This is a genomic window from Nocardioides sp. AX2bis, assembly GCF_902506435.1.
Classification (GTDB): domain Bacteria; phylum Actinomycetota; class Actinomycetes; order Propionibacteriales; family Nocardioidaceae; genus Nocardioides.
The window spans coordinates 2,099,345-2,157,015 of sequence record NZ_LR733215.1; the positions used below are offsets into that span (position 1 = coordinate 2,099,345).

At 73.1% G+C, this 57,671-nt stretch carries 53 protein-coding genes (2 of these 53 running past the window's edge); 41 read left to right on the forward strand and 12 right to left on the reverse strand.

Annotation, left to right across the window (positions count from 1 at the left end; genetic code table 11):
• Window positions 1-122, forward strand: partial view of a VOC family protein gene (locus GV155_RS10055; RefSeq protein ID WP_160007598.1) — the end only. The gene continues 289 nt to the left of window position 1, outside the view; 122 of the gene's 411 nt are visible here — the last part of the coding sequence; the start codon falls outside the window, past its left edge; it ends in the stop codon at window positions 120-122.
• 3 nt (window positions 123-125) lie between these two features.
• Here GV155_RS10055 and corA read toward each other — a convergent pair whose 3' ends face one another.
• On the reverse strand, window positions 126-1,106 hold the full coding sequence (gene corA, locus GV155_RS10060; RefSeq protein ID WP_160007600.1) for a magnesium/cobalt transporter CorA: 981 nt from the start codon (window positions 1,104-1,106) through the stop codon (window positions 126-128).
• 50 nt (window positions 1,107-1,156) lie between these two features.
• Between corA and GV155_RS10065 the strand changes: the two genes are divergently transcribed.
• The 4 genes from GV155_RS10065 to mshC all read left to right on the forward strand — a co-directional run bounded on the left by GV155_RS10065 (window position 1,157) and on the right by mshC (window position 4,557).
• A complete protein-coding gene (locus GV155_RS10065) occupies window positions 1,157-1,876 on the forward strand; it encodes a histidine phosphatase family protein (RefSeq protein ID WP_160007602.1) in 720 nt (239 codons plus the stop codon).
• 64 nt (window positions 1,877-1,940) lie between these two features.
• Window positions 1,941-2,519: a DUF3090 domain-containing protein gene (locus tag GV155_RS10070; RefSeq protein WP_160007604.1), complete on the forward strand. Its 579-nt coding sequence runs from the start codon at window positions 1,941-1,943 to the stop codon at window positions 2,517-2,519.
• Window positions 2,516-3,292, forward strand: coding sequence for an SCO1664 family protein (locus tag GV155_RS10075; RefSeq protein ID WP_236554240.1), 777 nt, complete (start codon window positions 2,516-2,518; stop codon window positions 3,290-3,292). The genes GV155_RS10070 and GV155_RS10075 overlap by 4 nt, the downstream gene beginning before the upstream one ends.
• A 23-nt stretch (window positions 3,293-3,315) precedes the next feature.
• Window positions 3,316-4,557 (forward strand): cysteine--1-D-myo-inosityl 2-amino-2-deoxy-alpha-D-glucopyranoside ligase, encoded by a 1,242-nt coding sequence (mshC, locus tag GV155_RS10080; protein ID WP_160007606.1) that lies wholly within the window; start codon window positions 3,316-3,318, stop codon window positions 4,555-4,557.
• A gap of 21 nt (window positions 4,558-4,578) precedes the next feature.
• Here the strand turns inward: mshC and GV155_RS10085 are convergent, their stop codons facing one another.
• Window positions 4,579-5,427: a PAC2 family protein gene (locus tag GV155_RS10085; protein WP_160007608.1), complete on the reverse strand. Its 849-nt coding sequence runs from the start codon at window positions 5,425-5,427 to the stop codon at window positions 4,579-4,581.
• Between the two features lie 116 nt (window positions 5,428-5,543).
• Here GV155_RS10085 and metH point away from each other — a divergent pair, with 116 nt between their 5' ends.
• The 6 genes from metH (at window position 5,544) to GV155_RS10115 (ending at window position 15,098) form a co-directional block, all read left to right on the forward strand.
• Entirely contained in the window at window positions 5,544-9,338 is a 3,795-nt protein-coding gene (gene metH, locus GV155_RS10090) for a methionine synthase (protein WP_160007610.1), read from the forward strand.
• Complete coding sequence (locus tag GV155_RS10095) at window positions 9,331-10,041, forward strand: HAD family hydrolase (RefSeq protein WP_236554241.1); 711 nt, start codon at window positions 9,331-9,333, stop codon at window positions 10,039-10,041. Before metH ends, GV155_RS10095 begins: the two co-directional genes overlap by 8 nt.
• Window positions 10,042-10,188: 147 nt before the next feature.
• Complete coding sequence (locus GV155_RS10100; RefSeq protein ID WP_160007612.1) at window positions 10,189-11,844, forward strand: ABC transporter substrate-binding protein; 1,656 nt, start codon at window positions 10,189-10,191, stop codon at window positions 11,842-11,844.
• 46 nt (window positions 11,845-11,890) lie between these two features.
• Window positions 11,891-12,895 (forward strand): ABC transporter permease, encoded by a 1,005-nt coding sequence (locus GV155_RS10105; protein ID WP_160007614.1) that lies wholly within the window; start codon window positions 11,891-11,893, stop codon window positions 12,893-12,895.
• Entirely contained in the window at window positions 12,892-13,863 is a 972-nt protein-coding gene (locus GV155_RS10110) for an ABC transporter permease (protein WP_160007616.1), read from the forward strand. Before GV155_RS10105 ends, GV155_RS10110 begins: the two co-directional genes overlap by 4 nt.
• Window positions 13,864-13,868: 5 nt before the next feature.
• Window positions 13,869-15,098: an ABC transporter ATP-binding protein gene (locus GV155_RS10115; RefSeq protein WP_236554242.1), complete on the forward strand. Its 1,230-nt coding sequence runs from the start codon at window positions 13,869-13,871 to the stop codon at window positions 15,096-15,098.
• Window positions 15,099-16,498: 1,400 nt separating this feature from the next.
• On the opposite strand, the gene GV155_RS10120 is transcribed toward GV155_RS10115, so the two are convergent.
• On the reverse strand, window positions 16,499-16,846 hold the full coding sequence (locus GV155_RS10120) for a nuclear transport factor 2 family protein (RefSeq protein WP_160007618.1): 348 nt from the start codon (window positions 16,844-16,846) through the stop codon (window positions 16,499-16,501).
• Between the two features lie 119 nt (window positions 16,847-16,965).
• Here GV155_RS10120 and GV155_RS10125 point away from each other — a divergent pair, with 119 nt between their 5' ends.
• Window positions 16,966-17,778 carry a MerR family transcriptional regulator gene (locus tag GV155_RS10125; protein WP_236554243.1) on the forward strand — a complete coding sequence of 271 codons (813 nt, stop codon included), beginning with the start codon at window positions 16,966-16,968 and terminating at the stop codon, window positions 17,776-17,778.
• Here the strand turns inward: GV155_RS10125 and GV155_RS10130 are convergent.
• A complete protein-coding gene (locus GV155_RS10130) occupies window positions 17,775-18,644 on the reverse strand; it encodes a RecB family exonuclease (protein ID WP_160007620.1) in 870 nt (289 codons plus the stop codon). The genes GV155_RS10125 and GV155_RS10130 overlap by 4 nt on opposite strands.
• A 63-nt stretch (window positions 18,645-18,707) precedes the next feature.
• On the opposite strand from GV155_RS10130, the gene GV155_RS10135 reads away from it, so the two are divergent.
• The 10 genes from GV155_RS10135 to pafA all read left to right on the forward strand — a co-directional run bounded on the left by GV155_RS10135 (window position 18,708) and on the right by pafA (window position 29,645).
• Window positions 18,708-19,859, forward strand: a complete 1,152-nt coding sequence (locus tag GV155_RS10135; RefSeq protein WP_160007622.1) for a site-2 protease family protein — start codon at window positions 18,708-18,710, stop codon at window positions 19,857-19,859.
• Window positions 19,860-19,933: 74 nt separating this feature from the next.
• Window positions 19,934-20,851, forward strand: a complete 918-nt coding sequence (locus tag GV155_RS10140) for a tRNA (adenine-N1)-methyltransferase (protein ID WP_160011128.1) — start codon at window positions 19,934-19,936, stop codon at window positions 20,849-20,851.
• 79 nt (window positions 20,852-20,930) lie between these two features.
• On the forward strand, window positions 20,931-22,685 hold the full coding sequence (gene arc, locus GV155_RS10145; protein ID WP_160007624.1) for a proteasome ATPase: 1,755 nt from the start codon (window positions 20,931-20,933) through the stop codon (window positions 22,683-22,685).
• A gap of 4 nt (window positions 22,686-22,689) precedes the next feature.
• Window positions 22,690-24,198, forward strand: a complete 1,509-nt coding sequence (gene dop / locus GV155_RS10150) for a depupylase/deamidase Dop (protein WP_160007626.1) — start codon at window positions 22,690-22,692, stop codon at window positions 24,196-24,198.
• 69 nt (window positions 24,199-24,267) lie between these two features.
• Entirely contained in the window at window positions 24,268-24,471 is a 204-nt protein-coding gene (locus tag GV155_RS10155) for a ubiquitin-like protein Pup (RefSeq protein WP_160007628.1), read from the forward strand.
• Complete coding sequence (prcB, locus tag GV155_RS10160; protein ID WP_160007630.1) at window positions 24,468-25,340, forward strand: proteasome subunit beta; 873 nt, start codon at window positions 24,468-24,470, stop codon at window positions 25,338-25,340. Before GV155_RS10155 ends, prcB begins: the two co-directional genes overlap by 4 nt.
• Window positions 25,337-26,134, forward strand: a complete 798-nt coding sequence (gene prcA / locus GV155_RS10165) for a proteasome subunit alpha (RefSeq protein WP_160007632.1) — start codon at window positions 25,337-25,339, stop codon at window positions 26,132-26,134. Before prcB ends, prcA begins: the two co-directional genes overlap by 4 nt.
• Window positions 26,135-26,260: 126 nt before the next feature.
• Window positions 26,261-26,566, forward strand: a complete 306-nt coding sequence (locus GV155_RS10170; protein WP_160007634.1) for a hypothetical protein — start codon at window positions 26,261-26,263, stop codon at window positions 26,564-26,566.
• On the forward strand, window positions 26,566-28,206 hold the full coding sequence (locus GV155_RS10175) for an amidase (protein ID WP_160007636.1): 1,641 nt from the start codon (window positions 26,566-26,568) through the stop codon (window positions 28,204-28,206). Before GV155_RS10170 ends, GV155_RS10175 begins: the two co-directional genes overlap by 1 nt.
• A gap of 77 nt (window positions 28,207-28,283) precedes the next feature.
• On the forward strand, window positions 28,284-29,645 hold the full coding sequence (gene pafA / locus GV155_RS10180; protein WP_160007638.1) for a Pup--protein ligase: 1,362 nt from the start codon (window positions 28,284-28,286) through the stop codon (window positions 29,643-29,645).
• 204 nt (window positions 29,646-29,849) lie between these two features.
• Here the strand turns inward: pafA and GV155_RS10185 are convergent, their stop codons facing one another.
• On the reverse strand, window positions 29,850-30,806 hold the full coding sequence (locus GV155_RS10185) for a type IV toxin-antitoxin system AbiEi family antitoxin domain-containing protein (protein ID WP_160007640.1): 957 nt from the start codon (window positions 30,804-30,806) through the stop codon (window positions 29,850-29,852).
• Between the two features lie 319 nt (window positions 30,807-31,125).
• Between GV155_RS10185 and GV155_RS10190 the strand changes: the two genes are divergently transcribed.
• From GV155_RS10190 to GV155_RS10225, 8 genes are all read left to right on the forward strand, one after another.
• A complete protein-coding gene (locus GV155_RS10190; RefSeq protein WP_160007642.1) occupies window positions 31,126-32,115 on the forward strand; it encodes an FKBP-type peptidyl-prolyl cis-trans isomerase in 990 nt (329 codons plus the stop codon).
• 21 nt (window positions 32,116-32,136) lie between these two features.
• Complete coding sequence (locus tag GV155_RS10195; protein WP_236554244.1) at window positions 32,137-33,129, forward strand: helix-turn-helix transcriptional regulator; 993 nt, start codon at window positions 32,137-32,139, stop codon at window positions 33,127-33,129.
• A complete protein-coding gene (locus tag GV155_RS10200; protein ID WP_160007644.1) occupies window positions 33,126-34,160 on the forward strand; it encodes a helix-turn-helix transcriptional regulator in 1,035 nt (344 codons plus the stop codon). The genes GV155_RS10195 and GV155_RS10200 overlap by 4 nt, the downstream gene beginning before the upstream one ends.
• Window positions 34,161-34,292: 132 nt before the next feature.
• Window positions 34,293-34,598: a twin-arginine translocase TatA/TatE family subunit gene (gene tatA / locus GV155_RS10205; protein ID WP_160007646.1), complete on the forward strand. Its 306-nt coding sequence runs from the start codon at window positions 34,293-34,295 to the stop codon at window positions 34,596-34,598.
• A 14-nt stretch (window positions 34,599-34,612) separates the two neighbouring features.
• The gene (gene tatC, locus GV155_RS10210; protein WP_160007648.1) at window positions 34,613-35,437 is read left to right on the forward strand and encodes a twin-arginine translocase subunit TatC; all 825 of its coding nucleotides are present in this window, start codon (window positions 34,613-34,615) and stop codon (window positions 35,435-35,437) included.
• Window positions 35,434-35,850, forward strand: a complete 417-nt coding sequence (locus GV155_RS10215; RefSeq protein ID WP_160007650.1) for a hypothetical protein — start codon at window positions 35,434-35,436, stop codon at window positions 35,848-35,850. The genes tatC and GV155_RS10215 overlap by 4 nt, the downstream gene beginning before the upstream one ends.
• A 50-nt stretch (window positions 35,851-35,900) precedes the next feature.
• Complete coding sequence (locus GV155_RS10220) at window positions 35,901-36,797, forward strand: diacylglycerol kinase (RefSeq protein ID WP_160007652.1); 897 nt, start codon at window positions 35,901-35,903, stop codon at window positions 36,795-36,797.
• Window positions 36,794-39,634, forward strand: a complete 2,841-nt coding sequence (locus GV155_RS10225; protein WP_160007654.1) for a DEAD/DEAH box helicase — start codon at window positions 36,794-36,796, stop codon at window positions 39,632-39,634. The genes GV155_RS10220 and GV155_RS10225 overlap by 4 nt, the downstream gene beginning before the upstream one ends.
• A 548-nt stretch (window positions 39,635-40,182) precedes the next feature.
• On the opposite strand, the gene GV155_RS10230 is transcribed toward GV155_RS10225, so the two are convergent.
• Window positions 40,183-41,088: a 5'-3' exonuclease gene (locus tag GV155_RS10230; RefSeq protein WP_160011132.1), complete on the reverse strand. Its 906-nt coding sequence runs from the start codon at window positions 41,086-41,088 to the stop codon at window positions 40,183-40,185.
• A 20-nt stretch (window positions 41,089-41,108) separates the two neighbouring features.
• Window positions 41,109-41,384, reverse strand: a complete 276-nt coding sequence (locus GV155_RS10235) for a hypothetical protein (protein ID WP_160007656.1) — start codon at window positions 41,382-41,384, stop codon at window positions 41,109-41,111.
• An 80-nt stretch (window positions 41,385-41,464) separates the two neighbouring features.
• Between GV155_RS10235 and GV155_RS10240 the strand changes: the two genes are divergently transcribed.
• Entirely contained in the window at window positions 41,465-41,923 is a 459-nt protein-coding gene (locus GV155_RS10240) for an Lrp/AsnC family transcriptional regulator (protein ID WP_268892598.1), read from the forward strand.
• Between the two features lie 22 nt (window positions 41,924-41,945).
• On the opposite strand, the gene GV155_RS10245 is transcribed toward GV155_RS10240, so the two are convergent.
• Window positions 41,946-43,400: a KamA family radical SAM protein gene (locus tag GV155_RS10245; RefSeq protein ID WP_160007658.1), complete on the reverse strand. Its 1,455-nt coding sequence runs from the start codon at window positions 43,398-43,400 to the stop codon at window positions 41,946-41,948.
• Between the two features lie 179 nt (window positions 43,401-43,579).
• Here GV155_RS10245 and GV155_RS10250 point away from each other — a divergent pair, with 179 nt between their 5' ends.
• The 7 genes from GV155_RS10250 to GV155_RS10280 all read left to right on the forward strand — a co-directional run bounded on the left by GV155_RS10250 (window position 43,580) and on the right by GV155_RS10280 (window position 51,181).
• Entirely contained in the window at window positions 43,580-44,662 is a 1,083-nt protein-coding gene (locus GV155_RS10250) for an L-erythro-3,5-diaminohexanoate dehydrogenase (RefSeq protein WP_160007660.1), read from the forward strand.
• Window positions 44,659-46,347: a lysine 5,6-aminomutase subunit alpha gene (locus GV155_RS10255; RefSeq protein WP_160007662.1), complete on the forward strand. Its 1,689-nt coding sequence runs from the start codon at window positions 44,659-44,661 to the stop codon at window positions 46,345-46,347. Before GV155_RS10250 ends, GV155_RS10255 begins: the two co-directional genes overlap by 4 nt.
• Window positions 46,344-47,108, forward strand: a complete 765-nt coding sequence (locus tag GV155_RS10260; RefSeq protein WP_160007664.1) for an OAM dimerization domain-containing protein — start codon at window positions 46,344-46,346, stop codon at window positions 47,106-47,108. The genes GV155_RS10255 and GV155_RS10260 overlap by 4 nt, the downstream gene beginning before the upstream one ends.
• A complete protein-coding gene (locus tag GV155_RS10265) occupies window positions 47,105-47,521 on the forward strand; it encodes a hotdog domain-containing protein (RefSeq protein ID WP_160007666.1) in 417 nt (138 codons plus the stop codon). Before GV155_RS10260 ends, GV155_RS10265 begins: the two co-directional genes overlap by 4 nt.
• A gap of 484 nt (window positions 47,522-48,005) precedes the next feature.
• On the forward strand, window positions 48,006-49,610 hold the full coding sequence (gene lnt / locus GV155_RS10270; protein ID WP_160007668.1) for an apolipoprotein N-acyltransferase: 1,605 nt from the start codon (window positions 48,006-48,008) through the stop codon (window positions 49,608-49,610).
• A gap of 249 nt (window positions 49,611-49,859) precedes the next feature.
• Window positions 49,860-50,591: a polyprenol monophosphomannose synthase gene (locus GV155_RS10275; RefSeq protein ID WP_268892618.1), complete on the forward strand. Its 732-nt coding sequence runs from the start codon at window positions 49,860-49,862 to the stop codon at window positions 50,589-50,591.
• The gene (locus tag GV155_RS10280; RefSeq protein ID WP_201300132.1) at window positions 50,588-51,181 is read left to right on the forward strand and encodes an FxsA family protein; all 594 of its coding nucleotides are present in this window, start codon (window positions 50,588-50,590) and stop codon (window positions 51,179-51,181) included. The genes GV155_RS10275 and GV155_RS10280 overlap by 4 nt, the downstream gene beginning before the upstream one ends.
• 29 nt (window positions 51,182-51,210) lie before the next feature.
• On the opposite strand, the gene GV155_RS10285 is transcribed toward GV155_RS10280, so the two are convergent.
• The 3 genes from GV155_RS10285 to GV155_RS10295 all read right to left on the reverse strand — a co-directional run bounded on the left by GV155_RS10285 (window position 51,211) and on the right by GV155_RS10295 (window position 53,928).
• Entirely contained in the window at window positions 51,211-51,597 is a 387-nt protein-coding gene (locus GV155_RS10285) for an RNA polymerase-binding protein RbpA (RefSeq protein ID WP_160007670.1), read from the reverse strand.
• A gap of 181 nt (window positions 51,598-51,778) precedes the next feature.
• Complete coding sequence (locus GV155_RS10290; protein ID WP_201300133.1) at window positions 51,779-53,143, reverse strand: MFS transporter; 1,365 nt, start codon at window positions 53,141-53,143, stop codon at window positions 51,779-51,781.
• On the reverse strand, window positions 53,140-53,928 hold the full coding sequence (locus GV155_RS10295) for a glycerophosphodiester phosphodiesterase family protein (protein ID WP_236554245.1): 789 nt from the start codon (window positions 53,926-53,928) through the stop codon (window positions 53,140-53,142). The genes GV155_RS10290 and GV155_RS10295 overlap by 4 nt, the downstream gene beginning before the upstream one ends.
• Before the next feature lie 115 nt (window positions 53,929-54,043).
• On the opposite strand from GV155_RS10295, the gene GV155_RS10300 reads away from it, so the two are divergent.
• Window positions 54,044-54,793: a 3-hydroxybutyrate dehydrogenase gene (locus GV155_RS10300; protein WP_160007674.1), complete on the forward strand. Its 750-nt coding sequence runs from the start codon at window positions 54,044-54,046 to the stop codon at window positions 54,791-54,793.
• Entirely contained in the window at window positions 54,790-55,689 is a 900-nt protein-coding gene (locus GV155_RS10305) for an alpha/beta fold hydrolase (RefSeq protein ID WP_160007676.1), read from the forward strand. The genes GV155_RS10300 and GV155_RS10305 overlap by 4 nt, the downstream gene beginning before the upstream one ends.
• A gap of 21 nt (window positions 55,690-55,710) precedes the next feature.
• On the opposite strand, the gene GV155_RS10310 is transcribed toward GV155_RS10305, so the two are convergent.
• Entirely contained in the window at window positions 55,711-57,237 is a 1,527-nt protein-coding gene (locus tag GV155_RS10310) for a helix-turn-helix domain-containing protein (RefSeq protein WP_160007678.1), read from the reverse strand.
• Window positions 57,238-57,329: 92 nt separating this feature from the next.
• Here GV155_RS10310 and GV155_RS10315 point away from each other — a divergent pair, with 92 nt between their 5' ends.
• A protein-coding gene (locus GV155_RS10315; RefSeq protein ID WP_160007680.1) for a zinc-dependent alcohol dehydrogenase family protein crosses the window boundary here: on the forward strand, window positions 57,330-57,671 show its beginning. 687 nt of this gene lie beyond the right edge of the window; only the first 342 of its 1,029 coding nucleotides appear in the window; its start codon is at window positions 57,330-57,332; its stop codon lies beyond the right edge, outside the window.

A 57,671-nucleotide genomic window follows, 5' to 3' on the forward strand; every position in this document is an offset into this window, starting at 1 on the left:
CCGAGGGGGGCCGGGTGCTGGACGCGCTGCAGCAGCGTCCGTGGGGTGCCTGGGACGGCCAGGTGGTCGACCGGCACGGCCTCACCTGGCTGATCGGCTTCGAGGACGACCCCGACGCCTGAGGCTCAGAGCCAGCCGGAGCGCTTGAAGAACCACCACAGCATCCCGGCGATCCCGGACATCAGCGCCAGCGCGAAGGCGTAGCCGTAGGTCCAGTGCAGCTCGGGCATGTGGTCGAAGTTCATGCCGTAGATGCCGGCGATCAGCGTCGGGACGACGACCAGCGCCGCGCCGGCGGAGATCTTGCGCATGTCGTCGTTCTGCTGCACCGAGATCCTGGCCAGGGAGGCGTCGAAGGCGGTGGACAGTAGGGAGTCGAGACCGTCGACGGCCTCCGCGGCCTGGGAGAGGTGGTCGGAGACGTCGCGGAAGAACGGGGAGGCCTCGTGGGTGATCCCGCGGACCTCGCCGGTCGAGAAGCGGCGCATCGGCTCGCGCAGCGGCAGCACCGCCCGCCGCACCTCGCTGATCTCGCGCTTGAGGATGTAGATGCGGCCCGAGTCGTCGGTCCGGGCGGGGGAGAAGACCGACGACTCCACCTCGTCCACGTCGACCTGGAGCGCGTCGACCACGGCCACGTAGTCGTCGACGACCTGGTCGCACACCGCGTAGACCACCGCCGAGGGCCCGTGGGTCAGCACCTGCTCCTCGCCCTCGAGGTAGGTGCGGGCGCTCTGCAGGCCCGAGCCGTCGCCGTGGCGCACGGTCACCACGAAGTGGGCGCCGACGAAGAGGCTGATCTCGCCGGTCTCCACGGCGTCGTCCGCATCCACGTACCAGAGCGTCTTGAGCACGAGGAACAGCCCGTCGCCGTAGCGCTCGAGCTTGGGGCGCTGGTGGGCCTTGACGGCGTCCTCGACGGCGAGCGGGTGCAGGTCGAAGGCCTCGGCGACGTGGGAGAGCTCCTCGGCCGTCGGCTCGTGCAGCCCGATCCAGACGAAGTCGTGCGCGCCCTCGACCACCGAGCGCAGCGCGTGGTAGTCGTGCGGCTCGACGTCGAGCTCCTGGCGGCACCCGTCGCGGTAGACGGCGCTGTCGACGATCACCCGCACACGGTAGGGCAGCAGGTGAGCCCCCACGGCCTAGGCTCGCGCCCATGGCCACCGTCATCCTCGTCCGTCACGGCCGCACCAGCGCGAACGCCAGCGGCACCCTGGCCGGTCGGACCCCGGGCGTGCGACTGGACGAGACCGGGGTCGGTCAGGCCCGGCGCACCGCCGAGCGGCTCGCGCCCGTCCCGCTGGCCGGCGTGGTCAGCAGCCCGCTCGAGCGCTGCAAGCAGACCGCCCGCGAGATCCTGCGCGCCCGCCCGGCCGACGGCCCCGAGGTCCCGCTGAGCACCGACAAGGGCCTGGTCGAGTGCGACTACGGCGACTGGCAGGGCCGGCTGCTCAAGGACCTCGCCAAGGAGCCGCTGTGGTCCACGGTGCAGGCGCAGCCGTCCGCGGTCACCTTCCCCGGCGGCGAGTCCATGGCGACGATGCAGTCGCGCGTCGTCGCCGCCGTACGCCGCCACGACGCCGCGGTGACGGCCAGCCACGGCGACGGGGGCGTGTGGGTGGCGGTCAGCCACGGCGACCTGATCAAGGCGGTGCTGGCCGACGCCCTGGGGATGCACCTGGACCTGTTCCAGCGGATCACGGTCGACCCGGCGTCGGTCTCGATCGTGCGCTACACCGGCAGCCGGCCGTACGTCGTGGCCTCGAACACCCACGCCGGTGACCTGTCCTGGATGGCGCCGAAGCCGCAGGCCGAGGGCGAGGAGGCCGCCGCTGCCGACGACGCCGCGGTCGGCGGGGGAGCCGGCCCGGCCTGAGTCCGGTCGCGACGGGTCGCGACCGGGCACGACCACCCTTCAGGCACGTCATAGGGTGAGCGACATGCCCATCGTCCACGGATTCGACCCTCCCGAGCGCTTCGTCGCCGGCACCGTCGGCGAGCCGGGCTCGCGCACCTTCTTCCTCCAGGCCCGTTCGGGTCCGCGCATCGTCAGCGTCGCGCTGGAGAAGCAGCAGGTGGCCGCCCTCGCCGAGCGCGTGGACGAGCTGCTCGACGAGGTGATGGCCAGCGACAGCACCGAGGGCTTGGTGCCCGCGGTCGCGCCGGTCGCGCTGGAGGACCGGGCCCCGCTCGAGCAGCCGATCGAGGAGGAGTTCCGCGCCGGCACCATGACCCTGTCGTGGGACCCCGACGACGAGCGGGTCGTGATCGAGGTCTTCCCGTTCGTCGAGGCCGCCGTCGTCGGCCCGGACCAGGTCGACGACGAGGCCGACGAGCCGGAGCCCGACGAGATGATGCTGGTCCGGCTCGAGCCCGGGACCGCCCGTGCCTTCGTCAAGCGCACCGAGCAGGTGCTCGAGGCCGGCCGCCCGTCCTGCCCGTTCTGCGGCATCCCGGTGGACCCCGACGGCCACCTGTGCGTGCGGGCGAACGGGTTCAAGCGGCGCGACCCCGCGTGACCGGCACCCCGGAGGAGCAGCCGCTCCCGACCGGTGACGTCGAGCTGCGCGGGCGGATCATGCCGGCGTCGAACGCCACCTTCCTCGGCGAGCTCGACGGCGTCCAGGTGGTCTACAAGCCGGCCGCCGGCGAGCGGCCGCTGTGGGACTTCCCGGACGGGACGCTGGCCGACCGGGAGGTCGCGGCGTATCTCGTCTCCCGCGCCACCGAGTGGGACGTCGTCCCCCAGACCTGGCTGGCCGAGGGCCCCCACGGCCTGGGCATGATGCAGCGCTGGCAGGAGCCGGACCCCGAGCAGGACGCCGTCACGATCGTCAGCGAGGGCGAGCTGCCCGACGGCTACCTCTCGGTCTTCGACGGGCTCGACGAGCGGGACCGCGCCGTCACGCTGGTCCACGAGGACACCGCGGCCCTGCGCCGGATGGCGGTCTTCGACGTGCTGGTCAACAACGCCGACCGCAAGGGCGGCCACGTGCTGGAGATGACCGGCGGCCACCGCTACGGCGTCGACCACGGCGTCGCGCTGCACCACGAGCACAAGCTGCGCACGGTGCTCTGGGGCTGGCGCGGCGACGCGCTGAGCGACGAGGAGGTCTCCGGCGTGCTGCGCGTGCGCGAGGCGCTCGGCGGCTGGCTCGGCGCGGCCCTGGCCGACCACCTCACCGACCTCGAGATCGCCTGCGTCGACCAGCGCGCGCGACGCCTGCTGGACCGCGGCTGCTTCCCCGCACCGCGGGGGGAGTACCCCGCCATCCCCTGGCCGCCGTTCTGACCGCGGGCCTCTAGGCTGCGCCCATGCGTTCCTGGTCTGCCCCCGCGGTGCCCGCCCTGCCCGCCGCCGGCCCGCCGGTCGCGGTCCACGACTCCTCGACGGGGCGCCTGCAGACGCCCTCCCCGACCGACGGCCCCGCCCGCCTCTACGTCTGCGGGATCACGCCGTACGACGCGACGCACCTGGGCCACGCGGCCACCTACGTCGGCTTCGACCTGCTGAACCGGGCCTGGCGCAGCGCCGGGCGCGAGGTCGCCTACGTCCAGAACGTCACCGACGTCGACGACCCGCTGCTGGAGCGCGCCACCAAGGTCGGGACGGACTGGCGGGAGCTGGCCGAGCGGGAGACCCAGCTGTTCCGCGACGACATGACCGCGCTGCGCGTCCTCCCGCCGGACGCCTACGTCGGCGCCGTGGAGTCGATCCCGCTGGTCGTCACGATGATCGAGCAGCTGCAGGAGGCCGGTGCGGTCTACGCCGTCGACGGCGACCTCTACCACCGGGTGGGCTCGGACCCGGCCTTCGGCGACGAGTCCGGCCTCGACCGCGACACCATGCTGGCCCTCTTCGGCGAGCGCGGCGGCGACCCGGACCGTGCCGGCAAGGAGGACCCGCTGGACCCGGTCGTCTGGCGCGCCGAGCGGCCGGGGGAGCCCTCCTGGGAGAGCCCCTTCGGCGCGGGTCGTCCCGGCTGGCACGTCGAGTGCGCCGCGATCGCCACCGAGCACCTCGGCGGCGCCATCGAGGTCCAGGGCGGCGGCAGCGACCTGATCTTCCCGCACCACGAGATGTGCGCCGGGCACGCCCAGGTCGTGCACCCGGGGGTGCCGTTCGCGCAGACCTACGTCCACGCCGGGATGGTCGCCTACGACGGCGAGAAGATGTCGAAGTCGCGCGGCAACCTGGTCTTCGTCTCGGCGCTGCGCAACAGCGACGTCGACCCGATGGCGATCCGCCTGACGCTGCTGCGCCACCACTACCGCTCCGACTGGGAGTGGACCGACGCCGAGCTGTTCGACGCCGTCGACACCCTGGTGGGCTGGCGCCGGGCGCTGGCCCTCGGTGCGGGAGCGCCCGCGCTGCCCGTGATCGAGGAGGTCCTCGCGGCGCTCGCCCACGACCTCGACGCCCCGACCGCCGTGGCCGCCGTGCAGCGCTGGGTCGACGCGACGCTGGGCATCGAGGGACTGGCCGACACCGCGGACCCGCAGGCGTCCTCCACCGTCCACGCCCTGCTCGACGCCGCGCTCGGCCTCAGCCTCTGACGGCGGGGACCGGGCGCGAGGTCAGCCGTCCTCGCGCCGCCGCTTGAGGTAGCGCTCGAACTCGCGGGCGATCGCCTCGCCGGAGGCCTCCGGCAGGTCCGTGGTGTCCCGGGTCTCCTCCAGGCTGCGGACGTAGTCGGCGATCTCCTCGTCGTCCTCGGCGAGCTCGTCGACGCCGCGCTCCCACGCCCGGGCGTCCTCGGCGAGGTCCTCCAGGGGGATCGAGACCTCGAGCAGCTCCTCGAGCTGACCGATCAGCGCCAGGGTGGCCTTGGGGCACGGCGGCTGCGCGACGTAGTGCGGCACCGCGGCCCAGTAGGACACCGAGGGCATGTCCAGCTTCACGCAGGAGTCCTGGAACACCCCGACGATGCCGGTGGGCCCCTCGTACGTCGACTGCTCCAGCCGCAGCCGGTCCACGAGCTCGGGCTCGGTCGCGGTGCCGCTGACCGGCACCGGGCGGGTGTGCGGGGTGTCGGCGAGCAGCGCGCCGAGGGTGACCACCAGCTCGCCGCCGAGCTCGTCGACCGCGGCCAGCAGCTCGGCGCAGAACTGGCGCCAGCGCATGTTGGGCTCGATGCCGCGGACCAGGATGACGTCGCGGTCCAGGTCGGGCGGCGAGGCCACCGCGATCTGGGTCGTGGGCCAGGTCAGCCGGCGGAACCCGGTCTCGTCGGTGCCGACGTAGGGGCGGTTCACCTGGAAGTCGTAGAACTCCTCGGGATCGATCGCGCCGACCACCCGGGCGCCCCACACGTGCATCAGGTGGTCGACCACGGAGGAGGCGGACTCGGCGGCGTCGTTCCAGCCCTCGAAGGCCGCGATCACCACGGGGTCCACCAGGTCCGCGGTGTGCGAGATCTCGATCACCGGCACAGCCTAGGAGACAGCCCGCGGCGATTACGGCGGGCGCCACCCCTGGTGACACCATGGACCCCTGGTGAGACGCAGGTCCACCAGGTGAGACCTGCACGAGAGGAGCTCGGGTGCCTTCCAGCGACACCGCCAGCGGCGAGGCCGGCGACACCGCCGTCCCCGCCGTCCGCGTCGAGGAGCCGGACCACCGGCCGGACGCGACCGCCGACCTCGCGGCCGTGCTCCGCGAGCGCATCCTGGTCGTCGACGGCGCCATGGGCACCGCCATCCAGCGCGACCGGCCCGACGAGGCCGGCTACCGCGGTGAGCGGTTCGCCGACTGGCACCGCGACCTCCAGGGCAACAACGACCTCCTCACGCTGACCCAGCCCGACATCGTCGGCGGCATCCACCGCGAGTACCTCGAGGCCGGCGCCGACCTCATCGAGACCAACACCTTCAACGCCAACGCCGTCTCGCTGGCCGACTACGGCATGGAGGACCTGGCCTACGAGCTCAACCTCGAGGCGGCCCGCCTGGCCCGCCGGATCTGCGACGAGGTGACCGCGACCGACCCCGCCCGCCCCCGCTACGTCGCCGGCGCGCTCGGCCCGACCACCCGTACGGCCTCGATCAGTCCCGACGTCAACGACCCCGGCGCGCGCAACGTGCAGTTCGACGACCTCGTCGCGGCCTACACCACCGCGGTGCACGGCCTGCTCGACGGCGGCTCGGACGTCGTCTTCGTCGAGACGATCTTCGACACCCTCAACGCCAAGGCCGCGATCTTCGCGATCGAGGAGGTCTTCGCCGCCGAGGGCCGACGGTGGCCGGTCGTCATCTCCGGCACGATCACCGACGCCTCCGGCCGCACCCTGTCGGGGCAGACCGCCGAGGCGTTCTGGAACTCCGTGCGTCACGCCCAGCCGCTGCTGGTCGGGCTGAACTGCGCCCTGGGCGCGCAGGAGATGCGCCCGCACCTCGCGGAGCTGTCCCGGATCGCCGACACGTTCGTGCACGCGTACCCGAACGCGGGGCTGCCGAACGCGTTCGGCGAGTACGACGAGGCCTCCCACGAGACGGCCGCGATCCTGCGCGAGTTCGCCGACGCCGGCCTGCTGAACATGGTCGGCGGCTGCTGCGGCACCACGCCGGACCACATCGGCGCCATCGCCGGCGCCGTCGAGGGACGTCCGCCGCGGGTCGTGCCCGAGGTACGCCCCGCGCTGCGCCTGTCGGGCCTCGAGCCGTTCACCGTCGAGGACGACAGCCTGTTCGTCAACGTCGGCGAGCGCACCAACATCACCGGCTCGGCCCGCTTCCGCAACCTGATCAAGGACGGCGACTACGACACCGCGCTCGCGGTGGCCGTCCAGCAGGTCGAGAACGGCGCGCAGGTCATCGACGTGAACATGGACGAGGGCATGATCGACGGGGTCGCGGCGATGGACCGCTTCCTCAAGCTCGTCGCCGCCGAGCCCGACATCTGCCGGGTGCCGGTGATGGTCGACTCCTCGAAGTTCGAGGTGATCGAGGCCGGGCTCAAGTGCGTCCAGGGCAAGTCGATCGTGAACTCGATCTCCATGAAGGAGGGCGAGGAGAAGTTCCGCGAGCAGGCCCACATCGTGCGTCGGCACGGCGCGGCCGCGGTCGTGATGGCCTTCGACGAGGACGGGCAGGCCGACAACCTCGAGCGCCGCAAGGTGATCTGCGAGCGCGCCTACCGGATCCTGGTCGACGAGGTCGGCTTCCCGGCCGAGGACATCATCTTCGACCCCAACGTCTTCGCCGTGGCCACCGGCATCGAGGAGCACGCCTCCTACGGCCGCGACTTCATCGAGGCCACCCGCTGGATCAAGCAGAACCTCCCGGGCGCCAAGGTCTCGGGCGGCATCTCCAACGTCTCGTTCTCGTTCCGGGGCAACAACCCGGTCCGCGAGGCCATCCACGCGGTGTTCCTCTTCCACGCCATCGAGGCCGGGCTCGACATGGGCATCGTCAACGCCGGTGCCCTCGTGGTCTACGACCAGGTCGAGCCGGAGCTGCGCGAGCGGATCGAGGACGTCGTGCTGAACCGGCGCCCCGACGCGGCCGAGCGGCTGCTGGAGGTCGCCGAGGCGCACAACCTGCAGGGCGAGGTCGCCGAGGTCGCCGCCGAGGAGTGGCGCGGGCTGCCGGTGGGGGAGCGGATCACGCACGCCCTGGTCAAGGGCATCGACGCCCACGTCCAGTCCGACACCGAGGAGCTGCGCGCCGAGATCGAGGCCCGCGGCGGCCGCCCGATCGAGGTGATCGAGGGCCCGCTGATGTCCGGCATGGACGTCGTCGGCGACCTCTTCGGGGCCGGCAAGATGTTCCTGCCGCAGGTGGTGAAGTCGGCGCGGGTGATGAAGAAGGCCGTGGCCTACCTGATCCCCTTCATCGAGCAGGAGAAGCTCGACAACCCGGCCCTGGCCACCGCCAAGGAGACCAACGGCACGATCGTGATGGCCACCGTCAAGGGCGACGTCCACGACATCGGCAAGAACATCGTCGGCGTGGTCCTGCAGTGCAACAACTACGAGGTGATCGACCTCGGCGTGATGGTGCCCGCCCAGAAGATCCTGGACACCGCGCAGGAGGTCGGCGCCGACATCGTGGGGCTGTCCGGGCTGATCACCCCCTCGCTCGACGAGATGGTCAACCTCGCCACCGAGATGCAGCGCCAGGGCCTCACCATCCCGCTGCTGATCGGCGGCGCGACCACCTCGCGCGCCCACACCGCGGTCAAGGTCGACCCCAAGTACGACGGCCCCGTCGTCTGGGTCAAGGACGCCTCCCGCTCCGTGCCCACCGCCGCCGCGCTGCTCAGCCCCGAGCGGCGCGAGAAGCTGATGGGCGAGGTGCAGGCCGACTACGACTCGCTCCGCACCCGCCACGCCGGCAAGGGCACGCGCAGGCTGCTGCCGTACGCCGACGCGCGCGCGGACGCGACCCCGGTCGACTGGAGCGGCTACGACGTGCCGCTGCCCCGCACCCCGGGCGTGCACGTGCTGGAGGCCTACGACCTCGCCGAGCTGCGCGAGTACATCGACTGGCAGCCGTTCTTCAACGCCTGGGAGATGAAGGGCCGCTTCCCCGACATCCTCAACAACCCGACCACCGGCGAGACCGCCCGCAAGCTCTACGACGACGCCCAGGAGATGCTCGACCTCGTCGTCGCCGAGAAGTGGCTGACCGCCCGCGCGGTCTACGGGCTGTTCCCGGCCAACGCCGACGGCGACGACGTCGTGGTGTGGGCCGACGACGACCGGCAGGAGCGTCGGGCCGTGCTCCACCAGCTGCGCCAGCAGGGCGAGCACCGCGCCGGCGTCCCGCACCGGGCGCTGTCGGACTACGTGGCGCCGCTGGAGAGCGGCCTGCGCGACCACGTCGGCGCCTTCGCGGTGACCGCCGGGATCGGGATGGGCGAGCGGGTCGAGGCCTACAAGGCCGACCAGGACGACTACAACGCGATCCTGCTCGAGTCGCTGGCCGACCGGCTGGCCGAGGCGTTCGCCGAGCGGCTGCACCAGCGGGTGCGCACCGAGTTCTGGGGCCACGCCGACGACTCGGGGCTCTCGAAGGAGGACCTGATCGCCGAGAAGTACGCCGGCATCCGCCCCGCCCCGGGCTACCCGGCCTGTCCCGACCACACCGAGAAGCTCACGATCTGGGAGCTGCTCGACGCCGAGAAGACCACCGGGATCACGCTGACGGAGTCGATGGCCATGTGGCCGGGCGCCTCGGTCTCGGGGATCTACTACAGCCACCCCGCCGCGCAGTACTTCGTGGTCGGCCGGATCGGTCGCGACCAGGTCGCGGACTACGCCGAGCGCAAGGGCTGGAGCATGACCGAGGCCGAGCGGTGGCTCTCGCCCAACCTCGGCTACGACCCCGATGACTGAGCGGACCACCCAGCGGCCCGAGGAGCTGTCCGACGACCTGCCCGCGGCGGTGCTGTGGGACATGGACGGCACCCTGGTCGACACCGAGCCGTACTGGATCGAGACCGAGCAGGAGCTGGCGCACCGCCACGGGGCCGAGTGGACCCACGACGACGCCATGGCCCTGGTCGGCAGCGACCTCATGGACTCGGGCGTCTACATCCGCGAGCGGATGGGTCTGGACCTCTCGCCCCGGGAGATCGTCGACCTGCTCCTCGACGGCGTGGTCGTCAAGGTCGCGCACGAGGTGCCGTGGCGCGCCGGCGCCCGTGAGCTGCTGGCGGCCCTGGGGGAGGCCGGCGTGCCGAACGTGCTGGTCACCATGTCGTGGCGCCGCTTCGTCGAGCCGGTGCTCGAGCAGCTCCCGCCGGGGTCCTTCGCCCACGTGGTGACCGGTGACGAGGTGCCGCGCGGCAAGCCGCACCCCGACCCGTACCTGCGTGCCGCCGCGCTGCTGGGCCTCGACCCGAGGGCCTGCGTGGCGATCGAGGACTCGCCTACCGGTGCGGCCTCGGCGGCCGCGGCGGGCTGCCCGGTGCTCGTCGTGCCGCACCACGTCCCGGTGCCGCCGGCCTCCCGGCTCACCTTCGCCGACACCCTGGAGGGCATCGCCCCCGCCGACCTGGTGCCGCTCACGCGCCGCGGGGGACGCGGACGCCGCTGAGCGCCTCGGGGCGGGCCCGGTCCGGATCGTTGCCGAACCGCGACCCGGCGCGACGCCGCCGCTGGGTGACCCGGGCCACGGGGCGTACTAGTGTCCCGCAGGATCTGTCTCGTCATCCGGGCGGGACGCGAAGATGTGAGGTGTCCAGTGCGACTCGCACCAATTCCCACGCGCAGCGGCCTGATCGGCCTGGCCGCCACCGCGCTCGTCCTGTCCGGGTGCGCCCAGAGCGACCGCGCGGAGAGCGAGGGCGGCAGCAGCGAGCAGAGCGGCGGCACGTTCCTGTTCGCCGGCTCCGCCGAGCCGGTCACGCTGGACCCGTTCTTCGCCTCCGACGGCGAGAGCTTCCGCGTCTCCCGCCAGATCTTCGAGGGCCTCGTCGGGACCGAGCCGGGCACCGCGGACCCCGCGCCCCTGCTGGCCACCGGCTGGGAGACCTCCGAGGACGGCCTGACCACGACCTTCGACCTCCAGGAGGGCGTGACCTTCCACGACGGCACGGAGTTCAACGCCGAGGCCGTCTGCGCGAACTTCGAGCGCTGGTACAACATGCCGCGCTCGGCGCAGACCGAGGACCTCACCTACTACTACATCTCGCTCTTCCGCGGCTTCGCGACCGGCCCGGACGCCGGCGACGCGATCTACGACTCGTGCTCGGCCGACGACGACCTCACCGCCACCGTCACCCTGAACAAGCCCTTCGCCGGCTTCATCGCCGCGCTGTCGCTGCCGGCGTTCTCGATGCAGAGCCCCACGGCGCTCGACGAGTACCAGGACGACGCCGCCGGGAACCCGCGCAACAGCGAGTACTCCACCGAGCGCCCCACCGGCACCGGCCCGTTCACGCTCGACTCGTGGGACCGCGGCCAGCAGGTCACCCTGGCCCGCAACGATGACTACTGGGGTGACGTGGCCCTGGTCGACGAGGCCGTCGTCGTGGCCATCGAGGACCCGACCGCGCGCGCCGACGCGCTGCGCAGCGGCGAGATCGACGGCTACGACCTCGTCGGTCCCGCCGACGTCGCCCCGCTCGAGGAGGAGGGCTTCCAGGTCGTCGAGCGCGACCCCTTCAACGTCCTCTACCTCGGCATGAACCAGGCGCAGGAGCCGCTGGACGACCCGATGGTGCGCCAGGCGATCGCGCACGCGCTGAACATCCCCGAGATCATCAGCGCCTCGATGCCCGAGGGCACCGTGCCGGCGACGCAGTTCGTGCCGGACATCGTGATGGGCTTCAACCCCGACGTCACCGAGTACGAGTACGACCCGGAGCTGGCCGAGCAGATGCTCGCCGACGCCGGTGCCGACGGCGCGACCATCGAGTTCAACTACCCGACCGGGGTCAGCCGGCCGTACATGCCCCAGCCCGAGGACACGTTCAACGTGATCCGCTCGCAGCTCGAGGCCGTCGGCCTGCAGATCGAGCCCGTCGCCGACGCGTGGAGCCCGGACTACCTGGAGAAGATCCAGGGCACCGACGACCACGGCATCCACCTGCTCGGCTGGACCGGCGACTACAACGACACCGACAACTTCCTCGGTGTCTTCTTCGGGGCCGAGAGCAACGAGTGGGGCTTCGACAACCCGGAGCTCTTCGACGCGCTGAGCGAGGCCCGCGGCCTGCCGACCCCCGAGGAGCAGGAGCCGCTCTACGAGGACATCAACGCCGAGATCATGGACTACCTGCCGGGCGTCCCGCTGGCCCACCCCGTCCCGTCGCTGGCCTTCGGCCCGGACGTCGACGGCTACCAGCAGAGCCCCGTGCAGGACGAGGTCTGGAACGCCGTCTCGGTGCAGGAGTGACGCGGGCCTGACCCCCGTCCTCCCCTCCTAGACCCGAAGGTCGTCGATGCTGCGATTCGCCCTCCGGAGGCTGGCCCTGATGGTGCCGGTCCTCTTCGGACTCTCCGTGCTGCTGTTCGCCTGGGTGCGAGCACTTCCCGGTGACCCCGCCCGCTCCCTGCTCGGGGAGAGGGCCACCCCGGAGGCGATCGTGGCCGTCAACGAGGCCTACGGTTTCGACCAGCCCCTCCTGCAGCAGTACCTGACCTACGTCAAGGCACTGCTGCAGGGGGACTTCGGCAGCTCCATCCAGAGCGGGGCCGACGTGCTCACCACGTTCGGTGACCGGTTCCCCGCCACCGTCGAGCTGGCGCTGACGGCGATGCTCTTCGCGATCGTCGTCGGCGTCCCGCTCGGCTACCTCGCCGCCCGCAACCAGGGGCGGCTGCTCGACACCGCGGTCGTCTCGGGCTCCCTGCTCGGGGTGGCCACGCCGGTGTTCTTCCTGGCCATCCTGCTCAAGCTGGTCTTCGCCGACTGGCTCGGCTGGCTGCCCACCGCGCTGCGGCAGGACCCCCGGATCGACGCCACCCACATCACGAACTTCTACGTGCTCGACGGCTTCCTGACCCGGGAGTGGGACGCCGCCTGGGACGCGATGCTGCACCTCGCGCTCCCGGCGATCGCGCTCGGCACCATCCCGCTGGCGATCATCGTGCGGATCACCCGCGCCTCGGTGGCCGAGGTGCTGCACGAGGACTACGTCCGCACCGCCGAGTCCAAGGGGCTGTCGCGGGGCACGATCAGCCGTCGCCACGTGCTGCGCAACGCGCTGCTGCCGGTCGTCACCACGATCGGCCTCCAGGCCGGGCTGCTGCTCTCGGGGGCCGTGCTCACCGAGACGGTCTTCGGCTTCAACGGCATCGGCAGCTACCTCTTCCAGGCCATCTCCACCCGGGACTTCCCGGTCCTCCAGGGGTTCATCATCTTCATCGCGGTCATCTACTCGCTGATCAACCTGGTCGTCGACCTGCTGTACGGCGTCATCGACCCGAGGGTGAGGGTCTCGTGAGCGTCACCCTGCCCCCCGCGGCCGGCCCGGTCGGCACCCCCGGCGGCGACCCCGCGGGCGCCCCCGGCCTCGTGCCCGACCAGCCCGGCGTCGGGCTGTGGCGTGGCGCGTTCCGACGCCTGCGGCGCAACCCCACCGCGATCGCCGGCGCGGTCATCATCCTGCTCTTCGTGCTGGTCGCGGTCTTCGCGCCGCTGCTGACGTCGTACCAGCCGGGCGCGGCCGAGGACGCGGGCAAGGTCACCCCGCTCACGGTGCCCGGCCCGTCCGAGGACCACTGGCTGGGCCTGGACCGCTACGGCTCGGACATGTGGACCCAGCTCGTCTACGGCGCGCGCCAGTCCCTGCTCTACGGCGTGGTCTCCACCGCCATCGGGCTCACGCTCGGCGCCGGGCTCGGGGCGATCGCCGGCGGCTTCGGCGCGCTCGGCGGCCGGGTCGGTGGCTGGGTCGACAACGCGGTCATGCGCTTCGTCGACATCATGCTCTCGGTGCCCAGCCTGCTGCTGGCGGTGAGCATCGTCGCCGTCCTCGGCCAGAACGCCTACGCCGTGATGATCGCGATCGGTGTCGCGCAGGTGCCGATCTTCGCGCGGCTGCTGCGGGGCTCGATGCTCTCGCAGGGCAAGGCCGACTACGTGCTGGCCGCCGGTGCCCTCGGGCTCCGCAAGCGGCGGATCGTGGCCGGGCACATGGTTCCCAACGCGATCGGACCCACGATCGTGCAGGCCACGCTGAACCTCGCGACGGCGATCATCGAGGTCGCCGCCCTGTCCTACCTCGGCCTGGGGGAGTCCGACCCCGCCGTCGCGGAGTGGGGCCGGATGCTCGTCGCCGCCCAGGAGCGCTTCGACTCCGCCGCCCGCCTCGCCCTGCTCCCCGGCTTCGCGATCGCCATCACCGCCCTCGGCTTCACGCTGCTGGGCGAGGCGATGCGCGAGGCCCTCGATCCCCGGACCCGGAGGTGACCCCGGTGAGCGCCACGCCCCCCGCGTCCACGCTAGCCCCTGCCACCCCTGGCGGGCCGGCCCCCGACGAGCCGCTGCTCGACGTCCGCGACCTGCGGATCGCCTTCGGCGGCCGTGGCCGCCCCGACGTGGTCGCCGTCGACGAGGTGTCCTTCTCCGTGCGGCCCGGGCAGCACGTCGGCCTGGTCGGCGAGTCCGGGAGCGGCAAGTCGGTGACCTCGCTGGCGGTGATGGGGCTGCTGCCCAAGCGCTCGGCCCGCGTCTCCGGCGAGGTCCTCTTCCGTGGCCGCGACCTGCTGTCGATGGAGCCCAAGGCGATGGCCAAGCTGCGCGGTCGCGAGATCGCGATGGTCTTCCAGGACCCGATGACCTCACTGAACCCGGTCGTCACCGTCGGGGTGCAGCTGCGGGAGGTCCTGCGGGCCCACCTCGACGTCGACAAGTCCGAGGCCGACGACCGCGCCCGGGCCCTGCTGGAGAAGGTCGGCATCCCCGACCCGGGCCGGCGGCTGCGGGAGTACCCCCACCAGCTGTCGGGCGGCATGCGCCAGCGCGTGCTGATCGCGATCGCACTGGCCTGCGAGCCGCAGCTGCTGATCGCCGACGAGCCGACCACGGCGCTCGACGTCACCATCCAGGCCCAGGTGCTGGAGGTGCTCAAGGACCTCGTGGCCGACACCGGTGCGGCGCTGCTGATGATCACCCACGACCTCGGCGTCGTCGCCGGGCTCTGCGACGAGGTCAACGTTATGTACTCCGGGCGGATCGTGGAGAAGGCGCGTCGCGGGCCGCTGTTCAAGAGGCCGCGGCACCCGTACACCGCGGGCCTGCTGGCCAGCATCCCGCGCCTGGACCTGCCGCGCGGCTCCGCGTTGACGCCCATCCCGGGCTCGCCCACGCTGACGCTGCCGTGGACCGAGGGCTGCGCGTTCGCCCCGCGCTGCTCCCACGCCCAGGACGACTGCCGCAGCCAGGCGCCGCGGCTCGAGACCGACGACGACCGTGCGCTGCGCTGCTTCCACCCCGTCGAGCAGCCCGCCGCGGTGGGAGCTGGTCGATGGGGTGGGTCCCGGCGTGGGAGCGGAGGTACCGCTCGCCTTGGGGACTGGTCCACAGGTAGAGCCCGGGGCCGAGGACGTCGTAGTCCCAGCCCATGTGGGTCTTGGCGCGGTGGTGGGTGCGGCAGGCGGGGGCGACGTTCCCGGTCTTGGTGGGTCCTTCGGGGTAGGGGATGACGTGTTCCATGTCGGTGAAGACTGCGGGGTTGGTGCACCAGGGGAAGACGCAGGTGGTGTCGCGCAGCTGGGTTTGTTCCTTGAGGCGGTCGGAGCACTCGTAGGAGTCGCAGTGGATGGTCGCGGCCAGGTCGAGGACCGGCCGGATGGTGATCGAGGCGGCGGTGCTGGCCCATTGGCGGACCTGGGCGGTGGTGATCGGGCCCTTGGCGGGGTGCCGGTTGTCCAACCGTGAGACGAGGGCGTCATTGACGGGGCCGCCGCCCGCCTGGAACAGGGGGTTGAACACGCCGCCGGGAATGTGGGCGAACAGCACCAGGGCCGGCCCCACCGGCGCCGCCGGCCCCTCCGAACCCTCCGAACCCTCCGAACCCTCGGGAAGGGTGGGTTGACCGGTGGCCAGCGAGCCGAGGGCTTGGGAGCGGCGGACGTCGAGGGACTCGGTGGATCCGTCCTGGGCGTAGGCCTTCGCCCGGTCCCGGATAGCGGCTTCGAGGGCGAGGGCGTCGGCGAGGTCGAGTCCGGCGTCGAGCTGCACGGTGCCGTCGGCGTGGTCGGACAGGCCGATGCGGCAGTACCTGCCGTCGGCGGCGGCCTTGCGCTTCTCCTCCGCTGCTTCGGGGTCCCACCGCAGGAGTGCTTCGTCGGTCAGGCGGCACAGCTGGGCATAACAGATGGAGTGCGCGAACGGGCCGACGAGGCGGTCGACCTCGGCAGCGCCGTCCTCGCACAGGGCCATGGTCTTCTCCGCGACCAGCCGGGCCCGCCAGACCGGGCACGCACCGGAGATGACGCGTGCCCACAACAGGGGGAGGCGGTAGCGCAGTTCCAACGTGATTGCGATCTGGTCGGCACCGGAGCGGGTGGAGACCTCCAACGCGGCGGAGATCTCGATGACCGCGGACTCGCGGACCAGGGGGCACCCGGCGCCGCCGAGGGACAGGCCGTGGTCGCCGTAGCCGGCGATCCACATCGCCTCGTCATCGCGCAGTGCCTCGTTCGCGACGCACCACTCCACGATGCTCTGGAGAACCCGGACTTCTGCGGCAGCGCGGACCGCCTTGGCGTTCTTCACCTCGGCCAGCAGGGCGGCCCGGGTGGCTTCGCGGCGGTTGTCGAGCTCGTGGACCCAGTCGAGGAACGAGGGGTCCGGGGACATGACGGCCTCGACCTGGACGTCGAGCATCGGGTCGGGCCCGGTGCTGTCGTCGTTGGTGTGGGCGGTGGTGGTCATGGATCTAGTGTAGTCGAACATGCGTTCGATCGCCAGTGGACCTATGTCCCTGTGGAGGGGTCTCGTGACGCTCGCTGCGCTCGCTCCTCGACCACCGGGTGCTGGCGCTCGCTCCTCGACCACCGGGGTCGGCGCTCGCTCCTCGACCGCCGGCGTGCGGGCGGGGTCAGGTGGCGGGGACGGTCTGGCGGACGGTGATGAAGAGGAAGGCGATCCGGTCGTCGCTGAGGGCGAAGAGGTGGTCCAGGTCGACGACGCCGCCGGGGAAGTCGCCCTCGAGGTGCTTGGTCAGGCGGTACGCCTGGTCGCCGAGCCGCTCCTCGTCCACGACGGTCGACGTGTACTCGAACGCCGACGACGCATCGGCGTGCCAGGCCGCGACCGCGTCGGTGCCGAGGTGGGTGCGGCCCTCGTCGTTGACACCCCCGGTCCGGGTGAAGCAGGCGGCGATCGCGGCGGCGTCGCCCTCGGCTGCCAGGTAGGCGGCGACGGCGGGCGGGTGCTGGTGGTCCATGACGGGGCTCCTCGGGTCGGTCGGCCGCGGCGCGGTCGGGTCCGCCCACCGTGGGGCCTCTCCCCGGGGGAGGGTCCAGGCGCTGGACCCTCCGGTGGGCGAGGGTGCAGGGTCGTGCCGTGCCCGCACCCATGACGATCGGCGAGTTCGCCCGGACGACCCAGCTGAGCGTGCGCACCCTCCGCCGCTACCACGACGCGGGGCTGCTCGAGCCGGCACACGTCGACCCCTCCACGGGCTACCGGTCCTACGCGCTCGAGCAGGTGCCGACCGCCCAGGTCATCCACCAGCTGCGGCGCCTCGACGTGCCGCTGGCCGACGTCGACAGCATCCTGCGCACGGCCGACCACGACGAGCGCGCGGCGTTCGTGGCCGAGCACCTCCGGCGTCTCGAGCAGGAGCTGGACCGCACCCGCGCCGCGGTGGCCTCCCTGCGCCGCCTCCTGGACCCCGTGCCGGAGGACCTCGAGGTCGAGCTGGGCTCGGAGCCGGCCCGGGTCGTCGCGGCGGTGACGGCGACGGTCGACCTCGACGACCTGCTCGGCTGGTACGCCGGGGCGATGGCCGAGCTCGACCATGCCGTGCCCGCACCGACCGGACCGCCCGGCGGCCTCTTCGAGGACGCCCTCCTCACCGCCGGGCGGGGCGAGGCGACGGTCTACCTGCCGGCCCTCGATCCGCCCACGACCAGCCGGGTGGGCCCGGCCCTGCTGCCGGCGGTCGACACGGCCCGGACCACGCACCGCGGCGACCACGACACCATCGAGGTGACCTACGCGCGGCTCGGTGTCTGGGTCGCCGAGCACGCCCTGGCCGTCGCCGGCCCCGTCCGCGAGACGTACGCGGTCGGTCCTCGCGACACCGCCGACAGCGCCGCCTGGCGCACGGAGATCGGCTGGCCGGTCTTCCGTGTCGACCCGGCCCCGGGCTAGTCCGTCGGCAGTGGCGGGGGAGCGCCGCCGAACTCCGGGCACAGCGCCTGGAACGAGCACCAGCCGCAGAGCGGGCCGCGGCGGGGGAGCCACTCTCCGCTCTCGCGGGCGGCCACGATCGCGCGCCACACCGCCTCGACCTTGCGCTCGGTCGCGAGCAGGTCGTCGACGTCGGGGTGGTAGCGCAGGACCTCGCCGCTGCCGAGGTAGACCAGCTGCAGCACCGTCGGCACCACGCCCCGGGTGCGCCACAGCACCAGGGCGTAGAACTTCATCTGGAACAGCGCCTTGGCCTCGTACTCCGGTCTGGGCGCCCGCCCGGTCTTGTAGTCGACGACCCGCAGCGCGCCGTTGCGCGCGATGTCGAGCCGGTCGACGAAGCCACGCAGCAGCAGCCGCGACTCGGTGACGGTCTCCACGTAGAGCTCGCGCTCGGCCGGCTCGAGGCGGCGCGGGTCCTCCAGGGTGAACCAGCGGTCCAGCACGGTCGCGCAGGACGCCAGCCACGTCGTGACCTCGGGGCCGTCCCCCTCGAAGAGACCGGCGAGGTCGGGCTCGGCCCCGAGCAGCGCCTCCCAGGTCGGCGCGAGCATGCCCCGCGCCCGCTCCGGCGTGCGGTCCGGGGCGGGGTCGTCGAAGAGGTCCTCGAGCACCTTGTGCACCAGGGTCCCGCGCGCCGCGTCCAAGGACGGTTCCTCCGGCAGCCGGTCGACGGTGCGGAACCGGTAGCGCAGGGGGCAGGTGACGAAGTCGACCGCCCGGCTCGGCGAGAGCGCCCCGATGACCTCGACGCCGTCGACCGGTGTCGATCGGGCCTCGGCGGGCGAGGCCGGGGCGGGGCGGGATGCTGACGCAGGGACAGGCACGGGTCGAGCCTAGGCAGAGGCGCCGACGCCGGTCGGCGCGGCGCGTCCCGGTAGGTTCTGCCCGTGTCCGCCCCCGCCGCCCCGCCGTCCGTCCCGCGCCCGGCCGGGACCGTACGGCTGGCCACCGTCGGGGGCACCCAGATCCTGATCTCCTACACGACGCTGCTCTTCGCGGCCCTGTTCGCAGTCATCCTCGCCCCGCAGGTCGAGGCCGTACGCCCCGGGCTCGGCCCGCTGCGCTACGTCGCCGGGGCGGTGTTCGCGGCCCTGCTCTACGTCGCGGTCCTGCTGCACGAGATCTCCCACGCGCTGGTCGCACGGCGCTTCGGCACCGTGGTCCCCTCCATCACGCTGCACTTCCTGGGCGGGATGACCGCGGTCCAGGGCGAGGCACGCTCGCCGCGCCAGGAGTTCTGGGTCGCCGTCGTCGGGCCGCTGACCTCGCTGGCCGTCGGCGGCGTGGCCTGGCTGGCCTACCAGCAGGCCGACCAGGGCCTGGTCGGGCTGTTCCTGTTCGGCCTGGCCGCCGGCAACCTGCTGATCGGCGTGCTGAACCTGGTCCCGGGCCTGCCGCTGGACGGCGGCCGGGTCTTCAAGGCGGCGGTCTGGAAGGTCTCCGGCAGCGCCCTGCGCGGCGTCGTCGTGGCGGCGTGGGCCGGCCGCGCGACCGCGGTCCTGCTGCTGGCCTGGCCGTTGCTCGGCGAGGCGTTCCTCGACCTGCGCCCCGGCATCACCGACTACGTCGTCTCGTTCCTGCTGGCCGCCTTCATCTGGACCACCGCCACCTCCGAGCTGGCCACGGCCCGGCTGCGCAGCCGGCTGCCGGGGCTGGAGGCGCGCCGGCTGGCCCGCCGTACCCTCAGCGTCCCGCACGACCTGCCGCTGGCGGAGGCGGTGCGCCGCGCCCAGGAGATGCAGGCCGGTGGCATCGTGACGCTGACCGCCGCCGGGGCCCCGGTCGGGGTGGTCAACGAGGCCGCGCTGGTCGCCGTGCCCGAGGACCGACGCCCCTGGGTGCCGACGTCGAGCGTGGCCCGTAGCCTCGAGCCCGGTCTCAGCCTCCCGGTCGGGCTGCGCGGCGAGGAGCTGGTCACCGCCCTCAACCGCGCACCCGCCCGGGAGTACCTGCTCGTGCAGGAGGACGGGTCGGTCTACGGCGTCCTGTCGCTGGCCGACGTCGATCGCGCCGTCCGCGGCGCCGGAGGAGCAACGTGAACGAGCAGGACCCGCAGGAGCCGGACAGTCGGCAGCAGGACAGCCCCGACGTGCCCCCGGAGGCCTGGGGCGGCGTGCACCGCGGACCGCTGCGCACGGGCGAGTGGGTGCGCCTGGTCGACACCAAGGGCCGCAAGCACAACTTCGCCCTGGTGCCCGGCAAGAAGTTCTTCTCCAACAAGGGCTCGGTCGACCACGACGACATGATCGGGCGCGAGGAGGGCTTCACGCTGACCTCGACCGCCGGCGGCGAGTACCTCGTCTTCCGTCCGCTGCTCTCGGAGTTCGTGGTCTCGATGCCGCGCGGCGCGGCCGTGGTCTACCCCAAGGACGCCGCCCAGATCGTGGCGATGGCCGACATCTTCCCCGGCGCCGACGTCGTCGAGGCCGGCGTCGGGTCCGGCGCCCTGACCTGCTCGCTGCTGCGCGCCGTCGGTCCGCACGGCAAGGTCACCTCCTACGAGCGGCGCGAGGAGTTCGCCGACGTCGCGCGACGCAACGTCGACCAGTTCCTCGGCGGCCCGGACGGCTCCAGCCACCCCGCCTGGTCGCTGCGGCTCGGCGACCTGGCCGAGGAGCTGCCGGCCTCGGGGGAGCGGTACGACCGGGTCATCCTCGACATGCTCGCCCCCTGGGAGTGCCTCGACGCGGCCGCCGGCGCACTGCGACCCGGCGGGATCGTGTGCGCGTACGTCGCGACCACGACCCAGCTGTCGAAGTTCACCGAGACCGTGCGCGTGCACGGCGGGTTCACCGAGCCGCACGCCTGGGAGTCGCTGGTGCGCGACTGGCACGTGGAGGGCCTCGCGGTCCGCCCGGGGCACTCGATGATCGGCCACACCGCCTTCCTGGTGACGGCGCGCCGGATGGCGCCCGGGCAGAGCCCGCCGCGCAAGCGCCGCCGCCCGGCACCCGGCGCGTACGGCCCCGACTACACCGGCCCGCGCCCCGCGGACGTCGCCGACCTGGGGGAACCGCCCACGAGCGGCTGAACCGGCCACGCCGCGAGCGGGACCCTCCCCCGGGTGGCAGGTGCCACGGGTAGGGTCGACAGGACAGGAGGTGGGGCTCATGTCGAGCAGCGATTCAGGACCCGACACCCCGGGCCGCGAGCAGGAACGACTGGTCAACCAGGTGCGCTACCTGGAGTCCGAGGTCGGCGAGCTCCGGCGGCGGCTCAGCGAGTCACCGGGCTCCTCGCGCGGGCTCGACCTGCGCCTGGCCGACGCCCAGCGCAACCTGGCGACGGTGACCGCGCAGAACGAGCGGCTGGCCGGGACCCTGCGCGAGGCGCGCGACCAGATCATGAAGCTCAAGGAGGAGGTCGACCGGCTGGCGCAGCCGCCGGCCGGCTTCGGCACCTTCCTGTCCCGCAACGAGGACGACACCGTCGACGTCTTCACCGGCGGCCGCAAGCTGCGCGTGAGCGTGAGCCCGGCCGTCGAGCTCGACGAGCTGCGCCGCGGCCAGGAGGTCATGCTCAACGAGGCCCTCAACGTGGTCGCCGCGCTCGAGTTCGAGCAGGTCGGCGAGGTCGTGATGTTCAAGGAGCTGCTCGCCGACGGCGAGCGCGCCCTGGTCATCGCCAACGCCGACGAGGAGCGCGTCGTCCGGCTGGCGCAGCCGCTGCGCGACGACACGATCCGGGCCGGCGACAGCCTGCTGCTCGACTCGCGGGCCGGCTACGTCTACGAGAAGGTCCCGAAGTCCGAGGTCGAGGAGCTCGTGCTCGAGGAGGTGCCCGACATCGCCTACGAGTCGATCGGGGGCCTGCGCGGGCAGATCGAGCAGATCCAGGACGCCGTGGAGCTGCCTTACCTGCACCCCGAGCTGTTCAAGGAGCACGAGCTCAAGCCGCCCAAGGGCGTCCTGCTGTACGGGCCCCCGGGCTGCGGCAAGACGCTGATCGCCAAGGCGGTGGCCAACTCGCTGGCCAAGAAGGTCGCGGCCCGCACCGGTGCCGAGGGCAAGTCGTACTTCCTCAACATCAAGGGCCCCGAGCTGCTGAACAAGTACGTCGGGGAGACCGAGCGGCACATCCGGCTCGTCTTCCAGCGGGCCCGCGAGAAGGCCAGCCAGGGCACGCCGGTGATCGTGTTCTTCGACGAGATGGACTCGCTGTTCCGCACCCGCGGCTCGGGCGTCTCCTCCGACGTCGAGAACACCATCGTCCCGCAGCTGCTGAGCGAGATCGACGGCGTGGAGACGCTCGAGAACGTGCTGGTCATCGGGGCCTCGAACCGCGAGGACATGATCGACCCCGCGATCCTGCGGCCGGGCCGGCTCGACGTGAAGATCAAGATCGAGCGCCCGGACGCGGAGTCGGCGCGCGACATCTTCTCCAAGTACCTCACCGCGACCCTGCCGCTGCACGCCGACGACCTCACCGAGTTCGGCGGGGACCGCGAGGCGTGCGTCGGCGGCATGATCCGGGCCACCGTGGAGCGGATGTACAACGAGACCGAGGAGAACCGCTTCCTCGAGGTCACCTACGCCAACGGCGACAAGGAGGTCCTGTACTTCAAGGACTTCAACTCCGGCGCGATGATCCAGAACATCGTCGACCGCGCCAAGAAGATGGCGATCAAGGACCTCCTGGACCACGACCAGCGCGGTCTGCGGGTCTCGCACATGCTCCAGGCCTGCGTGGACGAGTTCAAGGAGAACGAGGACCTGCCGAACACCACGAACCCCGACGACTGGGCCCGGATCTCGGGCAAGAAGGGGGAGCGGATCGTGTTCATCCGCACCCTGGTCACCGGCAAGCAGGGCACCGAGCCCGGCCGGTCCATCGACACCGTCAGCAACACCGGGCAGTACCTGTGATCCCATGAGCGTGCGTCGGGTCATGGGCACCGAGATCGAGTACGGCATCGCGGTCACCGGGCAGCCGTCGGCCAACCCGATGGTCAGCTCCTCGCAGGTCGTCAACGCCTACGCCTCGGCCACCGTACGAGCGCGTCGGGCGCGGTGGGACTTCGAGGAGGAGTCGCCGCTGCGCGACGCCCGCGGGTACGACGTGTCGCGCCAGGTCGCCGACCCGAGCCAGCTCACCGACGAGGACCTCGGCCTGGCCAACGTCATCCTCACCAACGGCGCCCGGCTCTACGTCGACCACGCGCACCCGGAGTACGCCACCCCGGAGGTGACCACGCCGCTGGACGCCGTGCTCTGGGAGAAGGCCGGCGAGCAGGTGATGCTCGACGCCGCCCGCCGCGCGGCCGTGATGCCCGGCGGCGCGCCGATCGTGCTCTACAAGAACAACACCGACGGCAAGGGCGCCTCCTACGGCGCGCACGAGAACTACCTGATGCGCCGCTCGACGCCGTTCTCGGAGATCGTGCGGCACCTGACGCCGTTCTTCGTCTCCCGGCAGGTCGTCTGCGGTGCCGGCCGCGTCGGCCGGGGTCAGGACGGGCGCGAGGACGGCTTCCAGGTCAGCCAGCGCGCGGACTTCTTCGAGGTCGAGGTCGGCCTCGAGACCACGCTGAAGCGGCCGATCATCAACACCCGCGACGAGCCCCACGCGGACCCCGACAAGTACCGCCGCCTGCACGTCATCATCGGCGACGCGAACATGTCCGAGGTCTCGACGTTCCTCAAGGTCGGCACGACCTCGCTGGTGCTGGCGATGATCGAGGACGGGTTCCTGGGCCGCGAGCTGATGGTCTCGGGCCCGGTCGCCTCGCTGCGCGCGGTCTCGCACGACCCCTCGCTGCAGCACCTGCTGACGCTGGCCGACGGGCGGCGGCTGACCGCGGTGCAGCTGCAGATGGAGTACCTCGACCTGGCCCGCAAGCACGTCGAGGACCGGCTCGGCGCGGACGCCGACGCCCAGACCCGCGAGGTCCTGGCCCGGTGGGAGTCGGTGCTGGACCGCCTGGACCGCGACCCGATGGAGTGTGCGGGGGAGCTGGACTGGGTGGCGAAGCTGAAGCTGCTCGAGCAGTACCGCGACCGGGACGGCCTGGCCTGGGACGACGCCAAGCTGGCCCTGATCGACCTGCAGTACGCCGACCTGCGTCCCGAGAAGGGGCTGTACCACCGGATGGCCGCCGCCGGGCGGATCGAGCGGCTGCTCGACGACGCCGCCATCGAGCGCGCGATGCACGACCCGCCGGAGGACACCCGCGCCTACTTCCGGGGCCGCTGCCTGGAGAAGTTCGCCGAGAACGTCGCCGCCGCGTCCTGGGACTCCGTCATCTTCGACCTGCCCGGTCGTGACTCGCTGCAGCGCGTCCCCACCCTGGACCCCCTGCGCGGCAGCCGGGCGCACGTCGGGGACCTCCTCGACCGTTCGGACACCGCCGCCGCGCTCCTCGGCGAGCTCGCCGGCTGAGCCTGCGCCGCCGCGCACGGACCTGCGGGGTGGGGCCCGCAGCACCCGGTGAGTCGCTAGTGTCGGAGCATGGCCCAAGAGCAGAAGCAGCCGCGGCGCTCGTCCGAGACCGAGGAGCAGCAGCAGAGCGAGGAGACGACCGAGTCGTCGGTCGCCGAGCGCAAGGAAGCCCTCGACACGGAGGTCGACGACCTCCTCGACGAGATCGACGACGTCCTCGAGACCAACGCCGAGGACTTCGTGAAGTCGTTCATCCAGAAGGGCGGCGAATGAACGACTCGCGCCTGCCCGCGGCCTACCTGACCCCGGGCTCGTCGTCCTTCGCCGACTTCCTCGCCGACCAGGCGCCCGACCTGCTGCCCGGCGCGCGTGACCTGGGCCCGGCGCGCCCCGGCGCCCCGAGCGCCGGCGACCTCGCCCCGCACGGCACGACCATCGTCGCGGCGACCTTCCCCGGCGGTGTGGTGATGGCCGGCGACCGCCGCGCCACGATGGGCAACGTGATCGCCCAGCGCGACATCGAGAAGGTCTTCCCCGCCGACGAGTTCTCCGCCGTCGGCATCGCCGGCACCGCGGGCCTGGCCGTCGAGATGGTCCGGCTCTACCAGGTCGAGCTCGAGCACTACGAGAAGATCGAGGGCTCGACGCTGTCGATGGACGGCAAGGCCAACCGCCTGGCCGCCCTGATCCGCAACAACCTGCCGATGGCGATGCAGGGCCTCGCCGTGGTCCCGCTCTTCGCCGGCTACGACCTGGCCGCCTCGATCGGTCGGATCTTCTCCTACGACGTGACCGGTGGCCGCTACGAGGAGACCGCCTTCCACGCCGTCGGCTCCGGCTCGGTCTTCGCCCGCGGCTCGCTGAAGAAGCTCTACCGCGAGGACCTCGGCCGCGAGGACTGCGTGCTGGCCGTGGTGCAGGCGCTCTACGACGCCGCCGACGACGACTCCGCGACCGGCGGGCCCGACCTCACGCGCCGGATCTTCCCGGTCGTGCACGTGATCACCGCCGAGGGCGGGGTACGCCTGCCCGACGCCGAGGTGGCCGAGGTGGCCGACCGGATGATCGCCGGGCGGATGATCCGACCCGACGGACCGGCCGCGCCGCTGGACGGCCGGTCGTACGGGGGTGGCGCGCGATGAGCATGCCCTACTACGTCTCGCCCGAGCAGCTGATGAAGGACCGGGCGGACTTCGCCCGCAAGGGCATCTCCCGCGGCCGGTCCGTGGTCGTCGTGCAGTACGCCGACGGGGTGCTCTTCGTCTCCGAGAACCCCTCGCAGGCGCTGCACAAGGTCTCCGAGATCTACGACCGGATCGCCTTCGCCGCCGTCGGTCGGTACAACGAGTTCGAGAACCTGCGCATCGCCGGCGTGCGTCTGGCCGACATGCGCGGCTACTCCTACGACCGGCGCGACGTCACCGGCCGCGCCCTGGCCAACGCCTACGCGCAGACGCTCGGCTCGATCTTCTCCAGCGGCGGCGAGAAGCCGTACGAGGTGGAGCTCTTCGTGGCCGAGGTCGGCGACACCCCGGCCGCGGACCAGGTCTACCGGCTGACCTACGACGGCCAGGTCGCCGACGAGCACGGGTACGCCGTGATGGGCGGCGCGGCCGAGACCGTCACCGCCCACCTGCGCGAGCACTACACCGAGGGCGCCGACCTGCCCACCGCGCTGGCCACCGCCGTGGCCGCCCTCGGCGCGGTCGAGGGCGAGGCGCCCGACCGGGTGCTGCCCGTGGCCGACCTCGAGGCGGCCGTGCTCGACCGCACCCGCACCCAGACGCGCAAGTTCCGCCGGTTGCGACCGGAGTGGATCGAGTCGGCGCTGCCGTCCGCGACGCCCGGGGACACGCCGTCCGACGGGTCGACCGGGTCGATCGGGGAGCCGGAGGCGCAGCCGCCGGACGCCCCGGTGGCCCCGCCGATCAGCTAGCGCCCGGGGCTCCGGGAGGCACGACACCGCGGCGTGACGCGGCCGAAACAGGACGAGCGACGGACCTGCCTAGGTTCACCACCGCCCGTCCCGTGACGGCCCCGTCACCGCCCGAAAGGTGCCCCCATGCCCGTCTCCGCCGCCGACCTCACCGACGAGGAGCTGACCGCCTTCGTCAAGGCGCGCCTGCTCGTCTCCGGCTTCGACCTGTCCCTGCTGCCGACCACCTTCGACCCCGCCACCGGCGTGCCGACCCAGGACACCCTGGTCACCTCGCTGAAGGGCTTCGTGCGCTCCACCCCGGGCGCCATCAACACCTGGCGGCCCGCCAGCGGCGAGGCCACCGACGAGGACCTGTACGCCCAGCAGGTCGCCCCGCCCCTGGAGTACCCCTCGATCGTCGAGGCCTGGACCGGGAAGGTGGACGCCTGATGGTCTCCGACGTCAACCGTCGCGCCTTCCTCGCCGCCAGCCTCTCGGCGAGCGGCGCGGCAGCCGGCCTCGGCCTGGCCGGCGCCGTGACGCCCGCGAGCGCTGCGGCTGCCGCTGCACCGTCCGCAGCCCCGGGCACCGCCGCCAGGCCGGTGGCCCGGATCCGGATGCCCGACGTCCGCGTCCGCCCGGAGGCGCGTGCCGACCTCACCGAGACCACGCTGGCCGAGGCCGCCCAGCTCGTCCGCCGCGGCAGGGTGACCGCCGAGGAGCTGGTCACCGCCCACCTCGAGCGGGCCGACACCTTCGACGGCACCTACCAGGCGTTCAACGCCCGCCCGGTCGAGGCCGCCCTGGCCCGCGCCCGGGCCGTCGACGCCGGTGACGTCACGGGTCCGCTGGCCGGCGTCCCGCTGACGATCAAGGACAACTTCTTCACCGCGGGCGTCCCCACCACGGCGAACTCGACGATCTTCGCCGACTTCGTGCCGACCTACGACGCCACCGCCTGGCGCCGGCTGAGCAACGGCGGCGCCGTGATGGTCGGCAAGGGCCAGATGGGCCCGCTGGCCACGACCCGCGCCACGCTGCCGAACGGCACCGTGACCACGGTCAACGCGTGGACCCCCGCGGACCCCACGACGGACCCGGGCGGCTCCTCGACCGGACCGGCCACCTCGGTCGCCGGCCGGATGGCCTGCTCCTCGATCGGCACGCAGACCGGCGGCAGCATCATCCTGCCGGCCAACCGGCAGAACCTCACCGGGCTCAAGCCGACCATGGGCCGGATCTCCCTGCACGGGGTCGTCCCGCTGACCTACACCCGCGACCACGTCGGACCCCTGGCGCGCGACGTGCTCGACGCCGCGATCATGCTGCAGGTGATGGCGGCGCCGGACCCCACCGACCCACGCACCCAGGGCCTGCCCCGTCCGGCCGACTACATCACCGCCGCCCGGCCCGTCACCGACCGGCGCGGCCGGGTCAGGGTCCGACGGCCCACCCGGGTCGGGGTGCCTGCCGGGTACCTCAAGAGCTTCACCGGCGAGGCCCTGGCGCTCCAGACCGCGGCGCTGGCGGACCTCGACGCGATCCCGGGGATCAGCCTGGTCGACGTCACCTACCCCGACGACTGGACGCTGCTGACGGGCACCTTCAACGCCGTCCGGCTGCCCGAGCGCTCCGAGCCGTTCCTGCGCCAGCTGCAGGCCGACCCGACCGCCTTCGGCGTCTCCCTGACGTCCTGGGTGCAGGGACTGTTCCTGTCCGCCGACGAGTGGATCACCGGGCAGCGGGCCAAGCACCGGCTGCTGCGCGACGTGCTCGACACCGTGATGGCCGACTGCGACGTCGTCCTGCAGACCAGCGTCGTGCCCTTCGACATCCTGGGCCTGCCCGAGCTCGGGTTCCCGGTCGGGTTCGGCACCTCCTCGGCCGGACCGGACACGCTGCCGGTCGGGGCGGTGCTCGGTGGGGCCCCCTACGAGGAGGAGCGGCTGCTCGAGGTGGTGGCCGCCTATCAGGCCGTCACCGACTGGCACCTGCGTCGCCCGGCCGACCCGGCCCCGGCCGCACGCGCCGCCCGGCGTACCGAGCGTCCGCGCCTGACCGCCGACGAGGTGGCCCGCCTCACCGCCTGACCGCAGGCGCCGGGTCGAGCCCCAGGTCGGGGCCGCGTCACCCCCCGGATCCGCCGGTCCCCCCGTACTGTTCGGGCATGGACCGGCGGATCTTCGGTATCGAGAACGAGTACGGCGTCACGTGCACGTTCAAGGGGCAGCGGCGGCTCAGCCCGGACGAGGTCGCCCGCTACCTGTTCCGCAAGGTCGTCAGCTGGGGCCGCAGCAGCAACGTGTTCCTCCGCAACGGCTCCCGGCTCTACCTCGACGTCGGCAGCCACCCGGAGTACGCCACCCCGGAGTGCGACGACATCGTCGACCTGGTCACCCACGACAAGGCGGGGGAGCGGGTCCTCGAGGGCCTGCTGCTCGACGCCGAGGACCGGCTGCACGACGAGGGCATCGCCGGCGAGATCTACCTGTTCAAGAACAACACCGACTCCGCCGGCAACTCCTACGGCTGCCACGAGAACTACCTGGTCGGGCGTGCGGGGGAGTTCAGCCGGCTGGCCGACATCCTGATCCCGTTCCTGGTCACGCGGCAGATCGTGGTCGGGGCCGGCAAGATCACGCAGACGCCGCGCGGGGCCTCGTACGCCGTGAGCCAGCGGGCCGAGCACATCTGGGAGGGCGTCTCGAGCGCCACGACCCGCAGCCGCCCGATCATCAACACCCGCGACGAGCCGCACGCGGACGCCGAGAAGTACCGGCGGCTGCACGTCATCGTCGGCGACTCCAACATGAGCGAGACGACCACCCTGCTGAAGGTGGCCAGCTGCGACCTCGTGCTGCGGATGATCGAGGAGGGCGTGGTGATGCGCGACCTCACGATGGAGAACCCGATCCGGGCGATCCGCGAGATCTCCAACGACGTCACCGGGCGTCGCAAGATCCGCCTGGCCAACGGCCGCGAGGCCAGCGCCCTCGACATCCAGCAGGAGTACCTCTCCAAGGCCCGCGACTTCGTCGACCGCCGCCAGATCTCCACCCCGGTCATCGAGCAGGCCCTCGACCTGTGGGAGCGCGGGCTCAAGGCCGTCGAGTCCGACGACCTGGGCCTGGTCGACACCGAGATCGACTGGGTCATCAAGTGGAAGCTGATCGAGAGCTACCGCGCCAAGCACGGCCTGCCGCTGAGCCACCCGCGGGTCGCCCAGCTGGACCTGGCCTACCACGACATCCACCGCGGCCGCGGGCTCTACTACCTCCTCGAGAAGCGCGGCATGGTCGCCCGGGCGACCACCGACCTGAAGATCTTCGAGGCCAAGTCGGTGCCGCCGCAGACCACCCGCGCCCGGCTGCGGGGCGAGTTCATCCGCACCGCCCAGGAGAAGCGCCGGGACTTCACCGTCGACTGGGTCCACCTCAAGCTCAACGACCAGGCCCAGCGCACGGTGCTGTGCAAGGACCCCTTCCGCGCCTACGACGAGCGGGTGCAGCGGCTGATCGACGGGATGTAGCCGGAGCTAGGTGTATAAAACAGGTCCCACCGGCCCCGCTGGTCCCACTGGTCCCACCGGCCCCAGGAATCCCCGCCCGGGCGGGGATTCCCCGACTTGGCATGCCTTGCAAGGCACGTCAACCCCGAGAAACCCCCTCCAAGTCCTGGGCGGTCGGCCGGGCACCGGGTGCCGCGGGGCACGCCTCCCGACGCGGCCGTCGTTTCAGGCGGAGACGCCCTCGGGGAACAGCTCCTCACGCACGACGCGGGCGGTGGCCTGTGGGCGCTCGAGATCGGCCCAGTCGAATCGCAGGCCCCGCATCCCGGTGAGCCGACGCACCAGGTTCTCCCGCCCCTTCTCGCGCAGTACCGCGTCCTCGATGCTCTCGTCCTTCCGGCGCAGCTCGAGGTACTTGCCCTTGCCATCGATCTCAGCGAAGACGCCGAGCTTCGGCCAGGCGAAGTCGAGGATCGCGACGAGCCGACCGCGGGAGTCGTACACCTTGTACTGCGGCTCCGGCGCAGGTAGTCCACAGCGCCAGCAGAGGAAGAAGAACCGCGATTCCGCGACACTCTCGCACCGGTGGTCAGCCAGTCGGAGCACGAGGTCGGTGGCGCGAGACCGGGGCCAGCGCTCCATCGCGCCCTCGTAGCGGTCCCGTAGCGCCGAGATCGTGGTCAGTCCGCGGTGGAGCAGGTCGTTGACGTGGACGAGGGCGACCTCGGTGCTGCAGGTCGTGGCCAGCTCGAGGAGGGCGCGGCTCGGACTCGTCACGGCAAGGCCGCGAACATCGACGACGTCGCCCTCCAGGAGCGTGCCTCGGTGGCGCCGGATGCCGGACTCGACGCGGCCCCCGATCCCGTCCCGGCTCGTCAGGTGGACCGCGTCCAGCGGCAGACCCCACCGGGGCGCTCCGTGGGAGACCAGTGCCGAGGCGTGCGAGACCACGACGGCCCGTCCTGCCTGGGCCACCGCGGCCCGAGCCGTCAGCTCGTGACGACCGAGTTCGTCGAGGGCATGCCACGTGGGGCCGTCGACGTACGCCCCGCGGCGCGGCCGGGAGAGCACCCCCTGGCGGACCGCGTCGGCAAGCATCTCGTCGGTCCATCCACGCGCCACCAGGTCGCGTCGGAGGTGGACGGGGGAGAGGAGGAGCTGGTTCCGGTCGTCGACGGTCATGCCTGGAGGGTGGGTCGGCGGACGGGTGCTCCGCAGTCGCGCGCCGGCGCCGGTGGATAGCGACGCACGGGCCCGGCCTGTGGACAGCCGCTGGCGGGGCGGGCGCAGTGGGTGCGGTGGGCGCGGTGGGCGTACTGGGTGGGCGTGTCCCGGGGTTCGCGTGCCTTGCAAGGCACGCGGAGCCAGGGAATCCCCGCCCGAGCGGGGATTCCTGGGGCGACCGGTGCGGGTGGGGCGGGTGGGGCCGCCCAGCCGTCCCCGGCCGCGAGCCGGCGAGGGACGGCGGGCCGGTCAGGGCGCCCCGGTAGGGTCTGTCCACGTGTCTACGCCTCTCTCCCCGCGTCCCGGCCGTCGTACCGCGGCGGTCTCCGCCGCGCTCCTGCTGAGCGTCTCGCTCGCTGCCTGCGGGTCCGACGAGGAGGGCGGGGCGACCGGGTTCGACGCCGTGGAGATCAGCGGCGAGGTCGGCTCGGCGCCGGAGGTGGCCTTCGACGGCCAGATGAGCGTCGACGGCACGGAGACCGAGACCCTGGCCGAGGGCGACGGGGCCGAGCTGGCCGCGGGCGACTCGGTGATGGTGAACTACTGGATCGGCAACGGCTTCGACGGCGAGCCGGTCGACGACTCGTACGGCGACAAGACCGCCGGCGCGCTGGTCACCCTCGGGGCCGAGCCGCAGCAGCCCCAGACCGTCGACCAGGTCGCCGCGGCCGCCGCCACCCGCCTGGTCGAGGCCGGCGCGACCGTCGGGTCGCGGATCGCCACCGTCGGCACCGCCCCCGAGGTCCTCGGCCTGCCGGGCGTGCCCGAGCTCGGGATCGGCAACCTCGACCCCGTGGTGCTCGTCGTCGACCTCGTCGAGCAGCCCCTCGAGGCGCCGGAGGGCCAGGACGCGGCGGACGTACCGGGGTGGGTGCCCGAGCTGGTCGAGCGCGACGACGTCCCCACCGGCTGGGACTTCCAGGGCACGCCCGAGCCCACCGACGAGCTGCGCAGCGCGACCCTGGTCGAGGGCGAGGGGCCCGAGGTGGAGAAGGGCGACCTGCTGGTCGCGAACTACCTCGGCCAGGTCTACGACGGCGACGAGCCGTTCGACGAGAGCTACAGCGGCGAGCCCGTCGGCTTCGGGATCGGCCTCGGCCAGGTCATCGAGGGCTGGGACGAGGCGCTGGTCGGCCAGACCGTCGGCAGCCGCGTCGTGCTGGCCATCCCGCCCGCCCAGGGCTACGGCGAGCAGGGCAGCCCGCAGGCCGGCATCGAGGGCGACGACACGCTCTACTTCGTGGTGGACGTCCTCGGGGCCGCGTGAGCCGGCTGCGAGACTGACGTGGTGACACCGGAGGCGCAGACGGAGGCGAAGTCCGAGCGCCTGCTCAACCTGCTGATCATGCTGCTGGTCCAGCGTCACCTCGTGCCCAAGGCGCGGATCCGCTCGATCCTCTACCCCGACCACTCCGACGACGCCTTCGAGCGCAAGTTCGACCGCGACAAGGAGGAGCTGCGCAGCCTCGGCGTGCCGATCGAGGTCGGGGCGATGGACGCCCTCTTCGACGACGAGCCCGGCTACCGGATCCGCCGCGACGAGTTCGCGCTGCCTGAGATCGACCTCGACCCCGAGGAGGCCGCGGTCGTCGGGTTGGCGGCCAAGGTCTGGGACCACGCCCGCTTCGCCACCGCCGCGAGCGACGCCGTCCGCAAGCTGACCGCCGCCGGGGTCGACGTCGACACCAGCCGGCTCGACATCGTCCAGCCCCGGCTGCGCGCCGACGAGCCGTCCTTCGAGGTCTTCCTCGAGGCCGTGCGGGACCGGGTGCCGGTCCGCTTCGACTACGCCCGCGCGGGTGCGGCGCCACAGACCCGGCACCTGCAGCCGTGGGGCGTCACCCGCTACGCCGGACGCTGGTACGTCGTGGGCCAGGACACCGACCGCAGCGCCGAGCGGGTCTTCCGGCTCTCCCGCGTGCGCGGTCGCGCGCACACCGACGGTGACCCCGGGTCGTACGACGTGCCGCCCGGCACCGACCTGCGCGAGGTCGCCCGGCGCCTCGCCCCCGCACCCAGCCACGAGCGGTCGGTGCTGCTGGTGCGCCAGGGCGCCGGCCACACGCTGCGCCGCGACGCCGTCGACGTCGAGGTCGGCGTCACCGGCCCCGACGGTCGCGAGGACTGGGACCGCCTCGTGCTGACCCGCGGCACGGTCGGCCTGGCCGACGAGGTCCTCGGCCACGGCCCGGCCGCCTTCGTCGAGGAGCCGGCCACGCTGCGTGAGGCCGTCGTCACCCGGCTCCGCGCGCTGCCCGACCCCGTAGGAGACCTCCCGTGAGCCCGACGACGCGCAAGCCCCCGGCCGGCGCGGGGGAGCAGGTCACCCGCCTGCTGACCCTCGTGCCGTTCCTGCACGCCCGCGGCAGCGTCGACCTCGCCGCGGCCGCCGACCTGCTCGGCGTCTCCCGCGACCAGGTGGTCTCCGACCTCAAGGTCCTCTTCATGTGCGGCCTGCCCGGCGGCTACCCCGACGACCTGATCGACGTCGACATCGACGCCCTCGAGGACGAGGACGGCGACGGCGTCATCCGGGTCGCCAACGCCGACTACCTCGACCGGCCGCTGCGGCTGAGCCCCACCGAGGCCTCCGCGGTCATCGTCGCGCTGCGCGCGCTGCGCGCCGGGACGCAGGACGACACCCGCGCCGTCGTCGACCGGGTGCTCGGCAAGCTCGAGGCGGCCGCCGCCGGGGGGCCCGACCCCTCCGCGGTGGAGACCGGCGCCGACGAGGCCGGCGACGCCCTGTCCCGCCTCGCGGGCGAGCTGGCCGACGCCGTGGCCCGCGGGCGCCAGGTGCGGCTGCGCTACTGGGTCCCCACCCGTGACGAGGTCTCCGACCGGGTCGTCGACCCGCGCGCGGTCGTGGAGCACGACGGGCACGCCTACCTCGACGCCTACTGCCACAGCGCCGAGGCGCCGCGGCTCTTCCGGCTGGACCGCGTGCAGCACGCCGAGGTGCTCGAAACGGAGGTCACCAGCGTCCCGGCCCGTCCCCGCCGGCTGACCGGCTCGCTGCTCGGCACCGCCCGCGACACGCCCCGGGTGACCCTGCGGCTGCGCCCGGAGGCCTCCTGGGTCACCGACTACCACCCCGTCGAGGACGTCCGCCCGGCCCCGGTCGGCCCGGAGGGCACCGTCGACCTGGAGGTCCCGGTGGCCGACGAGCGGTGGCTGACCCGGCTTCTGCTCCGCCTGGCCCCGCACGCCGAGGTCGTCGGACCCGAGCCGTACGCCGACGCGTTGGCGCGGGCCGCCGCGGACACGCTCGCGCTCTACGACCAGGCCAACAGCGGGCGAACGGCGCGTTGACGCTGCGCCGACGGCGCACGGACGACGTGCTCGCGGCGTGGTTCGGGTCCCCGGCCCACCGGGAGCGGCGTACGATGAACTCGTCCGTCGTCCAAGCCCCGGTCCTCCGACCGGGTCGTCTGTGAGGTCGCCATGTCCTACCCCATGCTCGGGATGCCCCAGGGTGCCGAGTGGTTCATCATCCTCGCGATCGTGATCCTGGTCTTCGGTGCCGCCAAGCTGCCGGACCTCGCGCGCAGCACCGGTCAGGCGCTGAAGATCTTCAAGTCCGAGACCAAGGGCCTGATCGACGACGACAAGGACAAGAGCAAGGACAAGTCCACGCCGGTCTCGAGCACCGACGGCTCCGACGTCACGGTCGCGGGCGAGCTGCCCCCGGCCAGCGGTGAGGCGACGACCGACGCGTCGACGACCTCCACCGAGCGCCACCCCGGCTGACCCTGCCGCTCCCTGTGTCGATCACCGGCGTCGCCCGCATCTTCGTCGGTCGCCCCGTCCACCCCGTGGGCGACGACGGCCGGATGGCCCTCTCGGACCACCTGCGCGAGCTCCGTGCCCGCATCCTCAAGGTCGCCATCATCCTGCTGGTCGGCCTGCTGGTCTCCCTGCTGTTCTTCCAGCAGGTCTACGACGTGGTCTACGGACCCCTCAAGGACGCTCGCGCGAACCTGCCCGAGGACAGCGGCCTGGACACCACGCAGGGTCCGGCCGGCGGCCTGATGCTCTACCTCAAGCTGTGCGGGTTCTCCTCGGTCGTGGCCACCAGCCCGCTGTGGCTCTACCAGATCTGGGCGTTCATCGTCCCGGGCCTGCACGCCCGGGAGAAGAAGTGGACGCGGGTGTTCGCCGCGATCGCCGGGCCGCTGTTCCTGGCCGGCGTCGCGCTGGGCTACCTGACCCTGGCCAAGGGTCTGGAGATCCTGATCGGGCTCAACCCGCCGGGGCTCACGAACCTGGTGGAGTTCAACGAGTACCTCCAGTTCTTCAGCCGCACCCTGCTGGTCTTCGGCATCTCCTTCGAGATCCCGCTCTTCGTGGTGCTGCTCAACCTGGCCGGGATCATCGAGGGCAAGACGCTGGCGGCCTACCGGCCCTGGATCATCGTCGGCACCTTCGTCTTCGCCGCGATCGCGACGCCCTCGGCGGACCCGTTCACGATGACGATCATGGCGATGCCGATGGTGCTGCTGTTCCTCATCTCCGAGGTCATCGCCCGGAGCAACGACAAGCGGCGGGCCAAGCGGCGCGAGGCGCTCGTCGCGGCCGCCGAGGCGTGAGCGCGGCGGAGCCCGGCGCGCCCCTGCTGGTCGAGGTCGACCCGTTCGACCTGCCCGAGTGGCTCGGGGAGACCGACGTGGTGTGGTCCGGCGGGTCGGGGCTGCGTACGGCCCACCTCGTCGAGGGTGCGCTGTCCGGCGGCCCCGGCCGGCAGACGCCGTGCGACCTGCTCGCCGTCGACGAGGCGTACCCGACGATCGTGGCCACCGACGACACCCGGGTACGCGCCCACCGCGCGTGGCGCCACGGCCAGGTCCTGGTGGTGCTCCACGGCGACCGCGTGACCCTGGCCGCCCCGGGGACCCGCTGGACCTCCGAGGGCGTGCTGGACGCGATGTCCCGGCTGGCCCGGGCCGTCGGGGCCTCGCCCGAGCACTTCGCGGTGCACCTGCGGATCGGCGACGACCGCTAGCCCGGTGCCAGCCCTCCGGGGGTGACCGACCCCCTCGGTAGGGTCGGGTCGTGGTTGTCCCCAGGCGCGAGGTCGCGCTGATCACCAACCCGGCCGCCGGCAGGGGCCGGTCGGCCGGTGCCCGCGACGCCGTCGTCAACCGCCTCCGCTCCCGGGGCGTGCGCGTGCGCTCGCTCGAGGGCCGTGACCGGTCGAGCGCCGGCGACCTGGCCCGCGCGGCCGTCGCCGACGGGGTGGACGCGCTGGTCGTCTGCGGCGGTGACGGGATGGTCAACGTCGGGCTCCAGGCGGTGGCGGCCACCGGTACCCCGCTGGGCATCGTGCCGACCGGTAACGGGAACGACACCGCCCGCTCCCTCGGCATCCCGCGCGACGACCCGGTCGCCGCGGCCGACGTCGTGGCCCGCGGCTCGATCCGGATCGTCGACCTCGCCGTGACCGGGGGCCGCTACTACGCCACCGTGCTCGCCGCGGGATTCGACGCCCTGGTCAACGAGCGGGCCAACCGGATGCGCTGGCCGCGCGGCCAGGCGCGCTACCACCTGGCCACCCTGGCCGAGCTGCGGACCTTCGCGCCCCGGTCCTACACCCTCGACCTCGACGGGCGGGTCGAACGTACGGACGCGATGCTGGTCGCCGTGGGCAACGGGCCGTCGTTCGGCGGCGGTCTCCGGATCACCGAGGGCGCCCGGCTCGACGACGGGATGCTGGACGTCGTCGTGATCGCCCCGATGCGCCGCGCCGAGCTGGTCCGGGTCTACCCGCGCCTGCTCGACGGGTCGCACACCAGCCTGCCGCAGTACACGCACCACCGAGCCCGACGCGTGACGGTCGCCGCCCCCGGCATCGTCGCCTACGCCGACGGGGAGCGGTTCGGACCGCTGCCCACCACCATCGAGGCCGCCCCAGGGGCACTGGCGGTCCTGGCCCCCGGAGGTGCCGCATGACCACACCGGCCGAGCGCTACGCGTCCTACCGCGCGGAGCGCGAGCACCCCGTCCTGCGCGACTTCGCCGCGCACTACGAGTTCGCGCTCGACGACTTCCAGCTGCGTGCCTGCCGCGCGATCGAGGACGGTCGCGGCGTGCTCGTCGCCGCGCCGACGGGGTCGGGCAAGACGATCGTCGGCGAGTTCGGCGTCCACCTGGCCCTGCAGACCGGACGCAAGACCTTCTACACCACCCCGATCAAGGCGCTGTCGAACCAGAAGTACCACGACCTGGTCGCCCGCTACGGGCCCGAGAACGTCGGTCTGCTGACCGGCGACGACGTCGTCAACGGCGACGCCCCGGTGGTCGTGATGACCACCGAGGTCCTGCGCAACATGCTGTACGCCGGGTCCAGCACCCTGATCGGCCTCGGGTTCGTGGTGATGGACGAGGTGCACTACCTCGCCGACCGCGCCCGCGGCGCGGTGTGGGAGGAGGTGATCATCCACCTCCCGGAGTCGGTCAGCGTGATCTCGCTGTCCGCGACGGTCTCGAATGCCGAGGAGTTCGGCGAGTGGCTGGCCACCGTGCGCGGCGAGACCACCACGATCGTCGAGGAGCGACGCCCGGTCCCGCTCTACCAGCACGTCCTGGTCGGGCGCCGGCTGCTCGACCTCTTCGCCTCCTCCGACGTCGACGCCTCCGCCGGGTTCGTCCAGGAGGGCGCGCCGGTCAACGACGAGCTGGTCAAGCTCGCCCGCGACGACTGGGCCGCGACCCGGATCAAGGACCGCCGCACCCCGAAGAAGGGCCGGGGCAAGACGCCGCGCCCGTCCGGCGGCGGCGGGGGAGCCGGTGGGGGGCAGAACGGTGCGCGCCCCGTCGGCAACGGCCGGCGCGTGTGGATCCCGAGCCGGGTCGACGTGCTCACCGCGCTCGACCGGGAGGGCCTGCTGCCGGCGATCACCTTCATCTTCAGCCGGGCCGGCTGCGCGGCCGCGGTGCAGCAGTGCCTGGACTCCAACGTGCGGCTGACGACGCCGGCCGAGCGCGAGGAGATCCGTACCTTCGTCGAGGCGTCCTGCCGGGACCTGCCCGCCGACGACCTGCAGGTGCTCGGCTACCACGAGTTCCTCGACGGGCTGGTCCGCGGCGTGGCCGCGCACCACGCCGGGATGCTGCCGGCCTTCAAGCACGTGGTGGAGGAGCTCTACCTGCGTGGGCTCTGCAAGGCGGTCTTCGCGACCGAGACCCTGGCGCTGGGCGTGAACATGCCCGCACGCACCGTCGTCATCGAGAAGCTCAGCAAGTGGAACGGCGAGACCCACGCCGACATCACGCCGGGGGAGTACACCCAGCTGACCGGTCGTGCCGGTCGGCGCGGGCTGGACGTCGAGGGCCACGGCGTCGTGCTGTGGCAGCCCGGGATGAACCCCCGCGAGGTCGCCGGGCTGGCCTCGACCCGCACCTACCCCCTGCGCTCGTCCTTCCGGCCGTCCTACAACATGGCCGTCAACCTGGTGCACCAGTTCGGCCGCACCCGCTCGCGCGAGCTGCTCGAGCAGTCCTTCGCGCAGTTCCAGGCCGACAAGGCCGTCGTCGGCCTCGCCCGGCAGCTGCACAAGGCCGAGGACGCGATGGAGGGCTACGCCGAGGCGGCGACCTGCCACCTCGGCGACTTCATGGAGTACGCCTCGCTGCGCCGCCAGGTCAACGAGGTGGAGAAGGACGCCAGCCGCAGCCGCCGCGCCGACCGTCGCGACCTCGCGCTCGGGTCGCTGCAGAAGCTGCGTACCGGGGACGTCATCGAGGTGCCCGGCGGCAAGTTCGCCGGCACCGCCCTGGTGCTGGACCCGGGCTGGGACCCCGACAACCCGCGGCCGTACGTCCTGACGCAGCAGCGCCAGGCCCGGCGGCTCGGGCCGATGGACTTCCCGGAGCCGGTCGAGGCGCTGGCCCGGATGCGGGTGCCGAAGAGCTTCAACGGCCGCAACCCCCAGCAGCGCCGCGACCTGGCGGACGCGCTGCACAAGCGCGCCGCCGACATCCCGCCGCCGCACCTGCGGGCATCGGCGCGCGAGGACGGCCGAGGAGACGGCCGGGACGGCGGACCGGACCGTACGGCGGCCCGGGTCTCCGACCTGCGCGCCCGGATGAAGGCGCACCCGTGCCACGGGTGCTCCGACCGCGAGGACCACGCCCGCTGGGCCGAGCGGCACTTCAAGCTCGAGCGCGACTCGGCCACCCTGCGACGGCGGGTGGAGAACCGCACCAACACCGTGGCGCGGCAGTTCGACCGCGTCTGCGAGGTCCTCACCGCCCTGGGGTACCTCGAGGGTGACGAGGTCACCACCGAGGGAGCGCGGCTGCGCCGCCTGTACTCCGAGATGGACCTCGTGGCGGCGGAGTCGCTGCGCCAGGGCCTCTGGGACGGGCTCACGTCCTCGGGCCTGGCGGCGGCGCTGTCGGTGCTCGTCTTCGAGGCGCGCCGCCCCGACGACGCCCGCTCCCCGCGGGTGCCCGGCGGGAACACCGGCGCCGCCATCGACGCGATGATGCGGCTCTGGGGCGACCTCGACGGCCTCGAGAAGCAGCACCACCTCGACTTCCTGCGCCGCCCCGACGCCGGCTTCGCCTGGTGCGCCTTCCGCTGGGCCGAGGGCGACGACCTCGACGACGTCCTGGGGACGACCGACCTCACCGCCGGCGACTTCGTGCGCTGGATGAAGCAGCTGGTCGACCTCGCCGGCCAGGTGGCCACCGCCGCCGGACCCGGCCCGCTCCGCGACACCGCGCGGGCGACGGTCAAGCAGCTCAAGCGGGGCGTGGTGGCCTACTCCGGCCTGGCGGAGTAGCCCGGCGGAGTAGCCCGGCGGCTCGGTGGTCGAGGAGCGGGCGCCGGTGTCCCCGGCGGTCGAGGAGCGGGCGCCGGCCCGGTGGTCGAGGAGCGAGCGCAGCGAGCGTCACGAGACCTCGACCTGTGACTTTCACGCACCTGGTGCGTGAAACGGTCAGGTCGACGTGCCCGGGCGGCCCGGCCGGGTGGTCGAGGAGCGAGCGCAGCGAGCGTCACGAGACCAGGCCGGCGTGTCGATGTGTGATCTGCGTGCACCTGGTGCGCGCAGATCACACATCGACTGGGTGCCTACCGGTGCCGCTGGTGGACGTGGCCCGATCCGGCGGTACGGCTGCTGGCATTCACAGCCGGGTCGGAAGGGTGGGGCGTCATCGCGAGGTGTTGACGCGAGGGCGGGTCTCGTGACGCTCGCTTCGCTCGCTCCTCGACCACCGGTGGGGCTGGGGTCTCGTGACGCTCGCTTCGCTCGCTCCTCGACCACCGGTGGGTGGCCGGGTCTCGTGACGCTCGCTTCGCTCGCTCCTCGACCGCCGAAGTCGCCCTGGGTCAGTCGCGGGCGAGGGCGGCGGTGAGGCGGGCGACGGGGGAGTCGAGGCCGTACTGCTCCGACAGCGCGGCCAGGCGGTCCGGGTCGGCCGGCGACGTCGGCAGGTCCAGGTGGGAGCGGTCGAGGTCCAGCTCGCGGGCGACCGCGACCACGCGCGGGGCGACGGCGAGGTAGTCGGCGGCGTCCTTGACCTTGCGTCGCGGACCGGCCGCCATCCCCGAGTCGGGGTCGTGGGCCGCGGCGACGATGCCGGCCAGGTCGCCGTGACGACCGAGCAGGGAGGCGGCGGTCTTGTCGCCGACGCCGGACACTCCGGGCAGGCCGTCCGAGGCGTCACCGCGCAGGGTGGCGAAGTCGGCGTACTGGCGGGCGTGGACGTCGTACTTCGCGACCACCCAGGCGTCGTCGACGCGCTCGTGGCGCCCGACGCCGCGGGCGATGTAGAGCACCCGGACCTCGGCGTCGTCGTCGACGAGCTGGAACAGGTCGCGGTCGCCGGTGACCACGTCGACCGGCATCCCGGCGCCGGTGGCGAGCGTGCCGATCACGTCGTCGGCCTCGTAGCCCGGGGCGCCGATCACGGTGATCCCGAAGGCCGCCAGCACCTGCTGGATGATCGGGACCTGGACCCCGAGCGGGTCGGGGACCTCCTCGACGTCGGGGGCGGTCTCGACCTCCTCGACGACACGGTGGGCCTTGTAGGTCGGCAGCAGGTCGACGCGCCACTGGGGGCGCCAGTCGTCGTCCCAGCAGCAGACCAGGTGGGTCGGCTGGTAGTCGGTCACCAGCCGGGAGACGAAGTCCAGCAGCCCGCGCACGGCGTTGACCGGGGTGCCGTCGGGGCCGGCGATGTCGGGCACGCCGAAGAAGGCGCGGAAGTACATCGAGGCGGTGTCCAGCAGCATCAGGCGCGGCGCGGGGGCGGTCACATCGGCACCGTAACCCAGTCCGCCGGGGCCGCGTCCGCGCTGCGGACGGCGCTCGCGGCGGCCGGGCGGTCCGCCCCGCCACGGCGGACGAGGGGCCGGAGGGGGTGCGGGGTGCGGCCGGCCCAGGTCAGGCGGGCGTCGTCCCAGACCTCGAGGTCGTACGCCGCCCGTGGCGCCCGGCGCGCCAGCCGCCGGACGGAGCCGACCAGGCCCCGGTGCGGCGCCTCGGCCGACGGCACCCGACGGAGCCAGACCTCACGACCGCTGCCCACGCCGCCACCCTAGGACTCCCGCCCGCCCGCGTGCTGAGCATCCCCCACGCGCAGCCGCAGGGAGCCCTACGCTGGCCCGCGTGAGCGCAGATCCTTCCGGTGTGGAGCCCACCGACCGCAAGATCCTCCAGCTGCTGGCCCGTGACGGCCGGATGTCCTTCACCGACCTGGGGAAGGCGACCGGCCTGTCCACCTCCGCGGTGCACCAGCGCGTGAAGCGCCTCGAGCAGCGCGGTCTGATCCTGGGCTACGGCGCCACGGTCAACCACGCCGAGATGGGCCGGCCGCTGACCGCCTTCATCTCGATCCGCCCGATCGACCCGGCCTCGCCGGACGACGTCCCGCAGCGCCTCGAGCACGTCGACGAGATCGAGTCCTGCTGGTCGGTGGCCGGCCAGGAGTCCTACATCCTCAAGATCCGCGTGTCGACGCCGGCCGACCTCGAGGACCTGCTGGCCCGCATCCGCGCCGCGGCCAACGTCTCCACCCGCACCACCATCGTGCTGTCCACGGCCTACGAGAACCGCCCCGTCGGCTAAGGCCGGCCCCCGCCGGTCAGGCTCAGGTGGCCTGCAGCGCGGCCGCCCGGCGCGACATCGCGGCCGCCTGCGCGGGCGTCATCGAGCCGGAGTCGGGCGCGACGTTCTCGGCCCACCAGCGCTGACCCTCCTCGGGCAGCGTGTGGATCGGGTCGTAGTAGGGGTAGGTGCGCGTCAGCGCCTCGGGGTCGTTGGCCTCGATCGAGGTGCGGTAGTTCTTGGTCCACCCCGAGACACCGTGCACGGTGTCGTACGACGTCAGCTGGTGCACCCAGCGCTTGCCGACGAACGGCACGTCGCAGACCAGTCGCGGGGTGGCGAAGCCGGGCAGGTAGCCCATGATCGCGGTCTGCAGCCGCTGCGCGTCGGCGACCGAGGTGCGCCAGTGCTCGGCGAACGGGATCATGTCGCAGAGGTAGAAGTAGTACGGCATGATCTGCGCGCCGTCGAGGAGCGCGAAGCAGAGGTCGAGCAGGGCGTGCGGGTCGGCGTTGACGCCGTCGAGGATGACGCCCTGGTTCCGCACGTCGCGCAGGCCGGCGTCCAGCATCGCCCGGGTCGCCCGGGCCACCAGCGGCGTCACCGACGCGGCGTGGTTGGCGTGGGTGTGCAGCGCCAGGGAGATCCCGCGGCGCCGGGCGAGCGTGGCGACCCGCTCCACGCCGGCGACGACCTCGGGCTGCAGCCAGTGCTGCGGGAGCCCGACCAGCGCCTTGGTGGCCATCCGGATGTCCCGGATCGACTCGATCTCGAGCAGCGAGGTCAGGAAGGCCTCGAGCCGGGGCCACGGCATGTTGGCCACGTCGCCGCCGGACACGACGACGTCGCGGACGCCGGGGGTGCGGCGCAGGTAGTCGAGCATCGCGACCAGGCGGTCGTTCGGCTTCCCGGTGAGCTTGAGCTTCTCCACCGTCGGGGTCGAGTTCCCGACGAGGTCCATCCGGGTGCAGTGCCCGCAGTACTGGGGGCAGGTCGGCAGGAGCTCGGCCAGCACCTTGGTCGGGTACCGGTGGGTGAGGCCCTCGGTCACCCACATGTCGTGCTCGTGCAGCGAGTCGCGGGTCGAGTACGGGTGGGAGGGCCAGTCCGTGCGGCGGTCGGAGAACACCGGCAGCATGTAGTGGCGCACCGGGTCGGCGTGGAAGGCCTCGGTCAGCGACCCGGGCCCGCGCGGGGTCTCACGGGACGCGATCGTGTTGAGCATCTGCGGCGGGAGCAGCATCGACATCGTGGCCCGCTCGGCCTGGTCACGCTCGAGGTCGGCGTAGAACGAGTCCGCCACCAGGTCGCCCAGCACGGCCTTCAGCTGCGCGGGGTTCTTCACGCAGTGCGAGCGCTGCCACTGCACCGACTCCCAGTCCGCGACCGTGACGTCGCGCCAGCCGGGGAAGCGGGTCCAGTCCGGCTCGACCAGCTCGGGGGCGCGGTACGGGTACGGCTGGCCGGTCTCCAGGCCGATGGAGGTCTCGATGCTCATGGGGCTCCTCGTGGGATCCGGGCCGGCGGGTGCGGGTGGTGGGTGCGCGCAGGCGCGTCGCGGTGGCGGCGGGTGCGCCGTCGTGCCACGATAAGCGAAGATCATCCGGCATATCCACTCCCACGCCGGAGGATCTTTCGACAAGGACGTCATCGACGACGTCCCCGACGGAGGTGGCGATGACCAGCGCGACGAGCGGCACGACGACCCGGGAGCGCGTGGGCGACCCCGTCGGCCTGCACCGCGTCCTCGACCCCGACCCCGCGACGTCCCGGGTGCTGCCGCAGGCCGCCTGGCGCCTGGACACCCGTCACGAGCTGTGGGACGACGAGGTCCGGGTCCGCGTCGAGCGGCTCAACCTGGACGCCGCGTCCTTCCGCCAGCTGCGCGAGGAGCACGGCAGCGGTGCCGCCGTGCGGGAGGCCGTCCTGGCGATCGTGCGCGAGCGCGGCAAGATGCAGAACCCCGTCACCGGCTCGGGCGGCATGCTCGTCGGCACCGTCGAGGAGGTCGGCCCCGGCTCGGGCCTCGGCCTGCAGGTGGGCGACCACGTCGCCACCCTGGTCTCCCTGACGCTGACCCCGCTGGTCGTCGAGGACGGCCTGGCGCGCTGGGACGGCGAGGACGAGCAGGTGCCCTGCGACGGGTACGCCGTGCTCTTCGGCCGCTCCGTGGCCGCCCGGCTGCCCGTGGACCTCCCGACCGCGCTGAGCCTGTCCGTGATGGACGTCTGCGGCGCCCCGGCGCTGACCGCCCGCGTCTGCGCCGAGCACCTCGCCCGCACCGGCACCGCCCCGGTGGTCGCCGTGGTCGGCGGGGCCGGCAAGTCCGGCTCGCTCAGCCTGGCCGCGGCCCGTGAGGCCGGCACCACGCGCACGATCGGGGTGGTGCCCCACGAGCAGGAGGCCGCGCGGCTCCGTGCTGCGGGCCTGGCCGACGTGGTCGCCGTGGCCGACGCCCGCGACCCGGTCGCGCTGCGCGACGCCGTCGCCGCAGCGGGCGGGCCGGCCGACGTGACCGTGGTCTGCGTCGACGTGCCCGGCTGCGAGGGCGGGGCCGTGCTGGCCACCGCCGACGGCGGCACGGTGGTGTTCTTCTCGATGGCGACCTCGTTCCCCGCCGCCGCGCTCGGCGCCGAGGGACTCGCCGCCGACGTGCGGATGCTGGTCGGCAACGGCTACGCCCCGGGTCACGCCGACCTGGCCCTGGACCTGCTGCGGCGCCACGACGGCGTACGACGTCTCTTCGAGGAGCGCGGATGACCACCACCACGACCACGACGACCACGACGACCACGGCGCCCCGCGCCAGCAAGCTGCACCTCGACGCCGACCTGGTCGCGCGGGCGCGCGGCCTGGCCGCCCAGGCCGGGGAGCCGATCGTCGACCTCGCCCGCCGCCACACGACCGTCTCGGTCGAGCGCGCCACGCTGCGGCTGGCCGGGCTGGCCGGCGCCGACCCCGAGGGCACGCCCTGGGCCAACCGGCTGCTCGACGTCGTGCGCGCCGACCTCGGCGACGACGCCCTGCCGCACGGCGTCGCCCTCCCGGTCTGGGACGCGCTGGCCCGCGGCGAGGCCGACGACCTCGCCACGCTCGCTGCGAAGGCCTCGGCCGGCTCGGTGCGCTTCCGGCTCCCCGCCGGCGCCGACGCCGCCCGGGCACGCACCGCCGCCACCGAGGCGGTCGCCGTCGGCGTGGCCCGGATGGACGCCCGCCGCACCGAGCGCGACCACCTCGTCGCCACCGTCGGCGACGCCCCCCGGCAGCCGTGGATCTACCTGATCGTGGCGACCGGGGACATCTACGAGGACATCCCGCAGGCCCAGCAGGCCGCCCGCGAGGGCGCCGACGTGATCGCGGTGATCCGCTCCACGGGGCAGAGCCTGCTCGACTTCGTGCCCGAGGGGGCGACCCGCGAGGGCTTCGCGGGCACCTACGCCACCCAGGAGAACTTCCGGCTGATGCGGGCCGCGCTCGACGAGACCGGCCACGAGCTCGGCCGCTACATCCGGCTGACCAACTACGCCTCCGGGTTGTGCATGCCCGAGATCGCGGTCCTGGCCGGCCTCGAGCGCCTCGACATGATGCTCAACGACTCGATGTACGGGATCCTGTTCCGCGACATCAACCCGGTCCGCACCTTCGTCGACCAGCGCTTCAGCCGCCAGGTCCACGCCCGGGCCGGGATCATCATCAACACCGGCGAGGACAACTACCTCACCACCGCGGACGCCATCGAGGCCGCGCACACGGTCACCACCAGCCAGCTGCTCAACGAGTACTTCGCCCGCGAGGCCGGGCTGGAGGACTGGCAGCTCGGCCTCGGCCACGCCTTCGAGATCGACCCGGCGGTGCCCGACTCCTTCCGTCTGGAGCTCGCGCACGCGCTGCTCGCCCGCGAGCTGTTCCCGACCGCGCCGCTGAAGTGGATGCCGCCGACGCGGCACATGACCGGCGACATCTTCCGCGGCTACCTGCTCGACGGGTTCTTCAACCTCGCCGGTGCGCTGACCGGGCAGGGCATCCTGCTGGTCGGGATGATGACCGAGGCCGTGGTGACGCCGTGGCTCTCCGACCGTGACCTGGCGCTGCAGAACGTGCGCTACGTGATGGAGGCCGCGGGCTCGCTGCACGAGGACTTCCACCCGGCACCCGACGGCGTGATCGCCACCCGGGCCCGCCACGTGCTGGGTGAGTCGATGGACCTGCTGGGCAGGATCGTGGACCACGACGGCACCGGCTCCGGCGGGGGCCTGCTCGCCGCCATCGCCGACGGGACGTTCGGGCTGATGAAGCGTCCGGCCGAGGCCGGCCGGGGCCTGGACGGGGTCGCCGAGACGGCCCCGGGCTACTGCAACCCGGCCCGGGAGCTGCTGGAGACCGCGCCCACGCCCACGGCCACGGCCACGAGCACGAGCACGACCGGGACGGGGGCCGAGGCATGAGCATCGTGCGCCCCTACGGGGACACCACCGGCGACGGCATGGTCCAGCTCAGCTTCACCCTGCCCGTGCCGCACTCCAAGGTCGCCGAGGGCGCGGCCGCGCAGCTGGCCACGAAGATGGGCCTCGACGCCGTCCTGGTCGCGCACTCCCGTCCGATGGGCCCGGACTTCACCTTCTTCGTCGTCTACGGCCGTACCCACCACCTCGTCGACACCGACGCCGTCGAGGTCGTCGAGCGCGACTTCCCGCTGCTGACCCCGAAGGAGGCCAACGCCGCGGTCAAGGAGTCGCTCCAGCGGCGCCTGGTCGTCGTCGGCGCCTGCATCGGCACCGACGCGCACACGGTCGGGATCGACGCGATCCTCAACATCAAGGGGTTCGCCGGCGAGAAGGGCCTGGAGTACTACCGCGAGCTGCGCACGGTCAACCTCGGCGCCCAGGTCTCGGTGCCCGAGCTCGTCGCCCGCGCCCAGGAGGAGCAGGCCGACGCGGTGCTGGTCTCGCAGGTCGTCACGCAGCGCGACGCGCACCTGCTGAACACCCGCGAGATGTCCGCGGCCTTCCGCGAGGCCTACCCGGAGGAGCGGCGACCGCTGCTCGTGGTCGGCGGTCCGCGCTTCGACGAGTCGATGGCCGCCGAGCTCGGGGTCGACCGGGTCTTCGCGCGGGGCACCACGCCGGGGGAGGTGGCCTCGTTCCTGGTCCACCGCCTCGCCCGGACCGACGCCGCGGGCCGGGACGACCAGGAGAGCCCCGCATGAGCCAGCCCCCCGAGCAGGACGGGTCCCCGGTCGGCACCCGGGTCGTCCACCGTCGCTACGTCCCGTACAGCCACGCCCACTACGCCGGGAACCTGGTCGACGGGGCGTACAGCCTCGGGCTCTTCGGCGACGTGGCCACCGAGCTGTCGATCCGGGTGGACGGCGACGAGGGGCTCTTCGCCTCCTACGACGACGTCCAGTTCAGGGCGCCGGTCCGTGCGGGCGACGTGCTCGAGGTGGAGGCCGTCCTCGTCCGTGCCGGCACCCGGTCGCGGCGCCTCGAGCTCGAGGTCCGCGTGGTGGCTCGCGGCGAGCCCACCGCCGACCAGCCCGGCGCGGCCCGCATGCTCGCCGAGCCCCTGGTGGCGACGACCGCGACCGGCACCGTCGTCGTCCCGGCCCGGGACGGCTGAGCGCGCGACTCCCGTGGTCCGATCCCTCGGGCCGACCGCCGAGCGGCGGCGTGTCGCGGGCGACACGCCGCGCAGGACGGGATTGGCACGTTCAATTCCGGGTCGAAAGACCCCGTGCTGACCTGCGCCGACGCCGGTCCGTGCAGGTCAGGACCGTGTTGACAGCCCGCGCCGGCCCTACCAAGGTTTGACCTACCGCTCATGCAGGCCGTGGTCTGTGGACCGGCGTCCGAGTGGCCGTGACCGGGGGGTGCTGGTGCCGAGCACTCCTCCGCGCGGTCCACGGATCCGGTCCACCCCGCGCGAGCGGGACGGAGGGGACCCGGGGTCCCTAGACAACGGGGCTCTCGTGACATCCGGTCGCGCGTGCCTCGGACCGAAGGCACCCGGGTCCCCTCCGTTGCTCGGCACCGTCCCCGGTCCGACGGGCCCGGCACCCACGGGTGCCCACGCCCCGTGCGGACCGCCCCGGTAGGTTCGCCGCGTGCTCGTCCGGTTGCTCGTGGCCCTGGTCTCGGGAGGGCTGCTCGCCACATCGTTCGAGCCGCTGACCTGGTGGTGGGTCACGCCGTTCTGCGTCGCCGGCCTCGCCCTCAGCGTCGCCGGGCTGCGCCCGGGTCGTGCGTGGTGGCCGGCGCTCGTCTTCGCCGTCGCCTTCTATTTCCCGCACATCGTGTGGATGCGGGCCGTCTCGACCGGCGCCTGGCTCGCGCTGGCCGGCATCGAGGCGGTCTTCTACGCCGCCCTGGGGCCGGTGCTGGTCGTCCTCATGCGGCATCGCGCCTGGCCGCTGTGGGGTGCCGGCGCCTGGGCGCTCGCGGAGACGGTGCGCTCCTCGTGGCCCTTCAGCGGGATGCCCTGGGGCCGGCTCGGCTTCGGGGTGATGGACACCCCGGTCGCCCCGGCCCTGGGCTACGTCGGCGCCACGGGCGTGGGCTTCGGGCTCGCCCTCGCGTCCTTCTGCCTGGCCGCCGCGGTCCTGACGCTCCACGGCGGTGCCGGAGGGTCCCGGCGGACGGCTCGTGCCGGCACCCGCGCCGTGGCGGGCCCCCTGGTGACCGTCGTCGTGCTGGTCGCCCTCACCGGCCTCGCGGCGGCGTTCCCGGTCCGCCTCGCCGTGACCGGTCAGGCGACGGTGGCCGCGGTGCAGCCCGACGTCCCCGGCGCCGGGAACGACATCCTGGCCGGCTTCCGCGAGGTCACCGCCAGCACCGTCCAGGAGACGGTCGACCTTGCCGCCGACGTCGAGGCCGGCAGGGTCCCGCGCCCCGACCTCGTGCTGTGGCCGGAGAACTCCACCGCCGTCGACCCGTTCGCGGACACCGTGACCAACGCCGGCATCCGGCGCGCCTCCGCGGCGATCGGTGTCCCGGTCGTGGTCGGCGGCATCGTCGACGGCGGGCCGGGCGAGGTGCTCAACCAGGGCCTGGTGTGGGAACAGGGGGACCGCACCGCCGAGGACGTGACCGAGCGCTACACCAAGCGGCACCCGGTGCCGTATGGCGAGTACATCCCCGCCCGTGACCTCCTGGAGGACCTCGGCGTCCCGATCGGGAACTTCGGGGACCTCGCGCTGATCCCGCGCGACATGGTGGCCGGGGAGCGGACGACGCCCCTGCAGGTCGCCGGGATCGCGATGGCCGACGCGATCTGCTTCGACGTCGGCTACGACGACGTCCTGCACGACCAGGTCCTGGGCGGCGCCGAGCTGCTCGCGGTCCAGACCAGCAACGCCACCTTCATCGCCACCGACCAGGTCGACCAGCAGTTCGCGATCACCCGCGCCCGCGCCGTCGAGGCCGGTCGCTGGCTCGTGGTCGCCTCCACCAACGGGATCACCGCGGTGGTCGCCCCGGACGGCTCCGTGGTCGCCGAGGTGCCCCGCCGGGCGACCGCGACGCTGCTCGAGCAGGTCGACCTCGTCGAGGGCGTCACCCCGGGCGTGCGGGTGGGGCGGTACGCCGGCTGGGGCGCGCTGGGGCTGACGGCCGCCGGGCTCGCCCTCGGTCTCGCCGCAGGTCGCCGACGGGTGCCTGGCACGATGGAGGAGCACGACCCGACGTCCCCCGCCCCGCCCCACCCGAGCTGAGGNCTCGCGGCGGCGTTCCCGGTCCGCCTCGCCGTGACCGGTCAGGCGACGGTGGCCGCGGTGCAGCCCGACGTCCCCGGCGCCGGGAACGACATCCTGGCCGGCTTCCGCGAGGTCACCGCCAGCACCGTCCAGGAGACGGTCGACCTTGCCGCCGACGTCGAGGCCGGCAGGGTCCCGCGCCCCGACCTCGTGCTGTGGCCGGAGAACTCCACCGCCGTCGACGATGCCGCCGACCTCGCCTGGATCGTGGAGCGGCTGCACCGGGCCCACCCCGACGTCGACGTGCTCGTGGTCGACGACGGCTCGCCCGACGGCACCGGCCGGATCGCCGACGGCCTCGCGGCCGCCGACGGTCGGGTCAACGTGCTGCACCGCACCGGCAAGGCCGGCCTGGGCGCGGCGTACCTCGCCGGCTTCCGGTGGGCGCTCGACCGCGGCTACGACGTCGTCGGCGAGATGGACGCCGACGGCTCCCACGCCCCCGAGCAGCTCGACCGGCTGCGGGCGGCGCTGGTCGACGCCGACCTGGTCATCGGCTCCCGCTACGTGCGTGGGGGAGCGGTGCACAACTGGCCGCTGCACCGCCAGGCGCTCTCGCGGGGCGGCAACGCCTACGTACGCCTCCTGCTGGGCCTGCCGGTCCGTGACGCGACCGCCGGCTACCGGCTGTTCCGCCGCAGCGCCCTCGAGCGGATCGACCTCGAGGCGGTGCGCTCGGTCGGGTACGTCTTCCAGACCGACCTCGCCGCGCGGGCCGTCCGGGCCGGGCTGCGGGTGCGGGAGGTGCCGATCGACTTCGTGGAGCGGCTGCGTGGCGAGTCGAAGATGAACGGCTCGGTGGCCACCGAGTCGTTGCGGATGATCACCCGGTGGGGAGTCGCGGAGCGGCGGGCGCAGCTGCGCCGCGCGCTCCGCCGTCCCGGGGCCGCCGCGGCACCGGCCGGCCGGCACGACCAGTCCGCGGCGGGGCGACGATGAGCAGCACCCGCCCCGGCACGGCGCCGCGTCGCCGCCGGTGGCTGCCGCTGCTCCTGGTCGTCGCCTTCGTGGTGATGCCGATCGTCGAGATCTACGTCCTGATCCAGGTCGGCCAGGTCATCGGCGGCTGGTGGACGGTCCTGCTGCTGCTCCTCGGCGGCGTGGTGGGGTCCTGGCTGGTGCGCCGCGAGGGCGCCCGGGCCTGGCGGGCGCTGCAGGACGCGTTGCGTCGCGGTGCCGTGCCCGGCCGGGAGATCGCCGACGGGGCGCTGGTCCTGGTGGGCGGCACCCTGCTCCTGGCCCCCGGCTTCGTCACCGACGCCCTCGGGGTGCTGCTGGTGCTGCCGCTCACGCGGCCGTTGTGGCGCCGGCTGCTCGGCCAGGCCATCACCCGTCGCCTGCTGGTCGCCGGGCCGCCTGCCGGACCGGGCGGGTTCCCGGGGTTCCCCGGGTTCCCCGGCGGTGCTCCGGGCGGTCCCCAGGGTGGTCCGGGTCGGCCCGGACCGCAGCGGCCGGGTCCGGGGACGACGAACCCCGGACCAGCCGGCTCGGGGCCGGTGGTCCGGGGTGAGGTCGTCGACGACGAGTAGGGGTCACGCCCCTGCTCGGTCGGCTGCGGTCAGGCCGAGGCCTTGCGCTTGCGCGCGTTGGCCCGGTGCAGGTGGGCCGGACCGATCTCGCCGCCACGCAGCAGGTCGAGGCGCTCCTTGAGGATGTCCTCGAGCTCCTTCTCCGAGCGGCGCTCCAGCAGCATGTCCCAGTGGGTGCGGACCGGCTTCTCGGCCTTCTGCTCCTTGACGATGCCGGAGATGCTGAGGCCCTCGGCGCCGCAGCGCGGGCACTCCCACACCGCGGGCACGTCGGCCTCGACCGACATCGTGATCTCGAACTCGTGGGACTGGTCGCAGCGGTATCCAACCTGCTGACGAGCCGCGAACTCGATCCCTCGCTCGTCCTCGAAGCTCTGGCCGCCGAGCCGGGCTCCGCGCAACGTACGCTCCGCCATGGGGGGCACCTCCACAAACAGTTGGGCCCGGCTGACCAGGGGTGGCACGGATCGTGTCCGTGGCCCCCGAACGTCGGGTGGACGTCGTCGACGACCGAGATGGTGAACGGTCGTGTACCGGGGTGTTGACGGGTCAACGCTACCCAGGCCTCCAACATTCCAACCCCACCGCTCGGGTGGCTCACCCCGCGGTCCGGCTCGTGCGCTCCTCCGCCGCCGGCCCGGCGTGCACCGGGAGCATCAGCACCAGCCCGAGCAGCAGCACCGCCACGACTCCCAGGACGCCGAAGTACTGCGCGTCGTCGGTGCGTGCGGCGTCGGTCAGCGCCGCGCCGGCGAGGATCGAGACCGAGAAGGCGGCCGGGGCCAGGAAGCTGACCGCGCGGCCGGTGGTGGCGTAGAGCCCGAACACCTGGCCCTCGCGACCGGCCGGGATGATCCGGGCCAGGAAGGTCCGCGACGCCGACTGGGCCGGGCCGACGAAGGCCGAGAGCAGCAGCCCGAAGCCCCAGAAGACGCCGCGGCCCCCGTCGTGGAGGACGAAGACGGCCGTGCCGGACACCACCAGCGCGACCAGCGAGCCGACGATGACCCGCTTGGGCCCGAGCCGGTCGTCGAGCCAGCCGGCGGCGATGGTCGAGATGCCGGCCACCACGTTGGCGGCGATGCCGAAGACGATGACGTCGCCGTCGGAGAAGCCGAAGGTGCCGGCGGCGAGCACCCCGCCGAAGGTGAACACCCCGGCGAGGCCGTCCCTGAAGACCGCGGAGGCGCCGAGGAACCGGACCAGGCGGGGGTCCTCGCGCCACAGGTCGCGGACGCTGGCGAAGAGCCGGCGGTAGGACTCGAGCACGCCGACGCGCGGGGCGCGGCCCGGGGCCTCCTGCGGTGCGTCACGCAGCGTGAGCAGCACCGGCAGCGAGAACAGCAGCGTCCACCCGGCGCAGAAGAGCATCGTGACCCGGACGTCCAGGCCGTCGGCGTCGGTGACGCCGAAGAGGCCGACCTCGGGGCTGATGAGACCGAGGTAGACCACCAGCAGCAGCACGATGCCGCCCAGGTAGCCCATGCCCCACCCGAGCCCGGAGACCCGGCCCACGGTGGCCGGGGTCGCAACGCGGTGCAGCAGCGCGTTGTAGTTGACCGAGGCGAGCTCGAAGAAGACGTTGCCGGCGGCCAGCAGCAGCAGGCCGAGCCAGAGCAGGTCCTCCCGGGGCTCGACGAGGAACAGCGCGGCCGAGAGCACGACCACCACGAGGGTGTTCAGCCCCAGCCAGCGGGTGGGGCGCCCGGAGCGGTCGGCACGCTGCCCGCTGACGGGGGCGAGCACGGCCACCAGGACGCCCGCGCCGGCCAGCGCCCAGCCCAGCGAGGTGTCGGCCTCGGGCCCGAAGGAGTCCGAGGTGATGTAGACGCTGAAGACGAAGGTGGTGATCACGGCGTTGAAGGCCGCCGAGCCCCAGTCCCACAGGCCCCACGCCCAGACCGGCCAGCCGAACCGTCGGCTGCCCGTGCCGGTCGCCGTCCCGGTCGCGGTCCGGCTCACCGCACGGCCCCGGTCGGCCACGCGCCGCGCTCGCGCAGCACGTCGCGGAGCAGGTCGGTGCGGTCGGTGAAGAGGCCGTCGACGCCCAGGTCGAGCAGCTCGCGCATCTCGTCGGGGTCGTCGACGGTCCAGACGTGGACCGGGACGCCGGCGGCGCGGGCACGGCGTACGAGCCCGGGGGTCACCACGGTGACCGGACCGCGGCGGCGCGGGACCTGGACCGCCGCCACCCGGCCGCCGGTCAGCAGGCGGGCCAGGCGGCCGCTGGGCAGGAAGCGGAAGGCGGCCGCCTCGGGCGGCGTCGCGGCCGTGCGGACCCGGCCGCGGGTGCGGCGACGGAAGGCGGCGGTACGGGGGATGCTGAACGACCCGACCAGGACGCGGTCCCACGCCTGCTCGGCGTCGAGCAGGTCGGCCAGGAGCGCGCCGGCGCGGGCGCTCTTGAGGTCGACGTTGAAGGTCGCCCCCGGCAGCGCGCGCAGGAGGGCGGCGAAGGTCGGGACCGGTTCCCGCCCGCCGACCCGGGCGTGGCGCACGACGTCGTACGGCAGGCTCTCGACCCGGCCGGTGCGGTCGGTGACCCGGTCGAGCACCGCGTCGTGGAAGGCCAGCAGGACGCCGTCGGACGTGGCGTGCACATCGGTCTCGAGGTGGGTGTAGCCGAGGTCCCGCGCGTGCTGGAAGGCGACGAGGGTGTTCTCGAGCCCGAGCAGGTCGGGGTGGGCGGCGCCGCCGCGGTGCGCGAAGGCCAGCACCGGGCCGGGGGGACGCGGTCGGGCGGGCACGCAGGCAGTATCCACCCCGACCCCGGTCGACGTCGCGGGCCGCACCGGGCAGGGTGGACCCGATCCCGGCGGTGGCCCCACCGTGCGGGCCACCGACCCGCAGGAGGACCCCACGATGACCACCGACCTGGCCGGACGCACCGCCGTCGTCACCGGAGCCGCCAGCGGGATCGGGGCCGCCTGCGCCCGGGCCCTCTCCGCGGTGGGGGCCGAGGTCGTGGTCGCCGACGTCGACGGCGACGGCGCCGCCGCGGTCGCCGCCGAGGTGGGCGGGCGGGCCTGGACGGTCGACCTGTCCGACCTCGACGCCCTGGCCGAGGTCAGCCTGGACGCCGACGTGCTGGTCAACAATGCCGGCATCCAGACCGTCAGCCCGTTGCCGGACTTCGAGCCCGCGCGCTTCCGGCTGATCGTCGACCTGATGCTGAACGCCCCGTTCCTGCTGACCCGGGCCGTGCTGCCGGGGATGTACGAGCGCGGGTTCGGTCGGGTGGTCAACCTCAGCAGCGTCCACGGGCTGCGGGCCAGCCCGTACAAGTCGGCCTACGTCTCGGCCAAGCACGGGCTCGAGGGCCTCTCGAAGGTCACCGCGCTCGAGGGCGGCGGGCACGGCGTCACCAGCAACTGCGTGAACCCCGGCTACGTGCGCACCCCGCTGGTCGAGAAGCAGATCGCCGACCAGGCCCGCACTCACGGCATCCCCGAGGACCAGGTCGTGGAGAAGATCATGCTCACCGAGAGCGCCGTGAAGCGCCTGGTCGAGCCCGACGACGTCGCCGACCTGGTCACCTGGCTCTGCGGGGCCTCCGCGGGCATGGTCAACGGCGCGTCCTACACGATGGACGGCGGGTGGACCGCCCGATGAGCGGCGCCACGCCGGCCCCGCGGCTGCGCACGGTCGAGGTCGACGGCGGCCCGATGACCGTGGGGGAGTGGGGGCCCGAGGACGGCACCACGGTGCTGGCGGTGCACGGGATCACCGCCTCGCTGGCCGGCTGGTCGCTGCTGGCGGCCGCCCTGCCGGAGGTCCGCCTCGTCGCCCCGGACCTGCGCGGTCGTGGGCGCAGCAACGCGCTCCCGGGGCCGTACGGCCTGGACCGCCACGCGGGCGACCTCGAGCGGCTGCTCGACGGTCTCGGTCTGGACCGGGTCGCCGTCGTGGGCCACTCGATGGGCGCCTTCGTCGGCGTGCGGCTGGCCGGGCGCGTGCCCGACCGGGTCTCGGCCCTCGTGCTCGTCGACGGCGGCCTCGCGCTGCCCCCGATGCCGGCCCCGGCGCCCGGGGCGAGGCCGGAGGACGTCCTCGGTCCGGCGGCGCAGCGACTGACGATGACCTTCGCCGACCGCGCGGCGTACCACGACTTCTGGCGTGCCCACCCCGCCTTCGCCGGGGCGTGGGGCCCGGCGGTGGAGGCCTATGTCGACCACGACCTGGAGGGGGAGGAGCCGTACCTGACGCCCTCGACGCGGGTCGAGGCGCTGGCCACCGACATCCAGCAGCTGGCCGGCGGTCCCGCCCACGAGGCCGGGTGGACGGCGCTGCGCGAGCGGGGCACGCCGGTGACGTTCCTGCGCGCCCCGCGCGGGCTGATGGACGAGCCGGGTGGCCTCTACCCGCCGGACGCGGCCGCCGGGGTCGCGGACTCGGTCCCGCAGCTGCGTGCGGTCGAGGTCGACGACGTCAACCACTACACCGTGCTGCTGGGCGAGCGCGGCGCGGACGCGGTGGCCACCGCGACCCGCGCCGTGCTCGACCGGTGACCGGGGCGCCGGTCAGGCGCCTCAGATGTCGCGGAACGGCTCGATGTTCGCGCCGAGCTGGTTGAGCCGCTCCGCGAGGTCCTCGTAGCCGCGGGCGATGACGTAGGTGCTGCGCAGCACCGAGGTGCCCTTGGAGGCCAGCATCGCCAGCAGGATCACCACGGCCGGACGCAGCGCCGGCGGGCAGACCAGCTCGGATCCGGTGAAGCTGGTCGGGCCCTCGATCATCACCCGGTGCGGGTCGAGCAGCTTGACGTTGCCGCCGAGCTTGTTGAGGTCGGTCAGGTAGATCGCCCGGTTCTCGTAGACCCAGTCGTGCAGGAAGGTCTGGCCCTCGGCCACCGCCGCGATCACCGCGAAGAACGGCAGGTTGTCGATGTTGAGGCCCGGGAACGGCATCGGGTGGATCTTGTCGAGCGGGGCGTGCAGCGCCGAGGCCTTCGTGGTGAGGTCGACCAGGCGCGTGTGGCCGTTGGCCGCGGGGTACTCCTCGGTGCGGTCGTAGAGGAAGCCCATCTCCTCCAGCAGCGCCAGCTCGATCTCGAGGAACTCGATCGGGCACCGCTCGATGGTGATCTCGGACCTCGTCACGATCGCCGCGGCCAGCAGCGACATGGCCTCGATCGGGTCCTCGCTGGGGGAGTAGTCGACGTCGACGTCGATCGACTCGCAGCCGGTGACCCGCAGCGTGGTGGTGCCGACGCCGTCGATCTGCACGCCGAGGCGCTGCAGGAAGAAGCAGAGGTCCTGGACCATGTAGTTCGACGAGGCGTTGCGGATGACGGTCTCGCCCGGGTGCAGGGCGGCGGCCATCAGGGCGTTCTCGGTGACGGTGTCGCCGCGCTCGGTGAGCACGATCGGGCGGCCCGGCACGATCGCCCGGTCGACGCTGGCGTGGTACGACCCGTCGGTCGCCTTGACCTCGAGCCCGAACGGGCGCAGGGCGGACATGTGGGGCTCGACGGTGCGCGTGCCGAGGTTGCACCCACCGGCGTACGGCAGGTCGAAGCTCTCGGAGCGGTGCAGCAGCGGGCCCAGGAACATGATCACCGAGCGGGTACGACGGGCCGCGGCCTCGTCGATGTGCTCCAGGTCGAGCTCCCGGGGCGGGATGATCTCGAGGTCACCGGAGTCGCCGAGCCAGCGGGTCTGCACGCCGAGGCTGGAGAGCACCTCGAGCAGCCGGTTGACCTCCTCGATCCGGGCGACCTTGCGCAGCGTGGTGCGGCCCCGGTTGAGCAGCGAGGCGCACAGCAGCGCCACCCCGGCGTTCTTGGAGGTCTTGACCGCGATCGTGCCCGAGAGCGTGGTGGGGCCGGTCACCCGCAGGTGCACGGGGCCGCCGCCGAGGGCGACGATCTCGGAGTCGAGGGCCTCGCCGATCCGGGCGAGCATCTCCAGGGAGAGGTTCTGGTGTCCCTTCTCGATCCGGTTGATGGCGCTCTGGCTGGTGGACAGGAGCTCGGCGAGCTGCTGCTGCGTCAGCCCGCGGTGCTGGCGGGCGTCGCGGATCAGGTTGCCGATGCGGCCCTTGTAGTCGAGAGACATGCCGACCACGCTAACTCACATGTGAGATAGGGCAAGACGGCACGCGGGGGTGCGCGTGATCACCCGCGGCGTGGGGTGGCATCGTGGTCGGCATGCGCGCCACGACGATCCACGCCCCCCGCGACATCCGTCTCTCCGAGGTCCCCGACGCCGCGGTCGAGCTCCCGACCGACGCGGTGGTGAGGGTGCTGGCCGGGTGCATCTGCGGCTCCGACCTGTGGCCCTACCGCGGCGAGAACGACATCACCGAGGGCGCCACCATCGGCCACGAGTGCGTGGGCGTGGTCGAGGAGGTCGGCTCCGAGGTCGGCTCGTTCCGGGTCGGCGACGTGGTCGTCGTGCCGTTCTGCCACTGCGACAACACCTGTGCGCACTGCCGGGCCGGCGTGCAGTCGGCGTGCACCAACCTCGGGATGACCCGCAGCGGCCAGGCC

Bases quoted from the DNA above. Each gene is read 5' to 3' on its own strand.
- GV155_RS10065 (WP_160007602.1), top strand. From the start codon at position 1,157: ATGGCCACCGTCATCCTCGTCCGTCACGGCCGCACCAGCGCGAACGCC.
- GV155_RS10070 (WP_160007604.1), top strand. From the start codon at position 1,941: ATGCCCATCGTCCACGGATTCGACCCTCCCGAGCGCTTCGTCGCCGGC.
- mshC (WP_160007606.1), top strand. From the start codon at position 3,316: ATGCGTTCCTGGTCTGCCCCCGCGGTGCCCGCCCTGCCCGCCGCCGGC.
- GV155_RS10095 (WP_236554241.1), top strand. From the start codon at position 9,331: ATGACTGAGCGGACCACCCAGCGGCCCGAGGAGCTGTCCGACGACCTG.
- GV155_RS10105 (WP_160007614.1), top strand. From the start codon at position 11,891: ATGCTGCGATTCGCCCTCCGGAGGCTGGCCCTGATGGTGCCGGTCCTC.
- GV155_RS10120 (WP_160007618.1), bottom strand. From the start codon at position 16,846: ATGGACCACCAGCACCCGCCCGCCGTCGCCGCCTACCTGGCAGCCGAG.
- arc (WP_160007624.1), top strand. From the start codon at position 20,931: ATGTCGAGCAGCGATTCAGGACCCGACACCCCGGGCCGCGAGCAGGAA.
- dop (WP_160007626.1), top strand. From the start codon at position 22,690: ATGAGCGTGCGTCGGGTCATGGGCACCGAGATCGAGTACGGCATCGCG.
- GV155_RS10155 (WP_160007628.1), top strand. From the start codon at position 24,268: ATGGCCCAAGAGCAGAAGCAGCCGCGGCGCTCGTCCGAGACCGAGGAG.
- prcB (WP_160007630.1), top strand. From the start codon at position 24,468: ATGAACGACTCGCGCCTGCCCGCGGCCTACCTGACCCCGGGCTCGTCG.
- prcA (WP_160007632.1), top strand. From the start codon at position 25,337: ATGAGCATGCCCTACTACGTCTCGCCCGAGCAGCTGATGAAGGACCGG.
- GV155_RS10170 (WP_160007634.1), top strand. From the start codon at position 26,261: ATGCCCGTCTCCGCCGCCGACCTCACCGACGAGGAGCTGACCGCCTTC.
- GV155_RS10175 (WP_160007636.1), top strand. From the start codon at position 26,566: ATGGTCTCCGACGTCAACCGTCGCGCCTTCCTCGCCGCCAGCCTCTCG.
- pafA (WP_160007638.1), top strand. From the start codon at position 28,284: ATGGACCGGCGGATCTTCGGTATCGAGAACGAGTACGGCGTCACGTGC.
- GV155_RS10185 (WP_160007640.1), bottom strand. From the start codon at position 30,806: ATGACCGTCGACGACCGGAACCAGCTCCTCCTCTCCCCCGTCCACCTC.
- tatA (WP_160007646.1), top strand. From the start codon at position 34,293: ATGTCCTACCCCATGCTCGGGATGCCCCAGGGTGCCGAGTGGTTCATC.
- GV155_RS10225 (WP_160007654.1), top strand. From the start codon at position 36,794: ATGACCACACCGGCCGAGCGCTACGCGTCCTACCGCGCGGAGCGCGAG.
- GV155_RS10230 (WP_160011132.1), bottom strand. From the start codon at position 41,088: ATGCTGCTGGACACCGCCTCGATGTACTTCCGCGCCTTCTTCGGCGTG.
- GV155_RS10245 (WP_160007658.1), bottom strand. From the start codon at position 43,400: ATGAGCATCGAGACCTCCATCGGCCTGGAGACCGGCCAGCCGTACCCG.
- GV155_RS10250 (WP_160007660.1), top strand. From the start codon at position 43,580: ATGACCAGCGCGACGAGCGGCACGACGACCCGGGAGCGCGTGGGCGAC.
- GV155_RS10255 (WP_160007662.1), top strand. From the start codon at position 44,659: ATGACCACCACCACGACCACGACGACCACGACGACCACGGCGCCCCGC.
- GV155_RS10260 (WP_160007664.1), top strand. From the start codon at position 46,344: ATGAGCATCGTGCGCCCCTACGGGGACACCACCGGCGACGGCATGGTC.
- GV155_RS10265 (WP_160007666.1), top strand. From the start codon at position 47,105: ATGAGCCAGCCCCCCGAGCAGGACGGGTCCCCGGTCGGCACCCGGGTC.
- GV155_RS10280 (WP_201300132.1), top strand. From the start codon at position 50,588: ATGAGCAGCACCCGCCCCGGCACGGCGCCGCGTCGCCGCCGGTGGCTG.
- GV155_RS10285 (WP_160007670.1), bottom strand. From the start codon at position 51,597: ATGGCGGAGCGTACGTTGCGCGGAGCCCGGCTCGGCGGCCAGAGCTTC.
- GV155_RS10300 (WP_160007674.1), top strand. From the start codon at position 54,044: ATGACCACCGACCTGGCCGGACGCACCGCCGTCGTCACCGGAGCCGCC.
- GV155_RS10305 (WP_160007676.1), top strand. From the start codon at position 54,790: ATGAGCGGCGCCACGCCGGCCCCGCGGCTGCGCACGGTCGAGGTCGAC.
- GV155_RS10310 (WP_160007678.1), bottom strand. From the start codon at position 57,237: ATGTCTCTCGACTACAAGGGCCGCATCGGCAACCTGATCCGCGACGCC.